The 57,671-nt window shown below is 64.3% G+C and carries 41 protein-coding genes; 14 read left to right on the top strand and 27 right to left on the bottom strand.

The window, feature by feature from the left end:
- Positions 1 to 143: 143 nt before the first annotated feature.
- The 3 genes from H2509_RS14270 (at position 144) to H2509_RS14260 (ending at position 6,180) form a co-directional block, all read left to right on the top strand.
- Entirely contained in the window at positions 144 to 1,526 is a 1,383-nt protein-coding gene (locus tag H2509_RS14270; RefSeq protein WP_182166383.1) for an L-serine ammonia-lyase, read from the top strand.
- Between the two features lie 683 nt (positions 1,527 to 2,209).
- Positions 2,210 to 4,615, top strand: a complete 2,406-nt coding sequence (locus H2509_RS14265; RefSeq protein ID WP_182166381.1) for a methyl-accepting chemotaxis protein — start codon at positions 2,210 to 2,212, stop codon at positions 4,613 to 4,615.
- A gap of 209 nt (positions 4,616 to 4,824) precedes the next feature.
- Complete coding sequence (locus H2509_RS14260; protein ID WP_182166379.1) at positions 4,825 to 6,180, top strand: type VI secretion system-associated protein TagO; 1,356 nt, start codon at positions 4,825 to 4,827, stop codon at positions 6,178 to 6,180.
- Between the two features lie 12 nt (positions 6,181 to 6,192).
- Here the strand turns inward: H2509_RS14260 and H2509_RS14255 are convergent, their stop codons facing one another.
- The 4 genes from H2509_RS14255 to H2509_RS14240 form a co-directional block, all read right to left on the bottom strand.
- Positions 6,193 to 7,536 (bottom strand): NAD(P)H-dependent oxidoreductase, encoded by a 1,344-nt coding sequence (locus tag H2509_RS14255; RefSeq protein ID WP_182166377.1) that lies wholly within the window; start codon positions 7,534 to 7,536, stop codon positions 6,193 to 6,195.
- A gap of 52 nt (positions 7,537 to 7,588) precedes the next feature.
- Positions 7,589 to 8,014 carry a universal stress protein gene (locus tag H2509_RS14250; protein ID WP_182166375.1) on the bottom strand — a complete coding sequence of 142 codons (426 nt, stop codon included), beginning with the start codon at positions 8,012 to 8,014 and terminating at the stop codon, positions 7,589 to 7,591.
- 13 nt (positions 8,015 to 8,027) lie between these two features.
- The gene (locus tag H2509_RS14245; protein WP_182166373.1) at positions 8,028 to 10,802 is read right to left on the bottom strand and encodes a TRAP transporter permease; all 2,775 of its coding nucleotides are present in this window, start codon (positions 10,800 to 10,802) and stop codon (positions 8,028 to 8,030) included.
- A 94-nt stretch (positions 10,803 to 10,896) separates the two neighbouring features.
- A complete protein-coding gene (locus H2509_RS14240) occupies positions 10,897 to 11,874 on the bottom strand; it encodes a TAXI family TRAP transporter solute-binding subunit (RefSeq protein WP_182166371.1) in 978 nt (325 codons plus the stop codon).
- Positions 11,875 to 12,286: 412 nt separating this feature from the next.
- Here H2509_RS14240 and H2509_RS14235 point away from each other — a divergent pair, with 412 nt between their 5' ends.
- Positions 12,287 to 13,642 (top strand): MmgE/PrpD family protein, encoded by a 1,356-nt coding sequence (locus H2509_RS14235; RefSeq protein ID WP_182166369.1) that lies wholly within the window; start codon positions 12,287 to 12,289, stop codon positions 13,640 to 13,642.
- Between the two features lie 57 nt (positions 13,643 to 13,699).
- Here the strand turns inward: H2509_RS14235 and tsaA are convergent, their stop codons facing one another.
- On the bottom strand, positions 13,700 to 14,203 hold the full coding sequence (gene tsaA, locus H2509_RS14230; protein ID WP_182166367.1) for a tRNA (N6-threonylcarbamoyladenosine(37)-N6)-methyltransferase TrmO: 504 nt from the start codon (positions 14,201 to 14,203) through the stop codon (positions 13,700 to 13,702).
- 786 nt (positions 14,204 to 14,989) lie between these two features.
- Here tsaA and H2509_RS14225 point away from each other — a divergent pair.
- A complete protein-coding gene (locus H2509_RS14225) occupies positions 14,990 to 15,256 on the top strand; it encodes a hypothetical protein (RefSeq protein WP_182166365.1) in 267 nt (88 codons plus the stop codon).
- A 1,722-nt stretch (positions 15,257 to 16,978) separates the two neighbouring features.
- On the opposite strand, the gene H2509_RS14220 is transcribed toward H2509_RS14225, so the two are convergent.
- The 16 genes from H2509_RS14220 to H2509_RS14145 all read right to left on the bottom strand — a co-directional run bounded on the left by H2509_RS14220 (position 16,979) and on the right by H2509_RS14145 (position 36,358).
- Complete coding sequence (locus tag H2509_RS14220) at positions 16,979 to 18,487, bottom strand: SpoVR family protein (protein ID WP_182166363.1); 1,509 nt, start codon at positions 18,485 to 18,487, stop codon at positions 16,979 to 16,981.
- Complete coding sequence (locus tag H2509_RS14215) at positions 18,480 to 19,799, bottom strand: YeaH/YhbH family protein (RefSeq protein ID WP_182166361.1); 1,320 nt, start codon at positions 19,797 to 19,799, stop codon at positions 18,480 to 18,482. The genes H2509_RS14220 and H2509_RS14215 overlap by 8 nt, the downstream gene beginning before the upstream one ends.
- A 22-nt stretch (positions 19,800 to 19,821) precedes the next feature.
- On the bottom strand, positions 19,822 to 21,756 hold the full coding sequence (locus H2509_RS14210; protein ID WP_182166359.1) for a PrkA family serine protein kinase: 1,935 nt from the start codon (positions 21,754 to 21,756) through the stop codon (positions 19,822 to 19,824).
- A gap of 698 nt (positions 21,757 to 22,454) precedes the next feature.
- Positions 22,455 to 24,104, bottom strand: coding sequence for a Na/Pi cotransporter family protein (locus tag H2509_RS14205; protein ID WP_182166357.1), 1,650 nt, complete (start codon positions 24,102 to 24,104; stop codon positions 22,455 to 22,457).
- Between the two features lie 178 nt (positions 24,105 to 24,282).
- A complete protein-coding gene (locus tag H2509_RS14200; RefSeq protein WP_209001968.1) occupies positions 24,283 to 25,206 on the bottom strand; it encodes an HAD-IIA family hydrolase in 924 nt (307 codons plus the stop codon).
- Entirely contained in the window at positions 25,193 to 26,008 is an 816-nt protein-coding gene (gene phnE, locus H2509_RS14195; RefSeq protein ID WP_182166355.1) for a phosphonate ABC transporter, permease protein PhnE, read from the bottom strand. Before phnE (H2509_RS14195) ends, H2509_RS14200 begins: the two co-directional genes overlap by 14 nt.
- Positions 26,008 to 26,823, bottom strand: a complete 816-nt coding sequence (phnE, locus tag H2509_RS14190) for a phosphonate ABC transporter, permease protein PhnE (RefSeq protein ID WP_182166353.1) — start codon at positions 26,821 to 26,823, stop codon at positions 26,008 to 26,010. The genes phnE (H2509_RS14195) and phnE (H2509_RS14190) overlap by 1 nt, the downstream gene beginning before the upstream one ends.
- Positions 26,820 to 27,611, bottom strand: coding sequence for a phosphonate ABC transporter ATP-binding protein (phnC, locus tag H2509_RS14185; protein ID WP_182166351.1), 792 nt, complete (start codon positions 27,609 to 27,611; stop codon positions 26,820 to 26,822). The genes phnE (H2509_RS14190) and phnC overlap by 4 nt, the downstream gene beginning before the upstream one ends.
- A 101-nt stretch (positions 27,612 to 27,712) precedes the next feature.
- The gene (phnD, locus tag H2509_RS14180; RefSeq protein ID WP_182166349.1) at positions 27,713 to 28,690 is read right to left on the bottom strand and encodes a phosphate/phosphite/phosphonate ABC transporter substrate-binding protein; all 978 of its coding nucleotides are present in this window, start codon (positions 28,688 to 28,690) and stop codon (positions 27,713 to 27,715) included.
- Between the two features lie 685 nt (positions 28,691 to 29,375).
- Positions 29,376 to 30,164 carry a carbon-nitrogen hydrolase family protein gene (locus H2509_RS14175; RefSeq protein ID WP_235974958.1) on the bottom strand — a complete coding sequence of 263 codons (789 nt, stop codon included), beginning with the start codon at positions 30,162 to 30,164 and terminating at the stop codon, positions 29,376 to 29,378.
- Positions 30,164 to 30,967: an ABC transporter permease gene (locus tag H2509_RS14170; RefSeq protein WP_182166347.1), complete on the bottom strand. Its 804-nt coding sequence runs from the start codon at positions 30,965 to 30,967 to the stop codon at positions 30,164 to 30,166. Before H2509_RS14170 ends, H2509_RS14175 begins: the two co-directional genes overlap by 1 nt.
- Positions 30,964 to 31,818: an ABC transporter permease gene (locus H2509_RS14165; protein WP_182166345.1), complete on the bottom strand. Its 855-nt coding sequence runs from the start codon at positions 31,816 to 31,818 to the stop codon at positions 30,964 to 30,966. Before H2509_RS14165 ends, H2509_RS14170 begins: the two co-directional genes overlap by 4 nt.
- Before the next feature lie 4 nt (positions 31,819 to 31,822).
- Positions 31,823 to 32,863 carry an ABC transporter ATP-binding protein gene (locus H2509_RS14160; protein ID WP_182166343.1) on the bottom strand — a complete coding sequence of 347 codons (1,041 nt, stop codon included), beginning with the start codon at positions 32,861 to 32,863 and terminating at the stop codon, positions 31,823 to 31,825.
- A gap of 78 nt (positions 32,864 to 32,941) precedes the next feature.
- Complete coding sequence (locus H2509_RS14155) at positions 32,942 to 34,027, bottom strand: ABC transporter substrate-binding protein (RefSeq protein WP_182166341.1); 1,086 nt, start codon at positions 34,025 to 34,027, stop codon at positions 32,942 to 32,944.
- Positions 34,028 to 34,114: 87 nt separating this feature from the next.
- On the bottom strand, positions 34,115 to 35,167 hold the full coding sequence (speB, locus tag H2509_RS14150) for an agmatinase (protein WP_182166339.1): 1,053 nt from the start codon (positions 35,165 to 35,167) through the stop codon (positions 34,115 to 34,117).
- Positions 35,168 to 35,188: 21 nt separating this feature from the next.
- Positions 35,189 to 36,358, bottom strand: coding sequence for an aminotransferase (locus H2509_RS14145; protein WP_182166337.1), 1,170 nt, complete (start codon positions 36,356 to 36,358; stop codon positions 35,189 to 35,191).
- A gap of 126 nt (positions 36,359 to 36,484) precedes the next feature.
- On the opposite strand from H2509_RS14145, the gene H2509_RS14140 reads away from it, so the two are divergent.
- Positions 36,485 to 37,387 carry a LysR family transcriptional regulator gene (locus H2509_RS14140; protein WP_182166335.1) on the top strand — a complete coding sequence of 301 codons (903 nt, stop codon included), beginning with the start codon at positions 36,485 to 36,487 and terminating at the stop codon, positions 37,385 to 37,387.
- Here the strand turns inward: H2509_RS14140 and H2509_RS14135 are convergent.
- Complete coding sequence (locus H2509_RS14135) at positions 37,384 to 38,415, bottom strand: LacI family DNA-binding transcriptional regulator (protein ID WP_182166333.1); 1,032 nt, start codon at positions 38,413 to 38,415, stop codon at positions 37,384 to 37,386. The genes H2509_RS14140 and H2509_RS14135 overlap by 4 nt on opposite strands.
- Positions 38,416 to 38,530: 115 nt before the next feature.
- Here H2509_RS14135 and bglB point away from each other — a divergent pair, with 115 nt between their 5' ends.
- The 7 genes from bglB to H2509_RS14100 are packed head-to-tail and all read left to right on the top strand — an operon-like array spanning position 38,531 to position 47,479.
- Complete coding sequence (gene bglB, locus H2509_RS14130; protein ID WP_182166331.1) at positions 38,531 to 39,652, top strand: beta-galactosidase BglB; 1,122 nt, start codon at positions 38,531 to 38,533, stop codon at positions 39,650 to 39,652.
- Positions 39,643 to 40,479 carry a 5-dehydro-4-deoxy-D-glucuronate isomerase gene (kduI, locus tag H2509_RS14125; RefSeq protein WP_182166329.1) on the top strand — a complete coding sequence of 279 codons (837 nt, stop codon included), beginning with the start codon at positions 39,643 to 39,645 and terminating at the stop codon, positions 40,477 to 40,479. The genes bglB and kduI overlap by 10 nt, the downstream gene beginning before the upstream one ends.
- Before the next feature lie 2 nt (positions 40,480 to 40,481).
- Positions 40,482 to 42,977, top strand: a complete 2,496-nt coding sequence (locus H2509_RS14120; RefSeq protein ID WP_182166327.1) for a hypothetical protein — start codon at positions 40,482 to 40,484, stop codon at positions 42,975 to 42,977.
- 47 nt (positions 42,978 to 43,024) lie between these two features.
- A complete protein-coding gene (locus H2509_RS14115; RefSeq protein WP_408022679.1) occupies positions 43,025 to 44,305 on the top strand; it encodes an ABC transporter substrate-binding protein in 1,281 nt (426 codons plus the stop codon).
- A 10-nt stretch (positions 44,306 to 44,315) separates the two neighbouring features.
- Positions 44,316 to 45,329: a carbohydrate ABC transporter permease gene (locus tag H2509_RS14110; RefSeq protein ID WP_182166326.1), complete on the top strand. Its 1,014-nt coding sequence runs from the start codon at positions 44,316 to 44,318 to the stop codon at positions 45,327 to 45,329.
- A complete protein-coding gene (locus H2509_RS14105) occupies positions 45,326 to 46,378 on the top strand; it encodes a carbohydrate ABC transporter permease (protein WP_182166324.1) in 1,053 nt (350 codons plus the stop codon). The genes H2509_RS14110 and H2509_RS14105 overlap by 4 nt, the downstream gene beginning before the upstream one ends.
- Before the next feature lie 12 nt (positions 46,379 to 46,390).
- Positions 46,391 to 47,479 carry an ABC transporter ATP-binding protein gene (locus tag H2509_RS14100; RefSeq protein ID WP_182166322.1) on the top strand — a complete coding sequence of 363 codons (1,089 nt, stop codon included), beginning with the start codon at positions 46,391 to 46,393 and terminating at the stop codon, positions 47,477 to 47,479.
- A gap of 15 nt (positions 47,480 to 47,494) precedes the next feature.
- On the opposite strand, the gene H2509_RS14095 is transcribed toward H2509_RS14100, so the two are convergent.
- On the bottom strand, positions 47,495 to 48,391 hold the full coding sequence (locus H2509_RS14095) for an alpha/beta hydrolase family protein (RefSeq protein ID WP_182166320.1): 897 nt from the start codon (positions 48,389 to 48,391) through the stop codon (positions 47,495 to 47,497).
- 29 nt (positions 48,392 to 48,420) lie between these two features.
- Here H2509_RS14095 and kduD point away from each other — a divergent pair, with 29 nt between their 5' ends.
- Entirely contained in the window at positions 48,421 to 49,200 is a 780-nt protein-coding gene (gene kduD, locus H2509_RS14090) for a 2-dehydro-3-deoxy-D-gluconate 5-dehydrogenase KduD (RefSeq protein ID WP_209001967.1), read from the top strand.
- Between the two features lie 7 nt (positions 49,201 to 49,207).
- On the opposite strand, the gene H2509_RS14085 is transcribed toward kduD, so the two are convergent.
- From H2509_RS14085 to H2509_RS14070, 4 genes are read right to left on the bottom strand one after another with little or no spacing between them, the layout of a single operon-like run.
- Entirely contained in the window at positions 49,208 to 50,512 is a 1,305-nt protein-coding gene (locus H2509_RS14085) for an HlyD family type I secretion periplasmic adaptor subunit (RefSeq protein WP_182166318.1), read from the bottom strand.
- Positions 50,509 to 52,677, bottom strand: coding sequence for a type I secretion system permease/ATPase (locus H2509_RS14080; RefSeq protein ID WP_182166316.1), 2,169 nt, complete (start codon positions 52,675 to 52,677; stop codon positions 50,509 to 50,511). The genes H2509_RS14085 and H2509_RS14080 overlap by 4 nt, the downstream gene beginning before the upstream one ends.
- Positions 52,678 to 52,703: 26 nt before the next feature.
- Positions 52,704 to 53,780: a TIGR03032 family protein gene (locus H2509_RS14075; RefSeq protein ID WP_182166314.1), complete on the bottom strand. Its 1,077-nt coding sequence runs from the start codon at positions 53,778 to 53,780 to the stop codon at positions 52,704 to 52,706.
- A 39-nt stretch (positions 53,781 to 53,819) separates the two neighbouring features.
- Positions 53,820 to 57,644 (bottom strand): beta strand repeat-containing protein, encoded by a 3,825-nt coding sequence (locus tag H2509_RS14070; protein WP_182166312.1) that lies wholly within the window; start codon positions 57,642 to 57,644, stop codon positions 53,820 to 53,822.
- Positions 57,645 to 57,671 lie beyond the last annotated feature (27 nt).

Here is a 57,671-nt window from a genome sequence, read left to right as displayed (position 1 = left end):
ACAGAGACCGGCGCGGGGATCCGACGTAGAGAGCAAGCGACACGGATTTTCCCGTTTGCGTCATCTGGCAAGCGCGCTGATGACGGTGGGCGCGGCGCAAGGCATAGTCGCGCCGGGCGATGCGAATTCGCCGGGAGGAAACCTTGTTCATCAGCGTGTTCGATATTTTCAAGATCGGGATCGGTCCGTCGTCTTCGCACACGATGGGGCCGATGGTGGCGGCCGGCCGCTTCCTCGCTCTGCTGCGCGATAATCATGTGCCGGCAAAGCGCATCATCGTTTCGCTGCACGGTTCGCTGGCCTTCACCGGCAAGGGCCACGCGACCGACCGGGCCGTGCTTTTGGGCCTGCTTGGCCACCTGCCGGCGACGATCGACCCGGACCGCGCGGAAGAAGACCTGACCGCGCTCTCCGACACGAAAATCCTCGCCGTCGAAGGCGTGGGCCGGATCGCCTTCGATCCGCAGGCCGACCTGCTCTTCGACTACGGCCCGCCGCTGGCAGGGCACGCCAACGGCCTGATCCTGCGCGCCTATGACGGCGAAGGCCGGCCGCTGGCCGAGGAGACCTATTATTCGATCGGCGGTGGCTTCGTGCTGACGGAAGCGGAGCTTGCCGAAAAGGACGGCGGCTTCGGCGTGGCGGAGGAGGAGACCGTCCCCTTCCCGTTTCGCAATGCCAGGGAAATGCTGGCCATGGGCCGCGACAGCGGCAAGTCGGTCGCCGAGATGAAGCGGGCGAATGAGGAGCTGCGCCATCCAGCCCGCGACATCGACGCCGGTGTCGATGCGATCTGGGAGGCCATGGACAGTTGCATCCGTCGCGGCCTCTCGGTCGAGGGCCAGTTGCCTGGCGGGCTGAAGGTGAAGCGGCGCGCCTCGGCGATCCACAAGAAGCTGCAGGCCGAGGCCGGCAAGAACCGCGCCTTCGAGCACACGGTGATGGACTGGCTTGCCGTCTATGCCATGGCGGTGAACGAGGAGAACGCTGCCGGCGGGCGCATCGTCACCGCCCCCACCAACGGCGCGGCCGGCGTCGTGCCGGCGGTGATCCGCTATTATCTCAGCCATTGCCCGGACTGCAACCAGACCGGTATCCGGACCTTCCTGCTGACGGCCGCCGCGATCGGCGGGATCATCAAGGCCAATGCCTCGATATCGGGCGCGGAGGTCGGCTGCCAGGGCGAGGTCGGCTCAGCCTCGGCCATGGCCGCCGCCGGCCTTTGCGCGGCCCTCGGCGGCAGCAACGAGCAGATCGAGAATGCGGCGGAAATCGCCCTCGAACACCACCTCGGCATGACCTGCGATCCGGTCGGCGGGCTGGTGCAGGTGCCCTGCATCGAGCGCAATGCACTCGGCGCCGTCAAGGCGGTGACGGCCGCCTCGCTGGCGCTTCGCGGCGACGGAACCCATTTCGTGCCGCTGGACAGCTGCATCGAGACCATGCGCCAGACCGGCCTCGACATGACCGACAAGTACAAGGAGACGTCGAAGGGCGGGCTCGCGGTCAATGTGGTGGAATGCTAGGGTCAGGACTCATTAATTTGACTGGAATGGCGTTCGAGATGACGAGAGATGGAAGGAAAAGCTGGAAGAGCGGGGGTTATTCCCCCGGTCGAGGGCTTTGACGCGGCAGCTCGAAGTCAGCTCGATCGTCCTTTGGATCGGGCGGATCCGCACGGGCTACTTTGTCGCAAACCCTTGCAAGGCTTTAGCCTTACTGTGGGCTTGCTCCTCGTATCCGCACAAATCCGCTCCGACCATTTCAGCCCAATTAATGAGTCCTGACCCTAGGAGCCTTGCCGGCCACTATCGCATCGAACAGGCCGATGAAAATCGCTGCGATGACAGTGCAAGTATCAAATCTGCTGCACGAATATCCATCCAAGTAAAAAATGCCTACACGGTCGCAAGCCGCGGGCGGCTCAAGAAAGTTCTGCTTAAATCTTTCGCCGACCGTAATCGAATGAATGCTTCAATTCGGCGCGATGGATTTCGGCCTCAGATATAAAAACAAGAAACAAAATGAGATATCCAAGATATTATTTATTTAATACATTATATATTAATGCAATATATGAGATATCAGTTATTTTACGTAGAGGATTTTCGATTTCATGTGCAAGTATATAATATCATACCGGAATCTGACTTAGAGTTTATTTAATAAATTGCACCGATCATCCGCCAAAACACGCGGAGGAATCGCTGTGCTGAACAGGCTTTCAATCCAGGTCAAAATTCCCCTCGCAATCGTAAGCTCCGCCTTTATCGTCGGTTCGAGCATAGGCGTCGTCAGCTACCTTGCCGCGGCGAACGAGATCCGGCTGGTTTCCGAAAGGGAACTGCAAACGATCGCGGAGAGCCGGGCGGCGGATCTGAAGGCTTACCTGAACTCCATTCGCGAAGATCTCAAGATCATTTCCAACCTGCCCTTCACGTCAAAGGCACTCGCGGAATTCGACCTTGCCTGGCAGGAAATTCCCGGCGACCGGACCAGGGCACTCAAGACCGCCTATATCCAGGACAATCCGAACCCGCTCGGAGAGAAGCACAAGCTGGACAAGGGCCTTGCCGGCACGGCCTACGACACCGCGCACGGCACCTACCACCCCTGGTTCCGCGAAATGCTGGAAGAGCACGGCTACTACGACATCTTCCTGTTCAATGCCGCGGGCGATCTCGTCTACACGGTCTTCAAGGAAGAGGATTTCGCGACCAGTTTCAGGCCCGGCGGCGAGTGGGCGGCGACCGATCTCGGCCATGCCTTCCGCGCCGCGATGGAAGGACCGAAGGGCGCCGTTCACTTCTTCGATTTCAAGCCCTACGCGCCAAGTCACGGAGCGCCTGCCGCCTTCATGTCGATGCCCATCGTGCACGACGGCGTGAAGCTGGGCGTCATCGCCTATCAGATGCCGATCGACCGCATCAACACGCTGATGTCACGGCAGGAAGGTCTCGGCAGGACCGGCGAAACGCTGATCGTGGGCGCCGACGGGCTGATGCGCAACGATTCCCGCTTCACCGGCGAAAACGACATCCTGTCGAAGAGCCTCGACGGCGACAGCCTGAAGGCCGCTCTTTCCGGACAGGCTACGCTGAGCATCCGTGACGACTATCGCGATGCGGAGATGGTCGAGGCCACGGTGCCTCTGGTCTACGAAGGCACGAGATGGGCCGTTTCCGCCGTGAAGGAAGTCGACGAGATCGAGGAGCCGCTCCGGCACCTGCTGAAGGCCATGCTGATCGCCGGCCTTGTCGCGCTGGCGGTTGCGGTCGCCGGCGGCCTTGGTGTCGCACTTGGCCTGACCCGGCCGATCGGACGGCTCGTCGATGCGATGAGGCGGCTCGCCGGCGGCGATACGCGCATTGACCTGAAGGACAGCACGCGCGGCGACGAGATCGGCGACATGTCCCGCGCCGTGCAGGTGTTCCTCGACAATGCGCGCGCCCGCAGGCAGCTGGAACAAGCCGCCAAGCATTCCCGCGACATCGAGGCGATGCGACAGCAGAAGATGGAAAAGCTGATTGCCGAGTTCAAGATCGCGGTCGCGGCGATCCAGGAGAACCTTTCCGTCCAGACGACGCAGATGGACGGCACCGCGCGGCAGATGATCGACATCTCGGACAAGGCGCTGGTGGCGGCGAACGCCGCCTATGACGCAACCGGCAGTTCTTCCCGGAACGTGCAGACGGCGGCCGCGGCGGCGGAGGAATTCATGGCCTCGATCCGCGAAATCGCCCGCCAGTCCAACAAGGCGCGCGACCTGACCAGCACCGCCACCAATGCGGCGATGACCACCGACAAGGACGTCGCCGCCCTGTCGGCCACGGCGGAGAAGATCGGCGAAGTCGTCGGCATGATCCGCGCGATCGCCGAGCAGACGAACCTGCTGGCCCTCAACGCGACGATCGAGGCTGCGCGGGCGGGCGAAGCCGGCAAGGGCTTTGCCGTGGTCGCCGCCGAAGTGAAGGAACTGTCGAACCAGACGGCCAAGGCGACGGACGAGATCGCGACGCAGATTTCCGACGTGCAGCAGTCCACCAAGCGCGCCGTCGAGGCGATCAAGCAGATCGTCACCCAGATCGCCGACGTGCAGACTGTGACCGGCGCCATTGCCGCATCCGTCGAACAGCAGGAAGCGGCCACCAACGACATTACCCGCAATATCGCGAGTGCGGCGGGCGGCAGCTCGGAAGCGGCGGTCAACGTCGAGGCCGTCACCACGGCGATCACGTCGGCGCGCTCCCACACGGACGACGTCGCGGCAGCCTCCGGCGCCTTGGCCGACGTGGCCAGCAAGCTCTCGGCAGCGGTGCAGGGATTCCTGGAGCTCGTTGTGCAGGACGCCCGGGATCGCCGCGCCAACGAACGCATGATCGCCAACGAGCAGGTCACCGTCACCGTCAATGGCAAGCGCCTGCCTGCGGTCCTGGACGATTTCTCCGAAAAAGGCATGAAGATCAGCGGTCTTCCCAACCTCAACGAAGGCACCAGGCTGACCCTTCACCGCCACGACATGGACATCTCCGGCACCGTGCTCTGGTCGAACGACGACTATGTGGGCGTGACTATCGATACAAGGCAGAAGGCCGGGAACAGCCGGGCGGCCTGACCCCCTCCGGCCCGAATGTCGAGCGCGCCGGCCTGAAAAAAGGGCCGGCGCGTTTTTGTTCGACAGGCAGCAGCAGGGATATGCAGCACCCGCGCGAAGTCAAAGATCGCGGAAGGCCACACCCTCGCGTTGCTCCTATCGTTTTTTTCGGCTAGCTGTTTTCTATCAGTAATTGCTGTTTTGATTCATGCTCGCAGGACTTCCGGATAATGCATTTCGTCAAAAAGAGCGCTTTGAGCCTGGCCGCGCTGGCCTGGATCGTCCCGTCCCATCCGGCATACTCCCAGACGCCGACCCAAACTCTGGAAGAGCGCATCGCGGAATGCGCGCGAATAACCGACAGCCTGCAAAGGATCACCTGCTTCGACGCCGTGGCGGCGCAGGCAAGCCAAACGAGTCCGGAGCTGCCGGCAAGCCCGGATTCGAATGTCGGCAACTGGATCGTCAATGAATCGTCCAATCCGCTGGACGACAGCAAGGTCGTGACCGCCAGTCTTTTCACCGACAATCATACTTCGGTACTGGGGAGCCAGGTTTCGTTTCTTGCGCGGTGCTCATCCAACAAGACAGAAGCCTTCATTGTTTGGGGTACCTATCTCGGCAATGACGGCGCATCCCCGAATGATGCACGAAAGCTTGTCAGTTATCGGATCGGCGACAAGCCCGCAGTGAATTCGTTCTGGAATCTCTCAACGGACCACCGCGCCGTTTTTGCACCGGGTTGGGCCGGAAATCTGCTGAAGGAAATGGTTCAGCACGACAAATTTGTCGCCCAGATCGTTCCCTATCAATCAGTTCCGATTACCGCCACCTTCGATACCCGGGGGATGAGGAAAGCTCTCGCCAGCCTGGCGCAAACCTGCCACTGGTCGCTGCCACCTGCCCCCGAAGACTATCTAGCAAGCGAAACTCCCGAGACGACGGCGCTGGAGGCGTTGAAGAGCAAAGCCCTCCAGACGGCTGAAGATTACTTCAGCGATTGGTCGCAAGGGGCGAGCACTACCAAAGAGCGTATAGCGAAGCGCTACAAGCAATCCGTCGTCGATTTCAATCACAACCGCTTCCCCCTTGATAAATTCCTCGAATATCGCGGTGGATTCATCGACGCATGGCCGCTCAGAGCCTTCCACGTGCGTTACGGCAGCACGATTGCCAGCTGCCATATCGGAACCTGCTCCATTTCCGGGATCGTCGACTGGTACATCGAAAACAACGAGCAAAAGAAACGGCAATCCGGCGCGACTGAATTTTTATTGATTTTTGACACCGATACATGGCTGATCTCGACCCATAGCGAGAGGGAAATCGCCTCGAAGCACGAAGCGATCTCACCAGAACATCTCATTGGCCAATGGTACGACGAGAACGGTCGATGCCGGGGCGGCAGTGGCGACAGCCCGCTAACCGACGAGGCCTGCGAAAGGCGTAGTGAAATCGACGCCCTGCTTGAACGCGCAGGATGGTGCTACGGCGAAACCGCCAATTACAGTTACGAAGCGTCCTGGGAACGCTGCGGGAAAAAGCAGGCAGAGGCGACAAAGGCTGCGGCCACTCCCCGGGATTGAAGTCGATTGGCCCTAACGCCCTGAAAACAGCGTTTCCATCTCGCGGCGGATGATGACGGCGTCGTCTTCCGCGTCGATTTCGACATCGGCCCAGCGGACGATCTCGCCTTCGGCGATGTCGCGGGTCAGCCGCACGCCGCTGGCAAGGCCGATCGGCAGAAAGCCGTTTTTCAGCGAAACGCCGGCAGGCTGCTGCTTGCCCCAGACGCTGAAACCGCCTTCGCCATCAAGCATCTCGCCAGCCTTGAGAGCCTTCTTGGCCGTCGCCACCACATCCGAATGAAAACCGTGCGGACAGCCGGTCGGTTCTCCCCGCAAGGCGGCGGAGGCGATAGAGATGCCGAGTTCGAGGCCGATCATGTGCGTGGGCCGGTAGAGGGCGGCAAACCGCCCGCTCCTGTCTTCGAGCGTGTGGTATTCGGTGAAGCAGCGGCGGGCGTAGTCGGTCTCGCCCTCAATGACGACATAAGTGCCCATGGCAAGGTGATGCGGCACGTCCTCGCCTTTGCGGGTAAGAGAGGAAACAACCTCCGTCGTGCCGGAATGGCTGAGCACGCCACCATCGCTCGCCGGCTTGCAGATATCCGCAAGATCGAAGCGGCTCGCCGGCGGGAACGACAGGCCGTCCGGCTGCGGGGTCAGCCCGGTGGCGTTGCAGACCGCCGTCATCTCGATGCCGGACTTCGTGCCGTCGAGGAAGGAATTGAACATCTTCAGGTTCAGCCCTTCCTTGCTGCTGAAGGCGAGGTATTTCGACACCTCCTCCCAGGTGGTGTCCGGGTTGAGCTGATGGTAGCGCGGCAGGTAGCGGGTGCCCTTGCCGGCCGCAACGACCTTGAACCCGCAGGCCCGCGCCCAGTCCACATGTTCGCAGATGAGCGCCGGCTGGTCGCCCCAGGCCAGCGAATAGACGACGCCGGCCTGCGCCGCCCGCCGCGCCAGAAGCGGTCCGGCCAGAACGTCGGCCTCCACATTGACCATGACGATGTGCCGCCCGGCGGCGATCGCCGCAAGGCAATGGCGGATGCCGACGGCCGGATCGCCTGTTGCCTCGATCACCACCTCGACGCCCGGAGCGCCGATCGCCCGCGCCACGTCATCGGTGACGCAGGTCGCCCCCGTCGTCGCCGCATCCTCGGGCGAGCGCGCCGCATATTGCTCGGCCGGCCAGCCGGCATTTGCAAGCGCGGCCTTCGCCTTCGGCACGTCCCGGTCGACCACGGCGACGATCTGGATGCCCGTCGTCAGCCGCGCCTGGGAAAGGTACATGGTGCCGAACTTGCCGGCACCTATCAGCACCACCTTCACGGGTGCGCCGGAGGCGGCGCGGGCGGCAAGCATGCGCGACAGGTTCAACGGCGTTTCTCCCCGCTACGATCCGACACCATATGATCGATGGTGAACCGGCTCAATCGCGCACGATCATGACCGATTTGTCGGTATGACGCACCACCTGGTCGGCGCTGGGGCCGATGAGATGGTCGGCCATTTCCGGCCGGTGCGAGGCCATGACGATGAGGTCGCAGCCGTTGGCTTCGGCACAGCGCACGATCTCGCGGAACACGCGGCCGGTAGCGACATGCTCCGTCACCTTTCGCTCCGATAGTTTCTCGGCGACAAAGGTATTGAGCGCCTCGGCGGCCTTGCGTGTCGCCGTCGCCTCGAAGTCGTTCGGGAAATATTGCGAAACCATCGAGGTGCGGATGTCCGGCACGACCGTCAGCACATGGAGTTCGGCCCCGAACCTTTCGGCGAGTTCCACCGCAACCGGCAGCGCCTTGGTCCAGGAACTGTCATGGGCAAGATCGAGCGGAAGAAGGATCGACTTGTACATGGTTCGTCTCCGGTCACGAGGCGGCCTGGGTTCGGGCCGCCGTTTCCGCCGTTTCGATGCGGCGACGCTGGGCGAGCACGACGAGGCCTAGGAGCAGCAGGGCTGGAATGTAGAGCCAGTATTTCGACGGCGTCTCGACCGGCGTCAGCACGCGGACGATTTCCTGATCCCAGTCGAGGCCGACATCCTGCGCCGCAGAGCCGAAGGCGACATCGTCGATGATCATCTTGCCGTCCTGGTCCAGCAGCGTAAGGCCGGCGCCCTCAAGTCGCTCGCTGCCCGAACCACCCTCCGGCAGGTTGAGGAGGACCACCCATTCACGCCGCTCGCCGACCGCATCGACGCCCGACACCCTGAGACGCAACGGCTCGCCCGCCGGCACTCTTTCCGCCGCCTGGGAGATCTCCGTCGGCGGAACCTCCTCGTAAGGCGGGTAGATCATGTCCATCCAGAAGCCGGGACGGAAGAAGGTGAAGGCAAGCAAAAGCAGCGCCACCGTCTCCCAGATCCGGCTCCTCGTCAGGAACCAGCCCTGCGTCGCCGCCGAGAAGAGCAGCATGGCCAGCGTCGCCACCACGAAGATGAAAAGCCCGTGCAGCCAGTCCACGTTCATCAGCAGCAGGTCGGTGTTGAAGATGAACAGGAAGGGAAGCGCCGCCGTCCTGAGCGAATAGAAAAAGGCGACGAAGCCGGTGCGGATCGGGTCGCCGCCGGAAACCGCCGCCGCCGCGAATGAGGCAAGGCCCACCGGAGGCGTCACGTCGGCCATGATGCCGAAATAGAAGACGAAGAGATGCACGGCGATCAGCGGCACGATGAGGCCGTTTTCCTGGCCGAGCGTGACGATGACCGGCGCGAGCAGCGCCGAGACGACGATGTAGTTCGCCGTGGTCGGCAGGCCCATGCCGAGGATCAGCGACAGGATTGCGGTGAGGAACAGGATCGCTAGCAGGTTGCCGCCCGACAGCACCTCCACCACATCGGCAAGGGCAGAGCCGACGCCCGTCTGCGACACCGCGCCGACGATGATGCCGGCGGTCGCTGTGGCGATGCCGATGCCGATCATGTTGCGTGCGCCCGCAATCAGGCCCTCGACAAGCTCGCGGAAGCCGCGCACCACGGCCTCGCCCAGCGGTTCGCCGTTGCGGCGGAAGATGGCGAAGAGCGGCCGCTGGGTGACGAGGATGAACATCATGAAGGCCGAAGCCCAGAAGGCGGAGAGGCCCGGCGACAGGCGGTCGACCATCAGCGCCCAGATCAGCACCACCACCGGCAGGATGAAATGCAGGCCCGATTTCACGGTCGGCCCCGGCAGCGGCAGTGAGGTGACCGGGGCGTTGGGATTGTCCATCTTCGGCTCGGGATAGTGCGAGCTGTAGAAGACGAGGCCGACATAGACGGCAACCAGCAGCGCGAAGACGACGTAGGAAGCCGACGCCCCGAAGGCCGGCCTGATCCAGCCCATGCCGTAATAGACGGCGAGCGACAGCGCGCAGACGGCCAGCACGCCGAAGACGAAGCCGACGATACGCCGCATCCATGGCCCCGGCTCATAGGCGCGCGGCAGGCCCTCCATCCCCGCCTTGCAGGCCTCCAGATGGACGATGTAGACGAGCGCGATATAGGAGATCAGCGCAGGCAGGAAGGCGTGCCTGACCACGTCGAAATAGGGAATGCCCACATATTCGACCATCAGGAAGGCGGCGGCGCCCATGACGGGCGGCATGATCTGCCCGTTGACCGATGAGGCGACTTCCACCGCCCCTGCCTTCTCGGCGCTGAAGCCGACCTTCTTCATCAGCGGAATCGTGAAGGTTCCGGTGGTCACCACATTGGCGATGGAGGAGCCGGAAATGAGGCCGGTCATCGCCGAGGAGACCACGGCGGCCTTGGCCGGCCCGCCGCGCAGATGCCCCATCAGGGAGAAGGCGACCTGGATGAAATAGTTGCCCGCCCCTGCACGGTCGAGCAGCGAGCCGAACAGCACGAACAGGAAGACGAAGGAGGTCGACACGCCGAGCGCGATGCCGAAGACGCCTTCCGTCGTCAGCCAGTGGTGATTGATGATCTCCCTGAGGTTGTTGCCCTTGTGGGAGATGATCTCCGGCATATAGGGGCCGAGAATGGTGTAGACGAGGAAGAAGCCGGCCACCAGCACCAGCGCCGGGCCGAGTGTGCGGCGCGTCGCCTCCAGCAGCAGCATCAGCCCGGTGATCCCGACCACGTAGTCGAGGAAGATGGGCTGGCCGACCCGGTCGGCGAGCGGCGCGTAGTAGATGAAGAGATAGGCCGAACAATAGGCCGCCACAGCCGCCATGATCCATTCCTGGATCGCCACGCGGTCGGGCCGCGCCGGCAGCAGGATACCGAGCGCCACCACCGCCGTGATGGCAAGGATCACCCAATGCGGGAAAACGTCTTCCGCCGAGAAGGCGAAGAGGCTCCCGAGAACCACGGGAACAGCCATGCCGAAGACGATCGTGCCGACCGTCCTCGTGGCCGGGAAAGCCAGGAAGGCCAGCACCACTGCAAAGGCCAGATGGATCGACCTTGCTTCCGTGTCGTTGAAGACGCCGAAACCGAGGGCAAAGGGCAGCGGCGAGGCGAACCAGAGCTGGAACAGCGACCATAGCAGAGCGATGCCGGCGATCAGCCGCCCGACATACCCGCCGGCACTGCGTGCGCCGGTGTCGCTGGAAGCGACGAGTTCGTCCAGCTCCGCCTGGCTGAGGCCACCCGGCGTTGCGGGCTCAACCCCGCCGGTTTCCGTATCCCGCGTCTCCGGCATGCCTCGCCCCCTCCTTCACGCTGCACCGTCTCCCGTCAGCCACGGGAGAGAAGAAGCCCCGCAGGCACTGCCTGCGAGGCCCCGTGTTTGGCCGTCAGAGCCAGCCGCGCTCCTTGTAGTAGCGCTCCGCGCCCGGATGGAGCGGCGCGGAATTGCCCTGCGTGATCATGTCCTGTTCGGTCAGGTTCTCGAAGGCGGGATGCAGCTTCTTGAAGCGGTCGAAATTGTCGAAGACCGCCTTGACGACCTGGTAGATCACCTCGTCCGGCACGTCGCTGGACGACACGAAGGTCGCCTTCACGCCGAAGGTGTCGACGTCGCTGTCGGTACCCTTGTACATGCCGCCCGGGATCGTGGCCTTGGCATAGTAGGGATTGTCGGCGATCAGCTTCTCGATCTCCGGTCCGTCGACGGGAATGAGCTTCGCGTCGGTGGTGGTCGTCGCTTCCTGGATCGCGCCGGCCGGATGGCCGACAGTATAGATCATCGCGTCGATCTTGTTGTCGCCGAGCGCGCCGGCCTGCTCGGCCGCCTTGAGCTCGGAAGCGAGCGCGAAATCGGACAGCGACCAGCCCTTGGCGTCCATCACGACGTCCATCGTTGCCCGCTGGCCCGAGCCTGGATTGCCGATATTGACGCGCTTGCCCTTCAGGTCGTCGAAGGTCTCGACGCCGGCGTCGGAGCGTGCGACCACGGTGAACGGCTCGCCATGCACGGAGAAGACGGCCCTGAGCTTGTCGAACTTGTCGCCTTCGAATTTCGACGTGCCGTTATAGGCATGGTACTGCCAGTCGGACTGGGCCACGCCCATCTGCCGATCGCCGTTCTTGATGGCGTTGATGTTGTCGATGGAACCGCCCGTGGACGGCGCCGTGCACTTGATGTTGTGCTCGCCCGTTCCGCGGTTCACGAGCCGGCAGATCGACTGGCCGACGACGTAGTAGACGCCGGTCTGGCCACCCGTGCCGATGGTGATGAAGGTTTCCTGCGCCAGCGCCGAACCGCTGCCGATCGCCGTCTGGGCGCCGAGCACCATGGCCGCGCCCACAATAGTTCTTGTCAGTAAGTTCATTACCGACCTCCCTCTTTTCTCTAATCAAACACGATCCAGCTTAGGCCGAAGCAACAGGCCATGCAACGAAATCGCCGGCAGAAACATCAACAAAATCAAATATACGGACATAATTCTCGTATTTTTGAATATTCGACGGCACTGAAATTAAAGGACACCTGCAACTTCGATTTAGGAAAAATGCCATGCCGCCGCGAAAGAGAATTACTTCTGCGGATCGCCACTTGGAATATTATTGTTCCTTTTGGTTAGAAAAACGCCATGCAACCAGTATTCGTATATTTGACTTCGACGTCTCCTGGATGCGCGAGGAATCGATCTTTGCGGATTGGCAATCTCGGCATCGGTTGTATTCTTGCAGGCCTTGAGCAAGGACACGACCCAGGAATATCGATCAGGGGACCGGCCGAAAATGACCGACGACACCTTGCGGGCCGGGGCGACGGAAGCGCTTGGCCGTTTCATCACGGGCTTTCGCCGCGACCGCCTCAACGACGACCAGCGACGTATCGCGCAACTCTGCATGCTCGACGGAGCGGCCGTCGCGCTTGCCGGCGAACACGAGCCGGTTGCCCGCATCGTGCGCGGCATGGTGACGGCCGAGGGCGGCGTTCCGGAAGCCTTCGTCTTCGGGCTCGGCCATCATCTGCCGGCACGCGCCGCCGCCCTTGCCAACGGCACCGCCATGCATGCGCTCGACTATGACGACACCCATTTCGACCATATCGGCCACTCGACCGTCGCAATCCTGCCGGCGGTACTGGCGCTCGGCGAGAAACTGGGCGCCAGCGGCGCCGAAGTGCTCGACGCCTTCGTCATCGGTATCGAGACCGCCTGCCGGGTCGGCGTCTATTTCGGCCCCGGCCATTATCAGAGCGGCTTTCACCAGACGGCGACCGCAGGCGCCTTTGGCGCCGCTGCGGCAGCGGCCCGCCTTGTCGGCCTGCCGCAGGACGCCTGCCGCCATGCCATCGGCATCGTCTCGACCCGCGCTTCAGGGCTGAAGTCGCAGTTCGGCACCATGGGCAAGCCCCTGCATGCCGGCCTTGCCGCGGCGAACGGCGTGGAGGCGGCGACCCTTGCCGGACTCGGCTTCGTTTCCAATCCGCAAGGGCTGGAAGGCCTGCAGGGTTTCGCCGAGACCCATGCCGGCGGCGGCAGGGTGAAGCCGGATGCCTTCGACGGGCTTGGCGAGGCGTTCCGCTTCGACCGGGTGCAGTTCAAGTATCACGCCTGCTGCCACGGCACCCATGCGCCGATCGAGGCGCTCGCCGCCATCGTGCGGGACAAGAAAATCGAGCCCGAGGCTGTGGAGAGCGTGACCTTGAAGGTCCATCCGCGCTGGCTGCGCGTGTGTGACATCAAGGAACCGGCAACGGGGCTGGAGGCGAAATTCAGCTACACGCAGACTTCGGCCATGGTGCTTGCGGCGCGCGACACCGCCTCGCTTGCCAGTTTCGACGACGCCGCCTGCAGCGACCGCCAGTTGGCCGCGCTGCGCGACCGGGTGATCGTGGAAACCGATGACGGCCTGGGCGACACGGAAGCGCGCGTCAACCTTCTCACGCGCAACGGCAGAAGGATCTCGTCCCATGCCGATCTGAGCCGGCCGACGCCGGTGGCGGAGACGGAAGCGCGCCTGAAGGCAAAGGCGGCGGCGCTGATCGGTGCGGACGCCGCCGCGCGCCTTGCCGCCTGCGTCGGCGGCATGGCGGAGGATGCGGCCTTCGGCCTGCCGGCATTGCTTGCGGGGCTGTCGAAGCACTAGATCGACCTGCCTGCGCCCGGGCGGACGCAGGTTGCTCCGCGCCCTGCCCCCAAGCGCTCATGTCGGCTCGTCGCATCCCTTTTCAGCGGGTGCGAAATCGGGCTTCAGGTCGAGCAGCGCCGTCCCGTCGACGCAATCGAGGCCGCGCACGAAGAGCGTCGTGCCCTCGACCTTCTCCAGCCCGACCACGGCCGCCGCCACCGGGTTCGGCCTGACCGGCGAGCGCAACGCGAAGGTGCCCATCAGGCTGCCGCGATGCTTCGGCGACTGCAGCACCAGATCGCGGCGCGACAGGTGCATCCAGTACAGAACCAGCAGCCGCCGATACTGCTCGATGCCGGTGAGCGCGTCCCGCCAGCGGGGATCGACCTCGATGCGGCAGAGCGGACCGTCCATGCTGCCGCGCCTCGGACACTCCTCGCGCCGTTGCCAGGGCGTACGGATCCGGCCGACGAAATAGAGCGAGGCGTCGAATGCCTCCGGCAGGTCGGCGGCGATTTCGCCGGGGCGAATGCCGAAGGACTGGTCCGGCGACGGAGCGGTTGGGCGGTTCTCGTTCATGCGCATCTTCCGGTCGGGTTTGCGTCCTGCCGCCGGATGATATCGAACATGAGGCGGCACGGCGAGGGTGCGCCGGCCGGCTCCGTTCCCCTGTCTTTCGGGCGGGCTTTGCCCGCAAAGGTTTTTGGAACCCGGTCCATCGTTCGGCTTCGCCTCACTCGCCCGGGATGACGGCCGAGTGTGCGGTCACCTCTCTGCCGCAACCTCTCGGCTCGTCATACGCGGGCCTGACCCGCGTATCCATGCGGCCTGCCCCAAACTCCGGTGTCATCCCCGCGCAGGCGGGGAACCAGTAACCACGTAGGTCAGTAGCTTAATCTCTAGCCTTTTGTGATTACTGGATGCCCGGTCGAGCCGGGCATGACAGAGTGTGTGGGAGTGTTGGCGCAAGCACGGCAGGGTGAGTGACCCCTCTGCGGCAACCCCTCGGCTCGTCATACGCGGGCTCGACCCGCGTATCCATGCGGCGCCGACACATGCTCCCGAATGAATATGGCCACCAACCGGGAATTGCACTTTTCTCCGTATATTTCTCAGGATAGAATGCGTGCAGGGCTAGTGAAAAAGACTGGCCTAGGGGTGTCGTAACCTCTACCGAAGCGGCTGGCATCAGCCGCAATTGATGCCTCCTCGACCTAAGGGTTCACCCCTCATGGCCGGGGAGGCGATGGCGTATGTCCAAGGGCTTGCCCCAAAGGCCATCGCAGCCGTCTTCGGTCGGCTTACGACCTCCCCGGCCGCCAGAGTCCTCTCTGGCGGTTCACCGGCTTAACGGGGAGGCAAGCCATGGCCGATGGCTACAACTTCGCTGCGGATTTACTCACCACCTGGCGCTCGACGGCGGACTGGGTGAAGGTCGTCGCGCTCGTCACCTTTGCAACGACGCCAATTGTGGCCTTCATAATTTATTTGAAATACCGCCTCGCGAAAGCGCATCTCGCCCGCGAGAGCGAGCTGTTGAGCTTCCTCCCACCCGCCGATTTTTCCGAGCCGCGCATTCCGCATGCGCCGGGCATCCGCCTCGTCTCGCGTCCAGCCAGGGACGAGGCGTGATCCGGCCCGCAATCGTCATGTCCAGGCCCAGTTGGACACCCGCTCGCATGACGCGCCACCCGCACCTCAACCAGGCGCGGCGGGCGGGTCGCCGGTCAATGGTCCGGCGATGACGACCCATATTTTCGGGCGGGCTACGCCCGCGGATGATTTCTGGATACAGGATCATCGTTCGGCTGCGCTTCACTCGCCCGGGATGACGGAGTGTGTGGCAGACACACCGCTTCAACCCCTCGGTTCGTCATACGCGAGCTCGACCCGCGTATCCATTTGGCGCCTGAGGTCTTAGCCGCCGTCCATGGATCGCCGGGTCTGGGCCCGGCAATGACGAGGGGAGAGGCTGTGCGTCCATTGCGCGGCAGAATTAGATGCAGCCCCCGCCCCACACTCTGATGTCATCCCCGTGAAGACGGGGATCCAGTAATCGCATGCGTTGGTGGCTGAATCTCCGGCCACCGTGGTTACTGGATGCCCGGTCGGGCCGGGCATGACAGAGTGTGTGGCACGTTGGTCCGGTATGACAGGATGTGCGGGTGCGCAAGCACGACAGGGTAAGTCGCCACTCTGCCGTAACTCCTCGGCTCGTCATACGCGGGCTTGACCCGCGTATCCATGCGGCCTGCCCCAAACTCAGGTGTCATCCCCGCGCAGGCGGGGAACCAGTAACCGCCTGCGACAGTGACTGGATCTCCGGCCACCGTGGTTACTGGATGCCCGGTCGAGCCGGGCATGACAGAGAATGCATTTGCGCAAGTATGACAGAGTGAGCGGCGTCTCTGCCGCAACCTTTCGGTCCGTCATACGCGGGCTCGACCCGCGTATCCATTTGGCGCCTGAGGTCTTAGCCGCCGTCCATGGATCGCCGGGTCAAGCCCGGCGATGACGAGAGGAGAGGTGGTTGGTCCACTCGGCGGCCGAGGGTGGGGCCGGCGTCAGCCCCTTGCTCAGGTGTCATCCCCGTGAAAACGGGGATCCAGTAGACACCTGCCTCGGCAGCAAGACCTCCGGCGTTGGCGGTTACTGGATGCCCGGTGGGGCCAGGCATGACAGAGTGTGTGGGCGCGTTGGTCCGAGCACGGCAGAGTGAGTGGCCCCTTTGCCGTAACCCATCCGCTCGTCATACGCGGGCTTGACCCGCGTATCCATGCGACCCCCGAGTTATTAGCCGCCGTCCATGGATCGCCGGGTCTGGGCCCGGCGATGACGAGGGGAGAGGTGGTTGGTCCACTCGGCGGCCGAGGGTGGGGCCGGCGTCAGCCCCTTGCTCAGGTGTCATCCCCGTGAAAACGGGGATCCAGTAGACACCCGCCTCAGCGGCTAAATCTCCGGCCGCCGTGGTTACTGGATGCCCGGTCGGGCCGGGCATGACAGAGTGTGTGGGCGTGTTGGCGCAAGCATGACGGAGCGTGTGGCTGCCTCTCCGCCGTATCCTCCCGGTTCGTCATACGCGGGCTCGACCCGCGTATCCATTTGGCGCCTGAGGTCTTAGCCGCCGTCCATGGATCGCCGGGGCGTTTTCCAGTACCGGGCCCGGCGATGACGACGGGAGAGGCTGTGCGTCCTCTGACAGTTGAGAGGTGAGGCAAACACCGATCCCACACTCCAGCGTCATCCCGGGTCATCGCTCGGCCGTGCCTCACTCGCCCGGGATGACGGCCGAGTTTAAGGCAATCCCTTGGAAAGCCACGTTTCCCGGCCCGGAAAACAGGGAATCCGAAGCGTTCAGGAAGCCAGCGACGCGCCCTCGTCGACTTCCTCGATCTCCGCCTTGTAGCCCCATAGGCGGCGGAGGTGGGCGAGGGTCGCATCGCGGTCGGCCGGGTCGAGCGCCACGCCGTTGCGGCGTATGGAGCGCAGCTTCAGCCAGCGGTCGCCGAGAAGGTCGACATCGACGATCTGGATGTCCGGATCGGTGGTCGAGATATCGTAGTCGCGCGCAAGCGCGTCCCGCAGTTCGCGAAAGCCCCTTTCGTCGTGGATATGGGTGACCGTGTAGAAGGGCTTCGTGCTGTCGTCGGCCAGCGCGAACATGCGGAAGCGGCGCATCACCGTCGGGCTCAGGAACTGCTGGATAAAGCTTTCGTCGCGATAGTTCGCCCAAGCATCCTTGATGACGTTGCGCCAGTCGCCGCAGCCGGCGATTTCCGGGAACCATTCGCGGTCTTCCTCGGTCGGTTCCTCGCAGACGCGGCGGATGTCCTGCATCATGGCGAAGCCCAGCGCGTAGGGGTTGATGCCGCCATAGCGCGGATCGTCGAAATCGGGCTGCGTCAGCACATTGGTGTGGTTGTGCAGGATCTCCAGCATCGCGCCGTCCGTCAGGCTGCCTTCGGCATGCAGCGCATTCATGATGTAGAAATGCACGAAACAGGCGCAGCCCTCGTTCATCACCTTGGTCTGGCGCTGGGGATAGAAATACTGGCCGATATTGCGGACGATGCGCAGGATCTCGCGCTGCCATGAGCGCAGGATCGGGCTGTAATGCTCCAGGAAATAGAGGATGTTCTCCTCCGGCAGGTGCATCTCGCGCTTGCGCTCGAGCTGGGCGGCATTCATGCGGCTTGCGGATTGCCCGCCGGGAATTGTGTTCCAGAGATAGTGAACCGCCTGCTCCTCCGCCTTCAGCCGTTCGCGGCGCCGCTCCTCCTCTTCCCGCAGCGAGGGATGAGGCGGACGGCGGCGGCGGAACACGCCGGTCGCCATCAGCGCATGGGCGGAATCGAGGATCGCCTCAACTTCGTCGACGCCGTATTTCTCCTCGCAGGACGCGATGTAGCCGCGCGCGTAGTTGAGATAGTCGAGAACGCCGTCCGCATCCGTCCATTGGCGGAAGAGATGGTTGTTCTTGAAGAAGTGGTTGTGGCCGAAAGCGGCATGGGCGATCACCAGCGCCTGCAGCGCCATGGTGTTTTCTTCCATGCAATAACTGATGCAGGGATTGGAATTGATGACGATCTCGTAGGCGAGGCCGCGCATGCCCTTGCGATAGAGCCGCTCGTGGTGGAGGAAGTGCTTGCCGTAGGACCAGTGACGGTACATCAGCGGCATGCCGATCGAGGAATAGGCGTCGAGCATCTGCTCCGACGAGATGATCTCGATCTGGTTGGTGTAGAAGTCGAGCTGGAGATCCTCGCGCGCGACGCGCTCGATCGCATCATAGGTGCCGCGCAAGGTATCGAACGACCAGTCCGCCCCTTCGAAGAGAGGCCCCTTGCGGGCGCGTTTAGCCATTTTCGGCTCCCTCATGCTTCTTTGCGAAGAGTTCGCGGAAAACCGGATAGATGTCGGCGGGGCGGGCGATCCGCTTCATGGCGAAATTGCTCATCCAGGTGGCAAGCTCGCGATAGGCGCGCCACAGCTCCATGCCGTTGCTTTCGCTGTTGATCAGCCGCGCCTCTTCCTCGTCGACGATCTCGATATAGGCGAAATACTGGCACAGCGGCATCAGTTCCTGCGCCAGGATATGCGCGCATTTGGCGGAATCGCCGCTGAAATTCTCGCCGTCCGACGCCTGGGCGGCGTAGATGTTCCATTCCGAGGCCGGGTAGCGCTCGTCGATCACCTTCTTCATTTCCACCAGCGCGGTGCTGACCACCGTGCCGCCCGTCTCGCGCGAATGGAAGAAGGTCTCCTCGTCCACCTCGCTCGCATCATGCGTATGGCGGATGAAGACGAGATCGATCTTCTCGTAGCGCCGGCTGAGGAAGAGGTGCAGGAGGACGAAGAAGCGCTTGGCGAGATCCTTCTCGCGCTCGCCCATGGAGGCGGACACGTCCATCAGGCAGAACATCACCGCCTTGGCGTTGGGTTCCGGCTTCGGGACGTAATAGTTGTAGCGCACGTCCAGCGGGTCGATATAGCCGATGACCTTCTGCCGCCTCAGCATCACCTGCAGTTCGAGGCGAAGCCCATCCAGCTCGGCCCGCTGTTCCTTCGACGGGTTGGAAATGGCCTCAAGCGCGAAGATGCGCTCGCGCAGCTCCCTGACTTCGCGGTCCTTCGGCCGGTGCAGCGCGATGCGGCGGCCAAGCGCATTGCCCATGGTGCGCTTGACGTTGATATTGGCCGGCGAGCCGGCGACCGTATAGCCGGCGCGCGCAAGCTTCTTGGACCGGATCTCCTTCAGTGTGCGCTTGACGAGATCGGGCAGTTCCAGATCCTCGAAGAAGAGGTCGAGAAACTCGTCCCGCGACAACACGAACAGGAAATCGTCCTCGCCCTCGCCGTCCGGCGCGCCGCTCTTGCCCTTGCCCCCGCCGCCGGCGCGCGGCTTGTCGATCCGGTCGCCGGTGCGGAACGATTTGTTGCCGGGCAGCACACGCTCGCGCCGGCCGCCCTCGCTGGCGTGGTGAAAGCTTGGCTCGAGGATGCCGTCCATGGGGATCGACACCTTCTCGCCGCGGTCGACGTCGGCAACCGATCGCTTGCCGACGCTCTCATTGACCGCCTTCTTTACATAGGCACGAACGCGTTTCAGGAACCGGCGCCTGTTTCCCAGGCTCTTGTCCTTCGGGTTCAAACGGCGATCGACGAAATGAGCCATGTCGTTATTCGCCTTCTTCCCCTTACCCCGCCTTGTTCACGCGCATGTACCACTCCACGAGCCGCCTTACCTGACGCCGCGTATAGCCGCGGGCGACCATGCGCTCGACGAACTCGTTGTGCTTGGCATCCGTCTCCTTGTCGCGCTTGGCGCCGAAGCTGATGACGGGCAGAAGGTCTTCCACCTGGCCGAACATCCGCTTCTCGATGACCCGCCGCAGCTTCTCGTATTGCCGCCAGTCGGGATTCCTGCCGCGATTCTCGGCCCGCGCCCGCAGCACGAACTTCACCACCTCGTTGCGGAAGTCCTTGGGATTGGCGATGCCGGCCGGCTTCTCGATCTTCTCCAGTTCCTGCTCGAGCACCTCGCGGTCGAACATCTGCCCGGTGTCGGGATCCTTGTAGTCCTGGTCCTCGATCCAGGCATCGGCATAGGCGATGTAGCGATCGAAGAGATTCTGGCCGTAGTCGGCATAGGATTCCAGATAGGCCTTCTGGATCTCGTTGCCGATGAACTCGGCATAGCGCGGCGCGAGATCCGTCTTCAGGAAATCGAGATAGCGGGCCTGGCTCTCGTCGTCATACTGCTCGCGCTTCACCGCCTGTTCCAGCACATACATGAGATGCACCGGATCGGCCGCCACCTCCTCCGTGTCGTGGTTGAAGGTCTCCGACAGAACCTTGAAGGCGAAGCGGGTGGAAATGCCCGCCATGCCCTCGTCCACGCCGGCTGCGTCGCGATATTCCTGCAGCGATTTCGCTTTCGGGTCGGTATCCTTCAGCGTCTCGCCGTCATAGACGCGCAGCTTGGAATAGGGCGTGGAGTTCTCATGTTCCTTCAGCCTGGTCAGCACGCTGAAGCGGGCGAGGATCGGCAGCGTTTCAGGCGCGCAGGCGGAATTGCCGAGCGTGCTTTCGCGCAGCAGCTTCTCGTAGATCTGCGTCTCTTCCGTCACGCGCAGGCAGTACGGCACCTTGACCACGGAGATGCGGTCGAGGAACGCCTCGTTGTTCTTGTTGTTCTTGAACTGCTGCCATTCGGCCTCGTTCGAGTGGGCGACGATGATGCCCTGATAGGGGAAGGCGCCGATATTCTCGGTACCGACATAGGAGCCTTCCTGGGTCGCCGTCAGAAGCGGGTGCAGCACCTTGATCGGCGCCTTGAACATCTCGACGAATTCCATCATCCCCTGCGTGGTGCGGTTGAGGCTGCCGGAATAGCTGTAGGCGTCGGGATCGTTCTGGCTGAGATGCTCCAGCTTGCGGATATCGAGCTTGCCGACCAGCGAGGAGACGTCCTGGTTGTTCTCGTCGCCCGGCTCCGTCTTGGCGATACCGATCTGGCGCAGCTTCGAGGGGTAGAGCTTGACGATGGAGAATTTGGAGATATCGCCATCGAACTCGTCGAGACGCTTCACCGCCCAGGGCGACATCAGCCCCGTGAGCAGGCGTTTGGGGATGTTGTACTTGTCCTGCAGCAGGTCGCCGAGGCGCTCGCGGTCGAAGAGGCCGAGGGGAGATTCGAAGACCGGGCTGAGCTGCTCGCCGGCCTTCAGCACATAAATCGGCTCCTTCTCCATCAGCTGCTTGAGGATTTCGGCAATCGTCGACTTGCCGCCGCCGACCGGTCCAAGCAGGTAGAGGATCTGCTTGCGCTCCTCGAGCCCCTGGCTGGCGTGCCGGAAGAAGCCGACGATCCGCTCCACGGTCTCTTCCATGCCGTAGAGCTCGCGGAAGGCGGTGTAGCGCTTGATGGTGCGGTTGAGAAAGATGCGCCCCAGCCGCTGGTCCATGCTGGTGTCGACGAGCTCCGGCTCGCCGATCGCCTTCATCATCCGCTCGGCTGCGGTCGCACGCATCGAAGGATCGTCGCGGCAGGCCAGCAAATAGTCCTGCACAGACAATTCATCGACCTTCGTGCGTTCGTAGGCTTCCGCGAACCGGGTGTAGACTTCCATTGCCAAACCCCTCTCTGTTGCCTTCCGTTTCTCGACCGAGAATGTCCTGTACGGCTATGAAATTTCCTGGTGCGCGAAAATCTCCTTCAAGTCGCAAAGCGATAGAGCGTCGTGTGCCCCCATTCCGAAATTCGGAATCGATCAGGACACCAGCAAGTATATCTTTCCAGCGCGGTTTTCGGATTTGAAGCTCGCAACGAGTGTGTTGCGAACAATGAAGCGAGCTTCAATTCCACCACACTAGTGAGTCTTTTTTCAGTATACGCCAACTCGGCTTTTGCTTCTCAGTTAAAACGGAACTTCACGTGCTTTTGGGCAATTCGACCACACACGTTGATCTACCCAACGTCATGATTTGTGATCGTGCCAGCTGGTCTTTCGCAAATCACCTCGACCACCTGCACGGTCCCGCCTGATGACTTGCCAAAAGCAATGCATATCCCATGCCATTGCCGCTGCAGCTTGCGTCCGCACCTCATTGACGACGGTGCCCGCCTCCCGGCATGTCCGGCCTGCCGCTACTGCCTATGATGTTAATATTGGGATAATGTTCAAGAATGGGAACATAGAATTAATAATTTTTTAGGAAAAGCGACTTGCCACCAGTAAAGGGCATCCACGCCCGGCACAAACGGTGGATGTGCCGAAACGGCACGCGGGCTTCGGTCAAAATTGCCCCAAGGTGACATTGCCGGCGTTCAGACCAAGCGGTTCTTGCGCAGCATGCCTGCCTCTTCCAGCACCGGATAGGCGATCGACACCAGCAGGGAATTGATCTCCTTGAGGTCGCGGATCGTGTCTATATGGATCGCGCTGGTCTCCCGGCTCGTCGACAGGCCCTCGCGCAGGCGTTCCAGATGCCGTGCCTCGCTTTTTTGCACGAGCTGGCGCATCGCCTCCTTTTGATGCACGAGCTCACGCGCCGTCTCAAGGTCTCCCGACACCAGCACGTTGAAGGTCAGCCGCGCGTTCTTCAGCACCTCCGCATGGATCTCGCTCAGCTCGCGCCAGCCCTGTTCGGAGAAGGAGATCTTGCGATCCTCCTTCTTGCGCACCTTGGCGACAAGGTTCTGCGCGATGATGTCGGCGACCTGCTCCAGCTTGATGGCGGCGCCGAGAATGTCGTTCAGCCGGCCCATCGAGGCATTGTCCAGATCCTCTTCCGGGATGCGGGCGAGGTAGAACTTGATGCCGGCATGGATCTCGTCGACCTCGTCGTCGAGCTTCGACAATGCATCGATATCCGCGCCGCGCGGCTGGTGGAAGAACTCGAACACGCGCTGGAGCATCACGTCGATGCGCTCGCACATGGCCAGCAACTCGCGCGCCGCATCGCCAAGCGCCAGCGTCGGATTGGCAAGATCCGCCTCGTTGAGGGCCGTCACCCGTTTTTTCACCAGCTCGCCGTCGCTGCGCGGTGGCGGCAGCAACCGGTCGAGAAACCCGGGAATGAAACCGGCAAGCGGAATACCGATAAGCGCGATCGCGCCATTGAAGGCAATATGCGCCATCACCACCGCGTCGCCCGGATTGCCGGCAAGCCACGATGCGTCGAACTGGACGACGATCTGCAGCAAGAGAGCCGCTACGGCACCGAAGCCGCGGATCAGCACGTTGCCGAGTGGCACAACGCGGGCCGTCCTGTCCATGCCGCGCGTGAGATAGGCGGCGATCATCGCGCCGCCGAAATTGATGCCGAGCACCAGCGGAACGATCAGCACCGGCGGAATGAGCCCGCGATCCGTCAGCGAGGCGACCAGCAGCACGGCGGCGATGCTGGAATGGAACAGCCACGCCATGATGCCGGCCAGCAGGAAGGCGGAAATCCAGTCGCGCGAAAGATAGTTGAGGACGAGGGGCAGGATCTGGCTGTCTCGCAACGGCTCCGATGCATGGCCGATCAATTCGAGCGACAGGAGCAGTAGGCCGATGCCGATCATGATGCGGCCGGCCTGGCGCCACATGCGCGCCTCGCTGGCCCGGAAGGCGATGGTGCCGAGCAGGAAGAGCACAGGCACGAGCAGCGACAGGTCGATGCGCAAGAGCCGCGTGACCAGCGCCGAGCCGAAGTCGGCGCCCAGCAGCGCCGCGATGCCGATGCCCGACCCGACATAGCCTCCGGCCACGAAGCCGGCGATGATCAGGGCGACCGCCGTCGCGCTCTGCATGGCGATGGCAAGCCCGGCGCCTGCGAGAGCCGCCGCGAAGCCGTTGGTGAGGGCCTGCCGCAGCCGCGTCTTCAGGGCCGCCCCATAGGCCCGCTCCACGCCCGTGCGCACCATGCGGGTCGCCCACAGGAGCAGGGCCACCGCACCGGCCAGATTGAGAAAGATCACCGAACCCGACATGGGCTTGCCGCCTCATATATGGCCACGACCCGCGTGGCGCTCTTATTCTTCTATATTCTACAGCACTTTAGCACTCAAATCATGATGCCGGCCGCGTCACGACTTCCTGAGCCGGGTAAGGATCTGCGCCCGTTTTCCCACCGCCCGCCCCGCATCCGGCGGCACTCATGAGAAACGATCAGATGGCGGGAATGATCCAGTCCGGCACGATACCGCTTTCCTCGATGAAACGCTCGACATCGAGGCCGCGGAAGAGACCATGGTCGCTGACGAGCGCCGTCGCCCAGCCCCGCGCCGCCGCGCCCAGCACGTCGGTGTGGAGCGTGTCGCCGAGCATCAGCACCCGGCCGGCGGGCGTGCCGCCCGGCAGTGCCCGCTCCACCAGGTCGTAGACGGAGGGAAAGGGCTTGCCGTGAAAGGCGACCGGCGCGCCGGCCCTGTCGGCGACGCGATGGCCAAAGAAGCCCGGCTCCAGCGACAGGCCGCTTTCGCGCGGCGCCACGGCATCCGGATTGCCGACGATCAGCGGCCGCGGCCGTCGGAGCATCGACGCCTCGAGCGCCTGCTGCAGATCCTCCGTCCAGCGTGCCGTACTGAGAAAGACGATACCTTCCACCGCGTCGAAATCCGGCTTTGCCTCGTCGAGGAGCCCCCGCAGGGGCGCGTCGAAGTCGGCGCACTCATCCTCGGCCGTGGTGATGACGCCCCAGTTCGCCTTGTCCGGCACGGCGGCGAAGGCAAGCCGCGCGCCTTCACGGCTGGAGACGATCTCGCGCTCGGCAAAATCGAAGCCGAGCCTGGCGAACTTGGCGAGCGTCGCCTGCCGCCCGAGACTTGCCGCGTTGGTCAGCACGAAGACCGTCTTGCCGGCCGCCCGCAGGGCGTCGAGGCGAGCCCGCGCCCCGGCGATGGGCGTATCGCCGACGTTCAGCACGCCGAAGGCGTCGAAAACGAAGACGTCGTAGTTTTCCGCGATTTCGCCGAGATCGGCGGCATGGGAGAAGGTTTGCGGATGGGCGGCCGACGGCAGGCGGGAGCGCACGCTCTCGTAGAAGCGGAACGCATCTTCCGCCGTCATGCCGTCCCGATCAGATGATTGCACCGCGCACCTTCGCAGAAACCCACTCGCTGACGACGACCGCAACCAGGATGACGATGAGGATCAGCGCCACCTGCGGCCAGGCGAGCACGTTGAGAGACGACTGAAGCTGTAGCCCGATGCCGCCCGCGCCCACAAGCCCCAGGACGGTGGATTCGCGCAGGTTGATGTCCCACCGGAACACGGCGACGCCCGCGAAAGCCGGCATGATCTGCGGCATGATGCCATAGGCCATGACCTGCCAGCGGCTTGCCCCCGTGGCGGTGATCGCCTCCACCTGGGTCGTGTCGATCTCCTCGATCGCCTCGTAGAGAAGCTTTGCGCAAAAACCGATGGAGCGCAGCGCGATGGCGATGAGACCGGCCAGCACGCCCGGTCCGATGATCGAGACCAGCAGCAGCGCCCAGATCAGCGAGTTGATGGACCGCGTCGAGACGATGATCAGCAGCGCGATCGGCCGCACGAAGACCGCGCTCGGCGTCGTGTTGCGCGCGGCCAGGAAGGCGACCGGCACCGCCATCACCAGCGCCAGCATCGTGCCGATCGTGGCGATGTTGAGAGTATCCCAAAGCGGCGCCCACAGCGTTTCCATATAGGACCAGCGCGGCGGCCAGGAGCGCGAAGCCATGTCGGCGGCAATGCGCGGCGCATCCCAGACGAAGGCCCAGGTGGTCGCCTCGGATATGCGCTGCCAGCACCACATGAAGATCGCCACGCCGACGAGCCAGCCGGCCCAGCGCACGAGCTGTTCGTTACGGTTGCGAAGTTGCCAGGTCTTTTGGCCTGCACTGTCGAGGATCGGCATTACTGCACCTTGGCGCGGATGATGCCGGACAGGTATTCCAGCAGCATGACTGTGGCGATGATGATCAGCAGGATCGCGGCGGCGGTATCGAACTCGTAGCGGTCGAAAGCCGTGTTGAGCGTCGCCCCGATGCCGCCGGCGCCGACGAGGCCGAGCACCGCCGATTCACGGAAGTTGATGTCGAGCCGGTACATGGACAGGCCGATCAGGCGCGGCATCACCTGCGGCTGAACGCCGTAGTTGATCCATTGCAGCCAGGAGGAGCCGGTTGCGCGGATCGCCTCCGCCTGCACCCGGTCCATGTCCTCGATGTCCTCGGCAAGCAGCTTCGACAGGAAGCCGATGGTGGCGAAACTCAGGGTGATGAAGCCGGCAAGCGGACCGAAGCCGAAGATCGCCACCATCAGGATCGCCACGATGATCTCGTTGAGCGCCCGCGACAGCGCGACGATGCCGCGGCAGACGAGATAGACCGGCAGCGGCGCGATGTTGCGCGCGGCCCCGAGCCCGATCGGCACGGAAATCAGGATGCCGACCACGGTGGACGCGACGGTGACGATGGCGCTTTCCAGCAGCCCTTCATAGATATCGCCGCCGCGCTTGGTAAAGTCCGGGCTGGCGAAGGCGGCGACGAAACGCCAGCCGCGCACCAGACCCTCGCTCACACGCTGCCAGTTCACTTCCAGCGAGCCCAGGGCAAGCGCGACATAGACGATCGCGCCGAGGATCAGCCCCCAGCGCAACGCCGGGTTCTTGATGAAATGGGGCTTGCGCCATCGCCGCCCCAGCCGTTCGTTCAAGAGGGCGCTCGTCATGCCGCCGCCTCTTCGGCCGGGCGGATGGTCGCCTTCCAGTCTTCCTCGCCATAGATCGTGGTCAGCACGTCGGGACCGAGATCGTCCGGGCTGCCGTCGAAGCGGATCTCGCCCTTCTGCAGGCCGATGATGCGCTGGCAGAACATCTGGGCGAGCGCCACGTCGTGGATGTTGATGATGGCCGCCAGTTCGCGCTCCGCGCACAGTTCGCAGATGAGCCGCATGATCTGGCGCGAGGTCTTGGGATCGAGCGAGGCGGTCGGCTCGTCGACCAGCAGCACCTTCGGATTCTGGATGAGGGCGCGGGCGATGCCGACGCGCTGGCGCTGGCCGCCGGAAAGCTCGTCGGCACGCTTGTCGGCCATTTCCAGCAGGCCGACGCGATCGAGAAGGCGGAAGGCCTCATCCACGTCGCTTTGCGGATACTTGCGCAGGAAGGAGCGCCAGAAGCCGACATAGCCAAGGCGGCCGGACAGCACGTTCTCCATCACCGTCAGGCGTTCGACCAGCGCGTATTCCTGGAAGATCATGCCCATCTCGCGGCGTGCGCGGCGCAGCCTCGACGAGCTCATCGAGGTAATCTCCACCGCCTCCTCGCCGTCGCCGAGATGGACCTTGCCGGATGTCGGCTCGACCAGACGATTGACGCAGCGGATCAAGGTGCTCTTGCCCGCGCCGGACGGACCGATCAGCGCCAGAACCTGGCCCTTCGGGATTTCCAGATCGACGGCGTTCAGCGCCTTGTCGCCGGTTCGATAGGTTTTCGTCAGTTTCTGGAGTCTGAGCATCTTTCACCCGGCAGGATTTCAGGGCGCCCGGTCAGGGCGGGCCAAAAGTCGGACACCGCCCCGGGGTTCTCCCGGGGCGGTGTCGATGTTTCGTATTGCGGTCAGTTGCAGGAATAGGAGACGTCGTTGGCCGCATCGATCTTGCGGATGACGTCCCAGAAGTCCTTGTAGTTCATATTGATGAACTGGGCTTCCTCGGACTTCTCGAATTCCTTCTGCAGCGACGAGCCTTCCCAGTCGAAGGTGAAGAAGGCTTCCTCGATCTTGGCACGCAGCTCGGGCTTCAGGTTGTGCGCGGTGCCGAAACCGGTGGTCGGGAAGGTCTGCGATTCATAGATGATCTTGACCTGGTCTTCCTTGATCACATCGCGCTGGATCATGCGGTACATGACCTTGTCGGCGATCGCGGCGGCCGGATAGTCGTGGTTGGCGACACCCAGGATGGAGTTGTCGTGCTTGCCCGAGAAGACCGGCTCGAAATCCTTCTCGGCCAGCATGTTGAAGTCCGCCTTCAGGATCGCCGACGGCGCCTTGAAGCCGGAATTGGAGGTCGGCGAGGTGAAGGCCATCTTCTTGCCCTTGATATCCTCGACCTTCTCCACGCCGCTGCCCGGATGGGTGATGATCGCCATCTTGTAGCCGAAGGTGCCGTCGGCGCTGGCCATGATGGTGAAGGGGCTGAAGCCGGCGCAGTTCACCGCGAGCGGGTTGGAACCGGTATTGAAGCCGGCGATGTGCAGGCGACCGGACCGCATCGCCTCGACCTGGGCCGCATTCGACTGTACGGGGAAGAACTGGGCTTTCTTGCCGGTCACCTTTTCCAGATGCGTAAGGAAGTCGCTCCAGGCTTCCTTGTAGACGGCGGGATCCTCGACCGGGGTATAGGCAAAGACCAGCGTGTCCGGATCGACCTGCTGGGAAGGATCGGTCGGCGTGTCGGCGACCAGGTCGCCGTCGCGGTCGCAATAGCGCGCATCGAGATCGCCGCGCGGGCATTCCTCGGCACTCGCCGGGGCGCTGCTGACAGCCGCGAAAGCGGCAAGGGCGATGGCGCTCAAGAGCCAGTTCTTCAGTTTCATTCTTCTCTCCTCCCTGAAAGCATCATTTACGGCAGCCCGACTGTCCGGATTCGCCGCGTCTCCTTAAGCAATTAAAGGAAAACGTGGCCGAAACCACATCTCCACTCCTCCAAACCACAACTTAAATCGGTTTTCTTTCGAAATATGGCGAGAGATCTTAATTTGTTTTACAAATATAAATGGATTGTTACATTTATTACAAAGCTACAGGAGCCTTTAAACAGCCCAAAGACTTCGCGTTTCTTCGGTGTCGCAAGATGTGACGGCGATCAACGGCATGTGATGGGGCGGAGCGCACGCGGTCCGGGGTGACGCTGGAGTGTGGGGCAAGCGCTTGTCCCAACCTCAATCGTCGGAGGACGCACTGCCTCTCCGCTCGTCATCGCCGGGCCCAGACCCGGCGGTCCATCGGACGACGGCGAAATATGCTGGCGCCGCATGGATACGCCGGTCGAGCCCGCGTATGACGAGCCGAGAGGTTGCGGCAGAGAAGCAGCCACACACTCCGTCGTGCTTGCGCCAACACGCCCACACACTCTGTCATGCCCGGCTCGACCGGGCATCCAATAACCGCAACGCCGGAGGTCTGGCCACTGAGGCGGGTGTCTGCTGGATCCCCGTCTTCACGAGGATGACACCGGAGTTTGCGTCAGGAACCGGACAGGCACGCAGCAGGAGCCGTGCTTCATGTCCCTACCCTCGCTGCTTCCAGCTCGGCAAGGTAGGGATTCTGCCGACGGCTGGCTTCATAGGCGCCCGGATCGAGATCGGCGTGGATCACACCGCCTGCGGTTTCGCTCGCCTGGGCGAGCAGGCTGCCGTCCGGCGCGGCGATGCAGGATAGGCCCTGATAGGCAAAGCCGGCATCGCTGCCGGCGTGATTGGCATAGACGACGAAGACCTGGTTCTCGAAGGCCCGCACCGCCATCACGGAGGTGGCGATGAAGCGCCCGGCGGGGCTCTCCGGGAGCGCCGTCGCCACCAGCACGCAATCGGCGCCGCGCCGAGCGAGACCCCGCACCCGCTCGGGAAACTCGACGTCGAAGCAGATGAGCAGACCGAGGCGGAAACCCCTGTAGTCGACGACCGGCGGGAGATCGCAGCCGCGCGCGAAAAGGCCCTTCTCGTAGTCGCCGTAAAGCTGGATCTTGCGGTAGAGCGTAACGCCGCCCGCCGGCGTGACAAAGGCCGAGGCGTTGAAAAGCGCGCCGTCATCCAGCAGCGGCAGGCCGACGAGGATCGCGATATCCGTTTCGCGCGCAATATCGACCAGGCGGGAAAGCATGGGACCGTCCGCGGTTTCGGCCTGGCGACGGATCGCCTCGCCCGCGCCGTAGCCGGTGGTTGCCAGTTCCGGGAAGACCGCGATATCGGCGCCCTTCGCCCGTGCCTCGTCGGCAAGCCCGGCGATTGCCGCAAGCCTTTCTTCCACCGGGCCGAGGCCGGCCTCCATCTGGCAGGCGGCAACCTTCATCAGCGCTCCCCTTCGTCCCAGGCGCCGAGCAGCTTCGGCAGATCGCCGAAGCGGGCGACGAGCCCGAACACGGTCACCGCCACCAGCACGAAAAACACCGATACGCTGGCCATGGTTGGCGTGTAGCCGTAGCGAAGCGCGTTGAAAATCTTGATCGGGATGGTTTCCAGCGTGAAGCCGATCGTCATGTAGGCGACGATATATTCGTTCAGCGACAGCACGAAGGCGAAGGCGAAGCCGGAAATCAGGTAGGGCCTGATCAGCGGGAAGACGATCGTCTTCAGCAAGGTGCGGTCGTCGGCGCCCATGGTCGTACCCGCCTCGATGATCTCGCGGTCGATGGTGGCAAAGCCGAGCGTGATCGTCACCAGCGGCAGGCTGACGAAGAAGATGCCGTGGCTGATCACCACTGTCCAGGGCTGGCCGTAAAGCCCGATCGTCGCCCAGAAGCTCAGCGCGCCAAGCGCGGTGATCACCGGCGGCAGGATGAAGGGCGACAGGCCCAGAACCTGCACGATGCGGGCCCATGGCGCCACGCGCCGCCACAGGAACCAGGCGAGCGGAGCGGCGATCGCCACGCTGATGAGAGCGGAGGACGCGGCGATCAGTACCGAGTGGACAAGCGCCGCGCGCCAGGCATCGTCGGTGAAGATCTGCAGATACCAGTCGGCCGACAGGCCCTGTGGCGGAAAGGCCAGCGTCTTCTTCTCGTTCAGCGCCACGCCGGCGATGACGACGAGCGGCAGGGCCAGGAAAAGCGCGAGCGCTGCGAAGAAAACCCGTGACAGGAAGCGCCCGCTCATGACGCCGGCTCCCGGCGGTTGATCATGTTGGCCAGCAGCACCAGCACCAGGCTGGCAATCACCAGGAACACGGCCATGGCGGCGGCGAAGGGCATGTTCGACTGATAGATCGCCTGATCGGTGACGAGGACCGACAGTGTCCAGTGCTGCGGCCGGCCGAGGATCTGCGGCAGCAGATAGGCGCCGAGCGCGAAGATGAAGACGATGATGAAGGTCGCGATCAGCGTCTTGCGCAGCGCGGGCACGATCACTGTCAGAAACGCCCTGAGCGGCGAAGCGCCCAGCGTCCGCGCCGCTTCGCCAAGCGAAGGATCGAGCCGCGAGAAGGCCGGATAGAGCACCAGCACTGTATAGGGAAAGGCCTGATAGACAAGGCCGGTCATGACGGCGGCGAAGCCTGGCGTCCAGGCCCGCGGCTGCTGCATGAGCCCGAGCGCGACGAAGAGGTTGCTGATGCCCGCCGTGCGGCTCAGCAGCGTCGACCACGCGAAGCCGATGATCACCTCCGACAGCGACAGCACGCCGAGCAGACCGATCAGCCAGGCAACCTGCACGCGGCGGGACAGCTTCGTCAGCAGATAGGTGAAGGGCACGCCAAGAACGAGGCAGACGGCGGAAACGAGAGCGGCCAGGAACAGCGAGAAGACGAGAATCTCGCCGAAGAAGGCGGAGAGAAAGCGGCCGTAATTGGCGAGCGTGAAGGCAGGCTGGTAGAAGCCGCCCTGCACCCGCTCGAAGAAGGAGATCGCCACCATGATGGCGAAGGGCACGACGAAGAACAGCCCGAGCATGGCGGCGGGAAAGGCAATCGGCAGGTAGTCGGCCGGCTTTTCGGGAGGCGTCCTGCGCATCGGCTCACCCCTCCCCTTCGCCGAAGACGACGCAGGCTTCGGCGGGGATGGACAGGCTCACTTCCTCGCCGACGCGGCAATCGGGCCGAGCCTGCGGAGTGGCGACCGCGACGATGCGGTCTTCTCCCGCGTCGAGATGAAACTCGACGCTGGCGCCCATGTCGCGGATGAAGCCGACGCGCGCCCTGACGGGACCGTCGGCGCCCGCAACGAAGGCAATATCCTCGGGGCGGACCGAGATCAGCGTCCCCCCGCCGGAGGGTAGCGCCAGTCCCGGAATGACGCCGCCGGAAATCGCGGCGCCACCAACACCGGCGCGCGCCCTGATCAGGTTCGCCTGGCCGAGGAAATCGGCAACGAAGGCATTGGCCGGCCTGCGATACATGTCCACGGGCTTTGCCATCTGCTGGATGCGGCCTTTCGACATGACGACAATGAGGTCCGACATGCTCATCGCCTCGCGCTGGTCATGCGTGACGACGATGGTGGTGATGCCGAGTTGCTGCTGAAGCTGGCGCAGCTCCACCTGCATCGCCTCGCGCAGCTTGGCGTCGAGCGCGGAAAGCGGTTCGTCCAGCAGGAAGAGCCTCGGCGAGACGGCCAGGGCGCGGGCAATCGCAACGCGCTGGCGCTGGCCGCCGGAAAGCTGGGAGATTGCCCGGTCGGCGACGCCGGGCAGATGCACGAGGTCGAGAAGGTCCTTGACACGTGCGGCCTGTTCCGCCGCGGAGCGGCCGCGAATGCGCAGGGGATAGGCGATGTTTTCGCCGACCGACAGATGGGGAAACAGCGCCAGCGACTGGAACACCATGCCGAAGTCGCGGCGATGGGCCGGGATGTCGTTGAGGCGGTCGCCGTCCATGCGAAGCTCGCCGGATGACGGCTCTTCCAGGCCGGCAATCATGCGCAGCAGCGTGGTCTTGCCGCAGCCGGACGGGCCAAGCAGGCAGACGAAGGTGCCGTGCGGGACCGAGAGGGTGACGCTGTCAACGGCGGAAACCTGGCCGAAACGCTTGCTGATATCGATGAGGTCCAGTCCGGACATGCGCGTTGTCCCGGGAAAGTGGCATACAGGGAACCGCCCGGCCGAGAAAGGGCCGGGCGGCCGTGTCGAGAGGTCCGCTTACTGGACGATCAGCTCCGTCCACTTCTGGTTCAGCCAGTCGGCCCTGGACGTATAGAGATCGTAGCGCGGGATGATCGGCGCGATATCGGACGAGACGGAGGCGAACTCGTCATCCGTCAGGTCGAGCACGGAGCGCTTGAGCGTCGGCGCGGTGCCGACCTTTCGCGACATCAGCGACTGGATCGCCGGCTGCGACATGTAGTCGATGAAGACATGCGCCTCGTCGGTTTTTGTGGAGGCACGCGACAGCGCCCAGCAGCCGGAGTCCGAAATGCCGCCTTCCTTCGGGAAGGTGGAGCGCACGGGGAAGCCGTCCGCGGCCGCGAGGCCCGTCACGTCGTGATAGTACTGGCCCATCGGGATCTCGCCCGACTTCAGCGCCTGCTCGAACTGCGCCTCGTCGCGATACCAGAGCTGCACGTTGGGCTTCACCTCGGCAAGCTTGTCCATCACCTTCAGGATGCCCTCCTCGGTGTCGAGGATGCCTGTGCCGCCGAAGAAAGTGGTCGCTGTCACTTCCAGCAGGAAGGAGTTGGAGACAAGCGCCAGCAGGCCGAGCTTGCCTTCGTTCGCCGGATCCCACAGCGCCTCCCAGGAGGTCGGGGCCTCAGGATAGGTATCCGTGTTGGTGACGAGCGTGATGTACCAGGCGACCGCGCCGACGCCGGCGACCCGCCCGTCCGGATATTTGTTGATGAATTGCGGCAGGATATCGCCGGCATTCTTGATGCGGGCAAGGTCGAGCGGCGCCCAAAGGTCCGTGGACTGACCCTTCAGCATGGCGACCTGCGACATCATCGAAAGGTCGGCGGGAGCCGCACCCGCGCGTGCGGCCTGCTCCAGCTGCACCAGCCAGGCCTCACCCGTGGGTTCGGCGATCGATTCAACCGCGATGCCGGTCGCCTTGGTGAATTCCGGGAAGATGTGCTTGTCGAAGCTGTCCTTGAAATAGCCGCCATAGACGCCGACCTTGATCGAACGGTCCTGGGCGCGCAGCACGCCCGGCATGGCAAGGGTTGCGGCACCCGCAGCCGCCCCGGCAAGAAGCGTGCGCCGCGAAACGTCGAGCTTGAAGTCCTTCATCGTCCTGTTCCCCTTCGGTTTCGCCGCCGGATCATGGCGCCCGGCTGGCTTGTTTCATCTCGTCGCCCGGTCTTTTGTCCCGCCTGTTCAGGCCTGTCCCTTGCGGGACGGGCTGAAGACCATCAGCGACAGGATCTCGAAAAGCATCTGCGCGCCGGCATGTGCGGTGTTGGTGGTGGCGTCGTATTGCGGGGCGACCTCCACCACGTCGCCGCCGACGATATCCATGCCCTTCAGCCCGCGCAGGATCTCCTGAGCCTCGCGGGTCGTCAGTCCACCGATTTCAGGCGTGCCGGTACCCGGTGCGAAGGCCGGATCGAGGCTGTCGATGTCGAAGGACAGATAGACCGGCCCGCCGCCGGCCTTCTCGCGCGCCATCTCCGCGATGCGGCCGGTGCCGAGCGTCGAGATCTCCTCGGCGTGGATCACCGTCATGCCGGACCGGGTGGAGAATTCCCACAGATATTCCGACGAGCCGCGAATACCGATCTGTATGGTGCGCTCCGGATCGAGCACGCCGTCGAGCACCGCCTGGCGGAACGGCCCGCCATGGTGGAAGCGGCTGCCGTCGAACGGACCCGACGTGTCGCAATGGGCGTCGATATGGATCATGCCCACCGGGCGCTCCCGCCCGACCGCGCGCAGGATCGGCAGCGTCATGGAATGATCGCCGCCGGCCGACAGCGGCACGACGTCCGCCGCGACGATCTTCGCCACCGCCGCCTCGATATCCTCGTGCGAGCTTTCCAGCTTGAAGCGGCTGCGGAAGGGTACGTCGCCGATATCGGCGACGCGCATGTCCTTGCCCGGCATGCAGCCCAGCACATGGTGATAGGGGCCGACGCGCTCGATCGCCCTCAGCGCGCGCGGCCCGAAACGGCAGCCGTTGCGATTGGTGATGCCGAGATCCATCGGCACGCCAAGCAGCGCGACGTCGAGATCGGAGAAATCCGGGTCCGCCCAGTCTATTGCGCGATAGGGCGCATCGAGCAGGGTCGGAATGCCGGCATAAGGGGCGACGCGGGTGCCCTTCTTGTCGAAGAGCCTGTCGGCGACGGCCTTGAAGGCCGGATCGTAGATGACGCTCTCGTTGTCGCCGCCGAAGCGGGAGCGCAGCGCCTCGAGCTTCGCCTTGTCCATGATCTCTCCCCTCTCGAACGTTCAGCCGGCAAGGCCGGCAAAGCGCGGCCCGAGCCCAGCGATGATTTCCTCGCCCACATTGGCGAAGGCGACGCGCAGATGACTTTCCTGGCCTGGACCGAAATAGCTGCCCGGCAGCGTCAGCACGCCACGCTCGCGCGCGAGCCTCTCGGCCACCTCGACCGCCGGAACGCCGTCGAACGGATGGCGGAGATAGGCGAAATAGGCGCCGATCTGGTCGATCCGCCATTCCGCATGCGGCTGAAGCGCCGCGCGGAAGGCCTCGATGCGGGCGCCGATCCTCTGGCGCATCGCCTCCCGCCAGGGCCGCAGTTCGGCAATCGCCCAGGGGAGGGCGAGCTGGGCGGTGCGCGGCGCGGATATCTGCACACAGTCCAGCACCTTGCCGACTTCGGCGAGGAATTCCGGAGCCGCGGTGATCGCGCCTATGCGATGACCGGGGATCGCATGGGCCTTGGAGAAACTGTAAAGGCTGACCAGCGTGTCGCGCCACTCGTCCATGGCAAACAGATCGTGCGGACGCCCGCCGGTTTCGCCGAGGAAATCTCGGTAGGTTTCGTCGAGGATAAGACGAATGCCGCGCTGCCGGCACAGGCGGAAGAAGCTTGCCAGTTCCTCCGGCGGCGTGACGGCACCCGTGGGATTGTTCGGCGAGACGATCACCACGGCCTTCACCCGCCGGTCGATCAGGGCTTCCGCCGCCCGCCAGTCGGGAAGGAAGCCGTCCTCGGCCTTGAGCGGCAGGGGACGGGCTTCGATGCCGAGCATGTCGAGCGTCATCTTGTGATTGAAATACCAGGGTGCCGGCAGAAGGATCGCATCGCCGGCGCGCGCGATCGCCATCACGGCAACGAAGAAGGCCTGATTGCAGCCGGCTGTGATCGCAACGTCGGACGCTGAAATCACCGCGCCATAGAGGGTGGAGCTTTCCGCCGCATGGGCCTCGCGCAATGCCGGATCGCCGAGGATATCGCCGTAGCGTGCCGCCTCCGCGCTGCCGCCTGCCTCGGCAAGCCGCTCCAGGAACGCCGCCGGCGGCGGATCGCCGGGCACGGCCTGGCTCAGGTTGATCGGCTGCCCGAAAGCGCCATCATAGGCCCTCAGCCAGGCTTGCGCCTCCGGGATCGGCGGCGTCGCGGTATCGAGAAGAAGCGCATTCAGCGCCGCCATTCCATCTTTCCCCATCCAGTGTCCGCAGATGTGCATGGAGCGGAAATTAGCGCAGCCACGCTTGCCTTGAAGAATAGGAAAGTTTCAAAGATAACTTTGAGGAATACAAATGTAACGGGCGATACCATGCTCCTGTCCGGCAGCGACCTGCGCCTCCTTCGCGTCTTTGACGCCGTGGTCCGCAATGGCGGCTTCGCGGCGGCCGAGGTGGAACTGAACCTCAGTCAGTCCACCATCTCCAACCATATGAGCGCATTGGAGCAGCGCCTTGGCGTCACGCTCTGCCAGCGCGGCCGCAAGGGCTTTCGCCTCACCGCGCAGGGCCGTGCCGTCTACGAGGCGGCCCGCCGGCTCGACAAGGCCGTGCATGACTTTTCCGCCGATATCGGCTCTGTGCGCGGGGAACTCAGCGGCGAGCTTCGCATCGGCGTGCTCGACGCGATCGCGGAAGACCGGGAAAACCACCTGCCGAAAGCGATCGGACTGTTCCGCAAAACGGCGGCCAACGTCCGCCTGACGATTGCCCAGGAGCGGGCGCAGGAACTGCAGCAGCGGGTGCGCGACGGCGTCTACCATTGCGGCATCGGCGTGAAGCTGAACCGGGTCGACGGCCTGGACGAACTGCCGCTCTACGAGGAGCACCATGGCCTTTATTGCGGGCGCGGCCATCCGCTTTTCGACGTGCCGGACGACGCCGTCACGAAGGAACTGGTCGGCAGCTTTCCCTTCGTGCAGCGCGGCTATTGGCGCGACGAGGAAGCGCGCCGCCACGCGCTCGGCCCCGTGGCGGCCACCGTCTACCAGATCGAACCGCAACTGATGCTGCTGAAATCCGGCGAGTTCACGGGCTTCCTGCCCCGCCACTACGCGGAGCGCTGGGTGGCGGCGGGCGACTTGCGCCACCTCGCGCCCACGCTGTTCGGCTACCGCTCGACCTTTTGCCTGTTCACCGCGAAGGGCGCGCGCAAGACCGACGTGGTGACCGCCTTCGTGGAAGCGGCGAAGGCAGTGTGGGCGGTACGGAATTAGGCCAAGGCCGGCCCTGTCGAGCCGCGCTCGACGATGCGGCATGCCAGTTCCACGCGCCGGGCCGGCATCTCGAATCCGGTCGCCGTTTCCCGCAGCAGATCGAGCGCGACCGCGCCCAGCGCCCGCATGGGGATCTCGACGGCGCTGAGCGGCGGGTTCAGCAGCGCGGTTTGCGGCAAGCCGTCCATGCCCATCACCGAAACCTCGCCCGGAAGCCGGATACCGGCAGCAGTCAGCGCCATGATCGCGCCGGCGGCGAGACTGTCGCCGGCCGCAAGCACCGCGGTGAAGTCACGGCCTTTTTCCGCCAGGCGTTGGGTGATCGCCTCCGCCGCGAGTTCCGGCAGCCAGTCCCCCACCTCCACCACCAGGGAGGGATCGGCATCCGCGCCCATGCGGTCGCGCCAGCCCTCGAAACGCCGCGCGATGGTCCGTCTGCCCGGCCGGGTAAGAAACAGGATGCGGTGATGGCCAAGCCGGCGCAGATAGTCGGTGGCAAGCGCCGCCGCCGAACGATTGCTGGGCGCGACGGAAGACAGCCGCATGTCCGGATCGTCGCCGTTCACCAGCACCAGCGGCTTGGAGAAATTGCGCGTCGGCGCCAGCATTTCCTCGTCATCGAGGGTCAGGAAGAGGACGCCAGCGACCTCGTCGTCCGCCTCGGCTTCCGCAAGCAGCGCCTTTTCGTCCGCCGCGCTTGAGACCGTGCGCGTGACGACCTCCATGCGCAGGGCTTCCGCCCGCGCCCTGAGGCCCTCCAGCACATGCAGCGAAAACTGGTTGCGGGCGTAGTCGATCATGGCCGCGGCACTGGCCGCCAGCACCACCTTCTGCCCGGCAAGCGAGGAAGGCAGCGGATAGTTAAGTTCCCGCGCCACCTCCACGATCCGCGCGCGCAGGTCCGGCCGCACGCCTTCCTCCGAGGCCAGCGCGCGCGACACGGTGGCGACCGAAACGCCGCAGCGCCGTGCCACATCCTGCAGCCTGACGCGCGGCGATACCCGGTTTCTCTTGCCGCCTTTTTCCATCGATTCTCCTTTGCATCCGCACAATGAAAAAAATTTACAGATTGTGCAAAGAATTTTCTTCGGCAGAATTCTTCCAGGTCACGCAGAGGGCCGATGAGGAACCAAGGGGGAGGAAATGGCAGCCGGCATTGCCGAATTGCGCGAAAAACTCGACCTCCTGGTCGAGGGCATGACGGCGCTGAGCCATGGCGGTCAGTTCCATGAACCGAACCTCGACGGCCGGCCCGGCGATTACATCAGCTTCCAGTCCTGGGAGTGGCCGCAGGGCGTCGGCCTTTATGGTCTCGTGCAGCTGTGGCGGCACCGGCGCGACGAGAAACTGCTTTCGGTCATCGAAGGCTGGTACGACCGGCATCTGGAGGCCGGACTGCCGCAGCTCAACGTCAACACCACCGCGCCGATGCTCGCCCTCTCGCTGTTGTGGCGCGAGCGTGGCGGCGATCGCTACCATGCTGCGATGGACAACTGGGCCGACCGGCTGATGGCGGACGCGGCATGCACGGTCGAAGGCGGCTTCCAGCACGACGTCTCCGACAAGCTGAATGCCGGCGAGCTCTGGGACGACACGCTATTCATGGTCGCCCTGTTCCTGGCAAGCTACGGCCAGGGTGCCGGACGGCAGGACCTCGTCGACGAGGCGGTCCGCCAGTTTCTCGTTCACACCCGCTATCTCTGCGATACCGAAACCGGATTGTGGTTCCACGGCTGGACCTTTCAGGGCCGGCACAATTTCGCCCGCGCCAGATGGGCGCGCGGCAATGCCTGGATCACCGCCGGCATCCTCGATTTCGTCGAACTGGCCGACATCCCGGCCCCCGTCAGGGATTTCCTGTTCGGCGTGCTGTCGGCGCAAGTCGAGGCGCTGCTGCCGCTGCAGGCCGCCTCCGGCGCCTGGCGCACGCTGCTCGACGATCCGACGAGCTATGAGGAAATCTCGGCGACCGCCGGCTTCGGCTATGCGCTGCTGAAGGCCGCGCGGCTCGGCATCGGCGACGCGCGCTGGCGCGAGGCGGGAGAGCGGGCGCTGGCCGCCGTGCTTGCCAATATCGATCCGCAGGGAACGGTGCAGAACGTTTCCTACGGCACGCGCATGGGCCATGACCTTCAATTCTATCGCGACATTCCCCTGCAACCGACCGGCTACGGACAGGCGCTGGCGATCCTGTGCCTCGTCGAGGCGCTGACGGAGGCGGAAGGCGCGACGACCACGCGGGAAAACCTGACGACATGCCGATGAACATCCGCTACGGCGCCGGACCGGAAGACATCCAGCGCTATGACACGCAGCAGCTTCGCGACGCCTTCCTGATCGACGGGCAGTTCACGCCCGGCGCGATCCGCTTCACCTATACCCATGTCGACCGGATGATCGTCGGCGGCGCCGTACCGCTTGCCCAGCCGCTCGCCTTCGGTTCGGGCGAGGATGTCGGCACCGAACTGTTCTTCACCGCCAGGGAAATGGGCATCGCCAATCTCGGCGGTGCCGGCTGGATCGAGGTCGACGGCAACCGCTTCGCGCTCGCCAACCGCGATGTCCTCTATGTCGGACGCGGCACGCAGTCCGTCATGCTCGGCAGCGACGACGAGGCCGGTCCGGCACGCTTCTACATGAACTCGGTGCCCGCCGGCGCCGATTTGCCGACCCGGCTGATCCGGAAGGACGAAGCCAGGGTGCTGAACCTCGGCGAGGAAACGCGCGCCAACGTGCGCCGGCTCGCGATGTATATCCACCCGGAGGTGTCGCCCTCCTGCCTGCTCTTGATGGGCATCACCGATCTTGCCCCGGGAAGCGTATGGAACACCATGCCGCCGCATCTGCACGAACGGCGCATGGAGGCCTACTGCTATTTCGACCTCTCCGCGGAAGATCGCGTCATGCATTTCATGGGAAGGCCGGACAATACCCGCCACCTGGTCGTCGCCAATGGCGACGTGGTGCTGTCGCCAGCCTGGTCGATCCACATGGGCGCCGGCACCGGGCCTTACGCCTTCGTCTGGGGCATGACCGGCGAAAACCAGGCCTATACGGATGTCGATCCGGTCGCCATCGCGGAGTTGCGCTGATCATGAGCACGGCTGAAGCCATGAGGTTGATGCCCGGGTCCTCCCTCACCTACTGGCAGGTGAGCGAGACGGCGGAAGCGCGCTACGACGTCGCCGACAGCCCGATGAAGGGCGAGATGGATCCATTCTTCTTCCTGACGAAGGAGAAGAACTTCATCCCGCACGAATATCCCTGCCGAACCCGCTTCGCCGCCGACCATCGCGGCAGGCGGCCCGAGGAGCGAGGCAGCTTCGAGGCGGAGCGCAACTGGCTCCCCTTTGGCGCGAGACGGCTCGACCTTTCCGGCTTCTGGTTCCGCCCGACGCGCCTCGCCTCCTGGGCGCGTACGGTGGTCAGCGCCGCCGCAGCGGGCACCGCCCGTTTCAGGCTAGCCACCTGCGGCGGCGCGATCCTCTTCGTCAACGGCAAGGAAGCCGGCCACCTCTCCCCCTATGTCCGCAATCTCGAAACCGCGGCGGACTTCACCGCCGAGCTTGCGGAAGGCGACAACGAGATCCTCGTCTTCTTCGACGATCTCGCCGAGCGCGACACGCGCTACTACATCCAGCTCGACTGGCTGGCCGGACCGCAGGCTTCCGCTCGCCTGCCCTTCGCAGCCCCCGAAGGAGCCGTTCGGGCCGTTGAGGCCTGCCTTTCGGCCATGCATTTCGACAAGCCGGCCTATACCGGCGGCGACGTGGCGGTGACCCTGCCCCGCCCCCTGCCGAAGGCGGCGAAGGCGAGCGTAACCGTCGAAGGCGATTTCATGTCGCATGAAAGCCTGAGCCTTGCGCGGGATCTCGCGGCGGGAGATGCGACGCTGCCGCTTGGCCCCGCCGACGAATTGCCGGCCGATTTCCGCCACTTCAATATCGCGCTGACGATGGACGGCTTCACCGCCTCGCGCGTGCTTGGCGTGGAAATCGCCCATCTGTCGCGTCAGGGCGCGGCTCCGGCCGATCTTGCCGGGCGCATCGAGGAGGCGCTGGCCGAGGTGTCCGAGCAAGGCGAGCCGGACACGGTCTGCGCACTCGCGCGCCTTGCCTCCGGCAGGACCGGCGAAAAGACGGAAGCGATGATCGAACGCGCGCTGCCGGCGATCGACGATTGCTGGGACTGCGCCGATTTCGCCCTCGTGCCGCTGATCTGGTCGCGCACCCGCTACGGCAGCGATCTTTCGTCCGCCCTGCGCGGCCGCATCGACGAGGTGATAGCCGGCTACCGCTACTGGATGGACGAGCCGGGCAACGACGTGCAGTGGTACTTCTCCGAGAACCACGCCCTGCTCTTCCACACCGCCGCCTATCTCGGCGGCCACCTGCTGCCCGACACCCGTTTCCGCCGCTCGGGCCGGCTCGGGCGGGAGCAGTCGCAGGTGGGGGCGGCGCGCGTACGCGCCTGGCTCGACCATTTCGAGGATTGGGAGATGGCCGAGTTCAACTCGGCTCCCTATTTCCCGATCGACCTGAAGGGCCTGTGCGCCCTCCACGCGCTCGCGCCCGACGCAGATATCGCCGAGCGGGCCGGCCGGGGCATCCTTCGCCTTCTCGAAATCGTTGCGAATTCCGCCCATCAGGGCGTGCTAACGGCCGCCCAGGGCCGCTCCTACGAGCATACGCTGAGGGCCGGCCTGTCGCTGGAACTCTCTGCCATCGGGCGTCTGGTCTGGGGCGCCGGCACTTATGGCGCCCGCTTCCATGCCCTGCCCCAACTGGCGCTTTGCCTGCGCGATCACGGCCTCAGGCTTCCCGCCCATCTGGCCGAACGGGCGCTCTGGCAAAAGCCCACGGCGCAGGAATGGGCCTTCAAGCAGGGCGAAGGCGGTTTCGCCGCGCTCTACCACTACAAGGGACGCGATTTCGCGCTTGGCAGCGCGGCCCATTACCGCTGGTACGACTGGGGCTATCAGGAAACGCTGGTGCATGGGCGCATCGGTGCCGAGCCGCAGGCACAGATCTGGATCAACCATCCAGGCGAGGTGATCCATTCCGGCTATGGCAGGCCGTCCTATTGGGGCGGCAGCGCCTCCGTCCCGCGCGTGCAGCAATATCGCGGCCTTGCCATCGTCGTCTTCGACGGACGCGAGGAACAGCCCGACTTCACGCATGTGTGGTTTCCCGCCGCCGCCTTCGACTCCATAATCCGGGACGGAGCACTTGCTGCCGCCAGTTCGGGCGAAGGCCGGCTTCTGCTTCGGGCCAGCGACACGTTGGAGGACGTGACCGAGGGGCCGAGCACAGGCTGCGAATTGCGTCTTGCCGGCCGAAAGGGACGCTGGCTGCTGCGCATGGGAGAAGCGGGCGACGGCCGCAGCCTTGCGGATCTCGTCAATCGTTTCAAGGATATGAACCTGGAGGAAAGGGATGATGGCCTGATCCTAGTCGAGGATCCGGCCTATGGAACGGTCGCCTTTCATGCCGACGGCAGCATTTTTGCCGAGGGAAGGCGTTTGAACCCGTCCGAATGGACGGTGGCGGGCCGGCGCGAGGAGTTCGGTTCCGCTTCGCAAAGGGAGTGAAATTGCCCCGGCGGATAGAGGGCCGCCGGAAAAAGAGTGGGAGGAATGTGATGATGAAGAAACTGACGGCGACGGCGCTTGCCGCGCTTGCCATCGGCGCTGCCGGCATTGTGCCGGGCCAGGCCGGCGATGTCCGCGTGATGTGGTATTCCGACGGCGTGGAAGGCGAGGTCATCCAGGATATCCTCAACCGGTTCATGCAGGAAAATCCTGGCATCAACGTGATTCTCGACAATGTCGCCTACAAGGTCGTGCAGGAGCAGCTGCAGATCCAGCTGGAAGCCGGCCAGGGACCCGACATTGCCCGCGTCACCAACCTGAAGGCACTGGCCGATCACTGGCTCGACCTCACTCCTTATGTGAAGGATCCCGACTACTGGCGGGCGAATTTCGGTGACCAGTTCGACTGGATGCGGCCGGACGGTTCGTCCATCATCCCGGGCTTCATGACCCAGATCACCCTGACGGGCGGCTTTGCCAACAAGACGCTGTTCGAGCAGGCGGGCGTCGAACTGCCCGGCCCCAAGGCCACCTGGGACGACTGGGCGGAGGCCGCAGCCAAGGTGCAGGCCAGCCAGCAGCTTCCCGCCGCCTTCGCCATCGACCGCTCCGGCCACCGCATTTCCGGGCCGAACGTCTCCTACGGCGCCAACTACATCGCCGCCAACGGCGACCCGGCACCCGTCGACGACGGGGTGAAGACCTTCGCCAAGAAGCTCGTGGACTGGACGGCGGAAGGCAAGCATTCCAAGGAAGTCTGGGTGAGTGCGGCCGGCTCGACCTACCGCGCTGCCGCCGACGACTTCATCAACGCGCAGATCGCCTACTACTATTCTGGAAGCTGGCAGATCGCCAACCTCTCCACCAAGATCGGCGACGCCTTCGACTGGGTGGCGACCGGCAGCCCCTGCGGCACCGCGGGCTGCTCCGGCCTTGCCGGAGGCGCGGCCCTCGTCGGCATCAAATACACCAAGAACCCGGAAGACGTCGGCAAGGTCATGGACTACCTCGCCAGCGAGCCGATCGTGAAGGAATTCACCGAGCGCACGCTGTTCCTGCCGGCGCACAAGGGCGTCATCGCCAAGGGCGGCATCGACTTCAAGTCGGACGACCCGAACGTCAAGGCGGCGCTGAACAAGTTCGTCGAGGCAAGCGGCGAGATCCTGCCGAATGCGGCGGCCCTGCCGGCCTGGAAATGGGCTTCCGCCTATTACGGCGCGCTCGTCACCCGCATCAGCCAGGTGATGGCCGGCGAGTTGTCGCTGGAGGAAGCCTACCAGCGCATGGACGAGGACATCGCCGACCAGGTCGCCCAGGCCAAGAAGTGATCCCTTCGACATGGGCTCCCTGAAGCGAAACATCGGCGCCGCGCTCGCGGCGCCGGTTACCGCCGCTGCCGCACTGATCGACAAGCCGTTGCGTGCCTGGCAAAGCGCCACCGGCACGGGCGGCATGGCGACCTTCTTCCTGGCGCCGAACATGTTGATCTTCGGCATTTTCGTGCTGTTCCCGCTTGTCGTGAACTTCGTCTATTCGATGACCGGCGGCACGGCGCTCTTCCTGCCGGATCGCCCCTTCGTCGGCGCGGAACATTACGAGCGGTTGCTCGACTGCACGGACTACACCGATCCCAGGAGCTGCAAGGACGACCAGTTCTGGATCGCCGTGCGCAACACCGCCCTGTTCGTCGTCCTGCAGGTCGGCCTGATGACCGTTGTGGCAATGATCACCGCGCTGATCCTGAACCGCGACCTTAGGGCCCGCAGCTTCTGGCGCGCGGTCTTCTTCTTCCCCGTACTGCTGTCGCCGGTGGTCGTCGGCCTGATCTGGCGCTGGATCCTGCAGCGCGAGGGCCTGCTGAATTTCATGCTCTACGAGCTCGGCGGCGAGCCGGTCGTCTGGCTGACCGACCGCTTCTGGGCCTTCGCGGCCGCGGTCGGCGTGTCGATCTGGGCGCATGTCGGCTTCTACGCGCTGATCCTGCTTGCCGGACTGCAGGCGATCCCGCGCGACCTCTATGAGGCGGCCGAGATGGACGGCACCCGCCCGGGACGCGTCTTCTGGCGCATCACCCTGCCGCTGCTTGCGCCCAATCTCCTCGTCGTCATCGTGCTGGCGCTCATCCGCGCCGTGCAGATTTTCGATGAGGTCTATGTTCTCACCGGCGGCGGGCCCGGCACTTCCACCCTGTTCCTCACCCAATATATCTACGAGGTCGGCTTTGCCTCGCTCCTGCGCAATCCCGGCCTTGCAGCAGCTGCGTCGATCCTCATGGGCGCGGTGCTGGTGGTGCTGACGCTGATCCAGCTCAACCTGTCGCGGCGCAATTCCGGCAAGGGAGGCGGCCGATGAAGAGGATCGCGGAATTCCTTTTGCGCCGCCGCGGCGGTTCCGGCTGGCACTGGACCGATATCGTCACCTGGGTGTGGCTGGTCGGCGGGCTGCTCATCATGTTCGGCCCGGCGCTCTGGCTCGTCGGTTCATCCTTCAAATCGCCCGCCCAGCTGGCCGAATTCCCGCCGACCCTGCTTCCCTATGTGAGCCAGCAGGCGACGGTCGAAGGATACGACAAGCCATTGACCCTCTATGACGTCACGCTGGAGAACGGGGAGAAACGGCGCCTCGCCGAAATCCGCCGTATCGGCATCGTGGCGCAGATGGTCGACCCGGAAAATCCCGGCGAAGTCATCAAGGTCAATATCCAGAACCGGACGCCGGCGCGCGAGGTCGGCTTTGCCACGGAGAACTATACCGAGCCCTTCCTGCATTTCGATTTCCTGCTCTATCTCAGGAATTCCGTCTTCGTGACGCTGATGGCAACGCTCATCACCCTCGTCACCAATTCCATGGCCGCTTTCGCGCTGTCGAAATACCAGTTTCGGGGCCGTTCGCTGGTCATGCTCCTGATCCTGGCGACGCTGATGGTGCCGCTCTCGGTGATCCTGGTCCCGCTCTATTCGGTGATCAGCGCCATGGGCCTGTTCAACTCGCTGTGGGGTGTCATCCTGCCGACGGTCGCCACGCCCACGGGCGTGTTCCTGCTGCGGCAATACATGCTGACCATCCCCGACGAGCTGCTGGACGCGGCGCGCATGGACAAGGCCTCGGAGTGGCAGATCTACTGGCGGATCGTCCTGCCGCTCACAGCACCGGCCCTTGCGGTGCTGGCGATCTTTTCCGTCGTCTGGCGTTGGAACGACTTTCTCTGGCCGCTCATCGTGCTGTCGCGCAAGGAGCTCTACACGCTGCAGGTCGGCCTCAACACCTATGCGGGCGAGTTGAACGTCCAGTGGCACTTCATCCTGGCGATGACCGTCGTGACCATGATCCCCGTGGTCCTGGTTTTCATCTTCCTGCAGCGCTTCATCACCGCCGGCATCGCCGGCAGCGGACTCAAGTAACGGGAATTGACCATGGGGCGGATCACGCTCAGCGACATCTGCAAATCCTTCGGCGCGGTCCATGTGCTGCACGGGATCGACCTCGATATCGCCGAGGGCGAACTGGTCGTCTTCGTCGGCCCGTCGGGCTGCGGCAAGTCCACCCTCCTGCGCCTCATCGCCGGGCTCGAAAAGCCGACATCCGGCAAGATCGAGATCAACGGCAACGACGTGACCAGGGTGAATGCCGCCGACCGCGGCCTCGCCATGGTCTTCCAGTCCTATGCGCTCTATCCGCACATGAGCGTGCGCCAGAACATGGCTTTCGGCCTGGAAAACGCGCATCTGCCCAAGTCGGAGATCGCGGATCGCATCGCCGAGGCGAGCCGGATGCTGGAGATCGGCGACTATCTCGACCGCCGGCCCGGACAGCTCTCCGGCGGCCAGCGCCAGCGCGTGGCGATCGGCCGCGCCATCGTCCGCAATCCGACCGCCTTCCTGCTCGACGAGCCGCTGTCGAACCTCGACGCGGAACTCAGGGTCAGCATGCGCGCCGAACTCGCCAGCCTGCACGCACGGCTGAAGACGACGATGATCTACGTCACCCACGACCAGATCGAGGCGATGACGCTCGCCGACCGCATCGTCGTTCTCAGGAAAGGCCGCATCGAGCAGGTCGACACACCGCTCAACCTCTTCAACCGTCCGGCCAATCTCTTCGTCGCGGGTTTCATCGGCGCGCCGGCGATGAACTTCATCGCGGCCCGAAGCGATGGGGCCGGCAACGGCGGCACCGCGTTCCGCTATCTCGACGACGGGCGCGTGGAACTGCCGGTGACGGAGCCGCTTTCCAACGGCGCGGGGGCGACCCTCGGGATTCGCCCGCAGCACCTCCGCCTCGCCGGCAACAGTGATCCGGCAAGCTTCCATGCTACCGTGACGCTGGTGGAGGCGCTTGGGGCCGAGACCGTGGTCCACACGCAGGTGGCCGGCGGCGAGAAGATGCTGGCCGTGCTGCCGGGTCAGGCGGAGCTTGAGAGGGGCGAGACAATCGCCCTCACCTTCGACCCCGCCAATCTTCATGCCTTCGGCGAGAACGGCATGCGCCTTGCGGGAATCTGACTGCCGTTCCCGGCGTCAAACACGGCCTTGGGAAAACGCATGCTCGAAGAAGGCAAGCATCCTGTCGCGCATGGCCGCCGTCTCGCGATGTCCCGCTTCGGCCTCGCGATGCAGGATGAGGTTCTGCGGCGTCTCAGCATAGGCGGCAGCCGCCTCGGCATAGGCCCGGTCGACCGCGTTCGGCGGTGTCAGCGGGTCCAGGTCGCCGATGCAGATCAGTTGCGGGCGCGGCGCCACGAGACCGGCGATGGCCCCGTTGGAGGCGAAGGTGAGCAGGCCCGGGACGGTAAGGTAGGGGCCATGCAGGTCATGGGCGCCGGTTTCGATCATCGCCGCGAAATCGGCAAAGCAGCACAGATGGGCAATCGCCGCGATACGCGGATCGACGCTCGCCAGCCAGTAGCCGAGGGTGGCGCCCATCGATATGCCGAACACGCCGATGCGGGCCGCGTCCACGTCGCGCTGCTGCGCCAGCCAGCCGAGCGCGGAAGAAAGCTCGCCGAGCATCTGTCCGGCAAGGGTCCGCCCCTGCCACAGGGCTGCCTTGGAGGCAGCGGTCTCGCTGACGGCCGAGCGGGTGCCGAAACAGGGGAGGTCGATGGCAAGCACCCGATATCCGGCAGCGGCGAAAACCGGTGCAAGCGGTGTCTGAAGGGCGGGCCTGCCCTCGACGAGTTCGTCGGCGCCGATCTCGTGCCTGTTGCCGTGCGCATGGATATAGAGGAGGGCCGGTCCCGCTTCGCCGTCGCCTTCAGGCCCCGAGAGGAGACCGCGCACCGCTTCGCCTCTGCCATTGCGGAACGTGAGCCTTTCCAGCCGATAACCTCGCGCCGCGAGCTCGTCCCTCCCCTCGAGCGTCAGGGGATGGCGGTCGATCTCGAAGACTTCCGCAAGGCGGCGGCGCAGGTCCATTCTTTTCCTCAAGCTCCAGGGAGCAATATATGAGCGACACGACGATCAAGGGCGCCTTTTCGCTCGAAGGCCGTAAAGCCCTGGTGACGGGCGGCGCGGCCGGCCTTGGCCAGGCGATAGCCGTCGCACTTGCCGAGGCGGGCGCCGATGTCGCCATCACCACGCATCACCGGCCCGGCGACGAAACATTGGCGGCCATCTCCCGCGCAGGGAGGCAGGGCCTTCAGATCGCAACCAACCTGACATCGATTGACGCAGCCGGCGCGCAGGCGCTGATCGACGAAGCCGAAGGCCTCTTGAACGGTCTCGACATCCTTGTCAACAACGCCGGGATTATCCGCCGCGCCGATGCCGCCGAACACGGCGCGGCAGACTGGCGCGCCGTGCTTTCGACCAATCTCGATGCCGTCTGGTACCTCAGTCAGGCGGCAGGCCGATCCATGCTGGCGCACGGCGGCGGACGCATCGTCAACATCGCTTCGCTGCTGTCCTTCCAAGGCGGCATCCGCGTGCCGGGCTACGCGGCCGCCAAGCACGGCGTGGCCGGCCTGACGAAAGCGCTGGCCAATGAGTGGGCGCCGCATGGCATCGCCGTCAACGCCATCGCCCCGGGCTATATCGAGACCTCCAACACCGAGGCCCTTCGCGCCGACCCGGACCGCTCCCGCCAGATCCTGGAGCGCATCCCCGCCGGTCGCTGGGGCGGGCCGGAAGACATCGCCGCGCCCGCCGTCTTCCTCGCCTCGCCCGCCGCCGCTTATATCCACGGCCACGTCCTGACGGTCGATGGCGGCTGGATGGCGCGATAACCGGAAATCAGCGCTCACGCAGGGCACGATGGCTCGCCCTGTTCACCGGCTTGAGGAGATAATCGAGGATCGAGCGCTTGCCGGTCAGCAGGTCGACCTGCGCAACCATGCCGGGCAGGATCTGCAGTTCTTCGTCGGCATGGGGCAGGTTGGTGTCGGTCGTCCGGATACGCCCGATGTAATAGTGTCGCCCCTCTTCGTCTGCGACCGTATCCGCGCTCAGATATTCCAGCGTCCCCTTGAGAGCGCCGTAGATGGTGAAGTCGTAGGCCGTGAGCCGCACGCTCGCCGGCTGCCCGGCCCAGAGGAAGGCAATGTCCTCCGGCCGGATCTGCGCCTCCACCACAAGCGTGTCATCCTGGGGCACAAGCTCGACCAGCGGCATGCCCGGCTGGATGACGCCACCGATCGTGTTGACGAGAACCTGCTTGACGATACCGGAGGCCGGCGCGCGGACCGATGTGCGCTTGACGCGATCGGAAGAGGCGACCAACTCCTCCTTCAGTCCGGCAAGCTGGGCGTTCATCTCGTTGCGCTTTTCGATGGCCTCGGTCCGGAAGGTGTTGAGGACCTCGCTGCGCTGCTGCTTGCCCTGCGCGATCAGGGCGCCGGTGGTGGCGATTGCCGTCTCGTTCTGCTTACGCTCGCCTTCCAGTTCGTTGAGCTGCCGGCGCAGCTGCAGCACCTCGACCTGGCTGACCGCTCCGCGCTCCAGCAGCGGTTCGACCAGTTCCAGTTCGTCCTGCAGAAGGCCGTAATTTTCGAGCAGCAGGTCGTTACGCGCCGACAGTGTCGAAAGCTCCTCGTAGCGGCGGCGCAACTGCTCTTCGATGGCGGCCAGATTCTCCTGGAGACCGCGCATCCGGCTTCGAAAGAGGCTTGCGACACGCTCGACGATATCGGGCCGGGCTTCGCGCAATTCCGCCGGGAAGTCCGGCTCGCCGCCTTCGATTTCCGCTGTCAGGCGGGCGATATTGGCCTCCAGATCGAAGGCCCGCTGGCGCGCTTCGTTCAATTCGGCGGTCAAGGATGTACCCGCGATCCGCAGCAGCACATCGCCTGCCGAGACGTGGTCGCCGGCCTTGATCCGGATTTCCTCGACGATCCCGCCTTCCAGGTTCTGCACGATCTGCACTTCGCCGGAGGGGATCACGCGGCCTTCGGCAAAGACCACCTGGTCGAGCCTGGCGTAATATGCCCAGGCCAGAAACGCTGCGACCGCAAGACTCAGCGCAACGATCATCGCCCGCGCCGCGAAGGTCGGAGGCGCCATCATCGCGGCGCTGGTCGAGGTGATGACTTCCCGCTTCACGCCGCAGTTCCCTGTCCGAGCCGGCGCAGGACGTCTTGCTTGGGGCCTTCCGCCGCGATCTGGCCCCGGTCGACCACGACGAGCCTGTCGACCAGCGAAAGCAGGGCCGGCCGGTGTGTCACCACCAGCAGCGTGCGCTCCGCCGCCACGCTTTTCAGGTGCTCGATGAACGCAGCCTCGGTGCGGCTGTCGAGCTGGCTTGTCGGCTCGTCGAGAAGCAGGATCGGCGGATCCTTGAGCAGCGCCCGCGCGAGCGCCAACGACTGGCGCTGGCCGCCGGACAAGGCGCTTCCGTGCTCTCCGACGGGCTGATCAAGCCCCAGCGGACACTGCTGCAGCCAGCCTGCCGCTCCCGCGCCCTGCATCGCCGCGAGAATCTCCCGGTCGCTGGCACCGGGATGATGAAGGATCAGGTTGTCGCGGATCGTTCCCTGAAAGAATTGCGGCACCTGCGGCACATAGCCGATTGCGCGGCGAAGCTCCGCCGGCTCGATGCGCGCGACGTCGAGGTCGTCGACGAGCACCCGCCCGCTGGAGGCGCGGTAAAGCCCGAGCACGAGTTTCACCAGCGTGGTCTTTCCCGAACCGATCGGACCGACGATCGCGATCTTTTCCCCGGCCCGGATAGTCAGGCTGAAAGCCGAAAGCACCTTCACCGTCGGCTGCATCATGCCCTTCTGACCGGGAGGCGCCGGATAGGCGAAGTCGACCGCATTGAAGCGGATCGCGCCGCTGACCTGTTCCGGCTGAATGAAATGCTCGCCCGCAGGCCGTTCCACCGGCGCTTCCACCAGCGGCTTCAGGGCGCGGTAGGCGATCACCGCGCCGTGCAGCCGGCCGATCGCCTGCACGAGCTGGCCGACGGGCGCCATCGCGCGCCCACTCAACAGGATGGCGGCAATCAGCGCGCCCTGGCTCAGTTCGCCGCGGGCAATGCCATAGACGCCGTAGATCACCATGATCACCGTGATGGCCACCTGCCCGGCAAGGATCAGGTTGGCGTTCAGCAGCGACAGGCCCCGGATGGGCACGGCCGAGCTCAGGTTGGCGGCATGCGCCTTTTCCCATCGCCTCGCGGCAAAGCTCTCCGCACCCATCGATTTCAGCGTCTCAAGGCCGCTCAGGATATCGAAAAGCACCGAATTCCTGTTGGCGGCGTTGCGATGCGCGCGGTTCATATGGGCGATGATCAGCGGCTGCAGGGCAAGGCTCGTCAGCAGGATCAGCGGGATGCCCACCATCGGGACGAAGGCAAGCGGCCCGGCAACCAGCCATAGAATGAAGAGGAATAGCGCCAGGAACGGCAGGTCGCCCAGGGCGACCAGCGTGCTTGAGTTGAAAAACTCCCGCAAGGAATCGAGCTCGCGCACCGAATGGGCGATGCTGCCCGACGACGCCCGCACATGGTCGAATCGGGCCTGCAGCAGGTGGTCGATCACCCGGTTGCCCAGCACGACGTCCATGCGGCGCCCGGCCACGTCGGTCAGGTAACCGCGAAGCTGACGCAAGCCGACATCGAACAGCCCTGCCAGCACGACGCCGATGGAAAGCACCCACAGCGATTCCAGCGCCTGGGTCGGCACCACCCGGTCGTAGACGTTCATGATGAAGAGCGGGATCGACAGGCCGAGCAGGTTCACCGCGAAGGTGCCGATCAGGATCTGGCCGTAGATGCTGCGATTGGCCCACAGGCTGGAGCGGATCAGTTGCCCGAGCGACCGCTCGCTCACGCGGCCATCGGAGACGGCGGATGCATCGTCCGAGAAACTGTAGAGACGCCCGTCGAAGCCGCGAAAATAGTCGGCCGCCGCAACCCGACCCCGGCGCATGCTTGTGACGAAGGAAGGCTCGCCCCTGCCCCCGGCGATCTGCGTGATGACGTCAGGGCCCATGCCATCGTCCACCGCGATCGCCGGCATGTCGAGCGGTGTCAGGCGTCGGCGGTCCGCCACCCGGCAAGTCAGTCCGACCCGCTCCGCGGCATCCGCCAGCCGCTCCTCAGGAATGTCTCCCGATTGCGTCAGGGGAAAGCCGGTCTTCAAGGCGCCGGCCGATCTTCGGATGCCGAAATGACCGGCGATGGCGGACAGGGCATCGGCAAGCGAGACGGCGTCCTCCACCAGGGACACCTCTCTCGCCGCGCCGTCAGTCGCCTCGTTCGCCATCGCCCGGACAAACCTCTTTCACGCGCCTATTGCAGCGTCACCCTCTTGTCGAGCTGCTCGGCGTCGTCGACCGAAATGAGCCGACGAATTTCGTCCGACTTGAACCCCACCATCATCGGCTTCCGCACGCCCCGCAACGCCGCAACGTCATAGAGTTCCGTCACGATTCCGTGCAGTCGGGCCCAGTGCGCGACATCTCCCGTCCGGAGATCGACGACATAGATCGCCGCGCGCGGCTCCACCTTGCGGGCAGCGAGCGCCTCGTCCAGGGCAAGCCCCGAGAAGGTCTTGCTGTCTCGCGGCAGGGAAAGGCCCATCACCGCGTAGTCGCCCACGAAGGTCAGACCGCGCAGATATCCCGGACAGAAGGCGACTTCATCGAACCGGCCGCTGGCGATATCGACGGTGCCGAAGCGCCCCGTGCCGCTGTCGTGCAGCCACAACCGGCCCTGATGAAGCCGTGGCGAATGCGGCATGGAGAAGCCCGCCGCCACCGTCTCGCCGCTTGCGACATCGATCACGACGCCGCCGTCCCGCCGGTTGTCGCGCCACCCGTCCGCCGTGTCCGTTGCCGAGATCGCCGTGACATAGCGCGCGGTGCCGTCTTCCATGGCCAGCCCGTTCAGGTGGCAGCGGTCTTCCGCCGCCAGCCGGCTGATGAAGGCGGGCTTCCAGACCGGCTTGAAGCTGTGCGTCATGCTCGGTCGCGCAAGACAGGAAAACAGGCTGTTGACGAAGATCGCGCCGCCATCCGCCTCCACGCCGATATCATGGATGTCGAGGTCGCCGGTCACGTAACTGAAGCGCGGCGCGAGGACCTGATCGAAGCCCTCCCCCGTCGTGGCTCCGGCCGGCAGCAGGTTCTCGAAGCGGTGCAGCTGGTAAAGGCTCGCCGCATAGAGGGTGCCTCCGCTGATCGTCAGCCCCATCGCCCGATCGAGCTGGCGATTGAACAGGCTGAGCCGCCCGTCGGCATTGGTGCCGATCAGCATCACCATCCCGGCCTGGTAGGTCGAGAAGGCAAGGCTGGCCCGGCTTTCCGCGAGCCACGCCTCGAACTGCCGCGAGGTGGTGATCTCGAAGCGCTGCGCCTGTGTGTTCAAGCCGTTCCCCGAATTTCCAGCAGGCCTCGCAGCGCGTGCCTACACCACATTGGTCTGCACCTGGATGTCGCTGTCGATCCGCACGATCGCCAGGGTATCCGCACCAAGGTGATACTCGTAGCCGGTCAGCCCGCCCCCGATATCGCCGGCATTGACCCAGGCTCCACCGGCCTGCGGGTGTCCCCCCGTCAGAGCGGCAAGATCGACCGCGTCTCCGCCGTCGCCCAGGATCGTCAGGACATTGCCGCCGGTGTCGTTGATATCGAACACATCCTCGGCGCTGAGCGTCAGCCTGCTGCTGCCGCCATCCTGGCCCAGGTCGATCGTCTCGATGCCTTCGATCCTGTTGTTGGAGATCGCCGTCAGGTCCAGATCGATCGGCGCGTCGAAGCGCAGCGTGTCATTGCCGCTACCGCCGTCGATATGCCGGAAGCTGCCATCGGAAATCGCCAGCACATCGTTTCCGGCGCCGCCCGACAGCACATCCGCGCCGCCATTGCCGGTCAGCGTGTCATTGCCAAGCCCGCCGACCAGCTGATTGGCCGCCGATGTGCCGACCAGCGTATCGGCCCCGCTGGTGCCGACGCTGACGCCACCGCTGAAATTGCCGCCGAAAATGACGTAGCTCTGTCCGCTCGATGCTCCGTTCGGGTCTGCGCTCCTTGCTCCGATGAGGAGGTCATCGAAGCCATCGCCATTCACATCGCCGGCCGAAGAAACCGAATAGCCAAAACGATCGCCGTTATTCAGGCCATTGAGAACGAAGCCGTCCGGTCCGCTTCCGCCGATTGTGTCTGCATCTATGACGCTGGCAAAGGATTGCCCGCCGAACACGACATAGGCACGCCCATTGGCGTTATCGGCGCCAACAATCAGGTCTCCTATGCCATCGCCGTTGATGTCGCCGGCGGAGGCAACCGAATTACCGACGGCATCGAAATTAACGGTACCCTCGATGCGGAAACCTCGTAGCTGGCCCGATGAGCCGGTGGCGTTTATCTGGGCAAGGTCTACGGCACCGTCTCCCGCCGCTATGGATGCGAAATTCTGGCCGCCAAACACCACGTAGGCATGACCGTTATTGTCGAAGGTTGTATCGCCGCCATTGGGGGCTCCGATGATGAAGTCATCAATGCCGTCGCCGTCGATATCCCCCGCGGAGGATACCGAGCGGCCCGCTCTTCCCCCGTTGAAGCCATCGAGGCGGAACCCGTTGGTGCCGTTGACGGTCGTGAGATCGAAATCCGCAGAGAAATTCTGCCCGCCAAAGATGATATAGGCAGCACCATCGCGATCGGGGTCATCGTGGAAATTGGCTCCCACGATTAGATCGTCAATGCCATCGCCATTGATATCGCCCGCCGATGCAACCGATATTCCGGATCGCTCGGCGGCCCCGCCATTCAGCCTGAAGCCGATCGCCCCGTTCAAGGACGAAAGATTGATCGAACCGGTGCTGCCGATGCCCGCATCGCCGAACACGACATAGCTTTGGCCGGCATTCGTCCTGCCGGATGGATCTGCCCGGTTCGCGCCGATGATCAGATCGTCGATGCCGTCGCCGTTCACATCCCCGGCGGAAGAGACGGATATGCCGCTTTCGTCTCCCGCAGCTATGCCATTCAGCACGAAGCCGTTCATCCCGTTGAGGGTCGACAGGTTGATCGTCCCTCCGGCTCCGATACCGGCACCGCCGAAGACGACGTAGCTCCGCCCGGCAGCGCCATTCGCATCGTTAGCGCCAATGATCAGGTCGGCGATACCGTCGCCATTGACGTCCCCTGCCGACGATACAGCCATGCCTGCCCGGTCCGCGGAAGCGACGCCGTTGATCGTGAAACCGGAACTGCCAAGCGATCCGGCGTTGATCGTTGCCGACCCGCTGAAATCGGCCTTGCCGAAGACGACATAGCTGTGGCCGGCCCCATTCCCGGGTGCGCCGATAATAATGTCATCAAAGCCGTCGCCATTGATGTCCCCGGCGGAAGCGACGGATATGCCGCTTTCGTCGCCGCCGGCGACCCCATTGACCACAAAGCCGTTAACACCATTAATTCCGCTCGTGTCTGCGGGCGGCTGCGTCATCGGCGATGGCGGCGTGGCCTCGTCGACATCCGACACGCTGACGGTGAAGGTCTCCTGCCGCGTATTGCCGGCGCTGTCGCGCACCTCCACGGTCACCTGATGGCTGGTGGCCGTCTCGAAATCCAGCAAACCGCCATCCGCCACACGCAACTCATTGCCGACAATGGCGAAGCGCCCGCCGGCATTATCCAGCAGCGTGTAGAGGAAAGTCTCGCCGGCATCCGGATCGGCGGCGCCCAGCGTGCCGACCACCGTGCCGTTGGCCGAGTTCTCCTCGACGCTCGCATTCGACAGCGTGATGTCCGTCGGCGCCTCGTTGATGTCGCCGACCGTCACCGAAATCGTCTGCACCGACGTGCCGCCGTTGCCGTCCGATGCCGTGACCTCGACCTCGTAGACGTTGTCGCCGCCGGCATCGCCCGGCGCCTCGAAGTCCGGAGCACCGAGGAACCGCAAAGCACCGGAATTGGCATCGATCGCAAACAACGTTCTGTCCGCGCCACCCGTGATCGAATAGCTGACGGTGTCATTCGTGTCCGCGTCGGTCGCCGCAACCGCCCCTACGGCGGTCGTGTTCTCGTCGACCGAGAACGAGGCGGACGAGGTGATCACCGGGGCGTCATTCGCACCCGTCACCGTCACCGTCAGCGTCGCCGTGTCGATCCCACGATTGCCGTCCGACACTTCATAGGTGAAGACATCGTCCGCCGCCTCACCGACACCCAGCCCCTGCGCCGCGGCCTGATCGGCCACATAGCTGTAGCTGCCGTCCGCGTTGATCGTCAGCGTGCCATAGGCACCGGCAATCACCGTTGCCACACCCACCGCCACCGGCGCCCCGCCGGCCGAAACCGTGCTCACCGAAAGCGGATTGCCGTCGGCATCCGTATCGTTGGTCAGTACGTTGCCCGCAATGGCCGGACCGTCTTCCGTCGCCGAATTCGCATCGGCGACCGCGACCGGATTGTCATTGGCATCCGTCACGCTGAGGGTGAAGGTCTCCTGCCGGGTGTTGCCGGCGCTGTCCTCGACCTCCACGGTCACCTGATGGCTGGTGGCCGTCTCGAAATCCAGCAAACCGCCATCCGCCACGCGAAGCTCGTTGCCGACAATGGCGAAGCGCCCGCCGGCATTATCCAGCAGCGTATAGGTGAAGCTCTCGCCCGCATCCGGATCGGCGGCGCCCAGCGTGCCGACCACCGTGCCATTGGTCGAGTTCTCCTCGACGCTCGCATTCGACAGCGTGATGTCCGTCGGCGCCTCGTTGACGTCGCCGACCGTCACCGAAATCGTCTGCACCGACGTGCCGCCATTGCCGTCCGATGCCGTGACCTCGACCTCGTAGACATTGTCGGCACCGGCATCGCCCGGCGCATCGAAATCGGGCGACGCAATGAAGCTCAACTCGCCCGTCGCGCCATCAATCGTAAACAGCGCCCCATCGGCACCGCCGCTGATCGAATAGCTGACGGTGTCATTCGTGTCCGCGTCGGTCGCCGCAACCGTTCCTACGGCGGTCGTGTTCTCGTCGACCGAGAACGAGGCGGACGAGGTGATCACCGGGGCGTCATTCGCACCCGTCACCGTCACCGTCAGCGTTGCCGTGTCGGTTCCACCGTTTCCGTCCGACACTTCATAGGTGAAGACGTCGTCCACCGCCTCGCCGACACCCAGCCCCTGCGCCGCGGCCTGATCGGCCACATAGCTGTAGCTGCCGTCCGAGTTGATCGTCAGCGTGCCATAGGCGCCGGCAATCACCGTCGCAGCACCCACCGCCACCGGTGCTCCGCCGGCCGAAACCGTGCT

Source organism: Stappia albiluteola (assembly GCF_014050225.1).
GTDB lineage: Bacteria > Pseudomonadota > Alphaproteobacteria > Rhizobiales > Stappiaceae > Hongsoonwoonella > Hongsoonwoonella albiluteola.
This window is presented reverse-complemented; position numbering and strand designations above follow the sequence as displayed.

Excerpts from the sequence above, each read along its gene's own strand:
- phnE (WP_182166355.1), bottom strand. The coding sequence starts at position 26,008 with ATGCCGATCCTCGACAGTGCAGGCCAAAAGACCTGGCAACTTCGCAAC.
- H2509_RS14110 (WP_182166326.1), top strand. The coding sequence starts at position 44,316 with ATGGGCTCCCTGAAGCGAAACATCGGCGCCGCGCTCGCGGCGCCGGTT.
- H2509_RS14120 (WP_182166327.1), top strand. The coding sequence starts at position 40,482 with ATGAGCACGGCTGAAGCCATGAGGTTGATGCCCGGGTCCTCCCTCACC.
- H2509_RS14165 (WP_182166345.1), bottom strand. The coding sequence starts at position 31,818 with ATGCGCAGGACGCCTCCCGAAAAGCCGGCCGACTACCTGCCGATTGCC.
- H2509_RS14225 (WP_182166365.1), top strand. The coding sequence starts at position 14,990 with ATGGCCGATGGCTACAACTTCGCTGCGGATTTACTCACCACCTGGCGC.
- H2509_RS14100 (WP_182166322.1), top strand. The coding sequence starts at position 46,391 with ATGGGGCGGATCACGCTCAGCGACATCTGCAAATCCTTCGGCGCGGTC.
- H2509_RS14240 (WP_182166371.1), bottom strand. The coding sequence starts at position 11,874 with ATGAACTTACTGACAAGAACTATTGTGGGCGCGGCCATGGTGCTCGGC.
- H2509_RS14235 (WP_182166369.1), top strand. The coding sequence starts at position 12,287 with ATGACCGACGACACCTTGCGGGCCGGGGCGACGGAAGCGCTTGGCCGT.
- H2509_RS14220 (WP_182166363.1), bottom strand. The coding sequence starts at position 18,487 with ATGGCTAAACGCGCCCGCAAGGGGCCTCTCTTCGAAGGGGCGGACTGG.
- H2509_RS14160 (WP_182166343.1), bottom strand. The coding sequence starts at position 32,863 with ATGTCCGGACTGGACCTCATCGATATCAGCAAGCGTTTCGGCCAGGTT.
- tsaA (WP_182166367.1), bottom strand. The coding sequence starts at position 14,203 with ATGAACGAGAACCGCCCAACCGCTCCGTCGCCGGACCAGTCCTTCGGC.
- H2509_RS14080 (WP_182166316.1), bottom strand. The coding sequence starts at position 52,677 with ATGGCGAACGAGGCGACTGACGGCGCGGCGAGAGAGGTGTCCCTGGTG.
- speB (WP_182166339.1), bottom strand. The coding sequence starts at position 35,167 with ATGGACAAGGCGAAGCTCGAGGCGCTGCGCTCCCGCTTCGGCGGCGAC.
- H2509_RS14250 (WP_182166375.1), bottom strand. The coding sequence starts at position 8,014 with ATGTACAAGTCGATCCTTCTTCCGCTCGATCTTGCCCATGACAGTTCC.
- H2509_RS14095 (WP_182166320.1), bottom strand. The coding sequence starts at position 48,391 with ATGGACCTGCGCCGCCGCCTTGCGGAAGTCTTCGAGATCGACCGCCAT.
- H2509_RS14210 (WP_182166359.1), bottom strand. The coding sequence starts at position 21,756 with ATGGAAGTCTACACCCGGTTCGCGGAAGCCTACGAACGCACGAAGGTC.
- H2509_RS14205 (WP_182166357.1), bottom strand. The coding sequence starts at position 24,104 with ATGTCGGGTTCGGTGATCTTTCTCAATCTGGCCGGTGCGGTGGCCCTG.
- H2509_RS14155 (WP_182166341.1), bottom strand. The coding sequence starts at position 34,027 with ATGAAGGACTTCAAGCTCGACGTTTCGCGGCGCACGCTTCTTGCCGGG.
- phnC (WP_182166351.1), bottom strand. The coding sequence starts at position 27,611 with ATGCTCAGACTCCAGAAACTGACGAAAACCTATCGAACCGGCGACAAG.
- bglB (WP_182166331.1), top strand. The coding sequence starts at position 38,531 with ATGGCAGCCGGCATTGCCGAATTGCGCGAAAAACTCGACCTCCTGGTC.
- kduD (WP_209001967.1), top strand. The coding sequence starts at position 48,421 with ATGAGCGACACGACGATCAAGGGCGCCTTTTCGCTCGAAGGCCGTAAA.
- H2509_RS14215 (WP_182166361.1), bottom strand. The coding sequence starts at position 19,799 with ATGGCTCATTTCGTCGATCGCCGTTTGAACCCGAAGGACAAGAGCCTG.
- H2509_RS14260 (WP_182166379.1), top strand. The coding sequence starts at position 4,825 with ATGCATTTCGTCAAAAAGAGCGCTTTGAGCCTGGCCGCGCTGGCCTGG.
- H2509_RS14135 (WP_182166333.1), bottom strand. The coding sequence starts at position 38,415 with ATGGAAAAAGGCGGCAAGAGAAACCGGGTATCGCCGCGCGTCAGGCTG.
- kduI (WP_182166329.1), top strand. The coding sequence starts at position 39,643 with ATGCCGATGAACATCCGCTACGGCGCCGGACCGGAAGACATCCAGCGC.
- H2509_RS14145 (WP_182166337.1), bottom strand. The coding sequence starts at position 36,358 with ATGGCGGCGCTGAATGCGCTTCTTCTCGATACCGCGACGCCGCCGATC.
- phnD (WP_182166349.1), bottom strand. The coding sequence starts at position 28,690 with ATGAAACTGAAGAACTGGCTCTTGAGCGCCATCGCCCTTGCCGCTTTC.
- H2509_RS14175 (WP_235974958.1), bottom strand. The coding sequence starts at position 30,164 with ATGAAGGTTGCCGCCTGCCAGATGGAGGCCGGCCTCGGCCCGGTGGAA.
- H2509_RS14140 (WP_182166335.1), top strand. The coding sequence starts at position 36,485 with ATGCTCCTGTCCGGCAGCGACCTGCGCCTCCTTCGCGTCTTTGACGCC.
- H2509_RS14170 (WP_182166347.1), bottom strand. The coding sequence starts at position 30,967 with ATGAGCGGGCGCTTCCTGTCACGGGTTTTCTTCGCAGCGCTCGCGCTT.
- H2509_RS14245 (WP_182166373.1), bottom strand. The coding sequence starts at position 10,802 with ATGCCGGAGACGCGGGATACGGAAACCGGCGGGGTTGAGCCCGCAACG.
- H2509_RS14105 (WP_182166324.1), top strand. The coding sequence starts at position 45,326 with ATGAAGAGGATCGCGGAATTCCTTTTGCGCCGCCGCGGCGGTTCCGGC.
- phnE (WP_182166353.1), bottom strand. The coding sequence starts at position 26,823 with ATGACGAGCGCCCTCTTGAACGAACGGCTGGGGCGGCGATGGCGCAAG.